Annotated in this window: 54 protein-coding genes and 1 other RNA gene (1 of these 55 cut by a window edge); 31 read left to right on the top strand and 24 right to left on the bottom strand. The window is 63.4% G+C overall.

Features of this window, described 5'->3' with window-relative positions; translation table 11 throughout:
- Positions 1–2,382, top strand: the 3' portion of a protein-coding gene (locus QUV21_RS08515) for a ribonuclease E/G (protein WP_300854227.1). 366 nt of this gene lie to the left of the window's left edge; only the last 2,382 of its 2,748 coding nucleotides appear in the window; its start codon lies off the left edge, out of view; the stop codon is at positions 2,380–2,382.
- Positions 2,383–2,395: 13 nt separating this feature from the next.
- Here QUV21_RS08515 and QUV21_RS08510 read toward each other — a convergent pair whose 3' ends face one another.
- Entirely contained in the window at positions 2,396–2,626 is a 231-nt protein-coding gene (locus QUV21_RS08510) for a sulfurtransferase TusA family protein (RefSeq protein WP_300854884.1), read from the bottom strand.
- A 121-nt stretch (positions 2,627–2,747) separates the two neighbouring features.
- Here QUV21_RS08510 and QUV21_RS08505 point away from each other — a divergent pair, with 121 nt between their 5' ends.
- Genes QUV21_RS08505 through QUV21_RS08495 form a run of 3 tightly spaced genes read left to right on the top strand, consistent with a single transcriptional unit; the run spans position 2,748 to position 6,142 of the window.
- Positions 2,748–3,506 carry a cytochrome c biogenesis protein CcdA gene (locus QUV21_RS08505; RefSeq protein ID WP_300854226.1) on the top strand — a complete coding sequence of 253 codons (759 nt, stop codon included), beginning with the start codon at positions 2,748–2,750 and terminating at the stop codon, positions 3,504–3,506.
- A 54-nt stretch (positions 3,507–3,560) separates the two neighbouring features.
- Entirely contained in the window at positions 3,561–4,781 is a 1,221-nt protein-coding gene (locus QUV21_RS08500; protein ID WP_300854225.1) for a hypothetical protein, read from the top strand.
- Positions 4,778–6,142, top strand: coding sequence for a cytochrome P450 (locus QUV21_RS08495; RefSeq protein WP_300854224.1), 1,365 nt, complete (start codon positions 4,778–4,780; stop codon positions 6,140–6,142). Before QUV21_RS08500 ends, QUV21_RS08495 begins: the two co-directional genes overlap by 4 nt.
- Here QUV21_RS08495 and QUV21_RS08490 read toward each other — a convergent pair.
- The 4 genes from QUV21_RS08490 to QUV21_RS08475 form a co-directional block, all read right to left on the bottom strand.
- Positions 6,139–7,656 (bottom strand): tripartite tricarboxylate transporter permease, encoded by a 1,518-nt coding sequence (locus QUV21_RS08490; protein WP_300854223.1) that lies wholly within the window; start codon positions 7,654–7,656, stop codon positions 6,139–6,141. The two genes, QUV21_RS08495 and QUV21_RS08490, sit on opposite strands and share 4 nt — an antisense overlap.
- 4 nt (positions 7,657–7,660) lie before the next feature.
- A complete protein-coding gene (locus QUV21_RS08485; RefSeq protein ID WP_300854222.1) occupies positions 7,661–8,149 on the bottom strand; it encodes a tripartite tricarboxylate transporter TctB family protein in 489 nt (162 codons plus the stop codon).
- A complete protein-coding gene (locus tag QUV21_RS08480; protein WP_300854221.1) occupies positions 8,146–9,090 on the bottom strand; it encodes a tripartite tricarboxylate transporter substrate-binding protein in 945 nt (314 codons plus the stop codon). Before QUV21_RS08480 ends, QUV21_RS08485 begins: the two co-directional genes overlap by 4 nt.
- Positions 9,091–9,232: 142 nt before the next feature.
- Positions 9,233–10,288 carry an ABC transporter substrate-binding protein gene (locus QUV21_RS08475; RefSeq protein ID WP_300854220.1) on the bottom strand — a complete coding sequence of 352 codons (1,056 nt, stop codon included), beginning with the start codon at positions 10,286–10,288 and terminating at the stop codon, positions 9,233–9,235.
- Between the two features lie 170 nt (positions 10,289–10,458).
- Between QUV21_RS08475 and QUV21_RS08470 the strand changes: the two genes are divergently transcribed.
- Entirely contained in the window at positions 10,459–11,136 is a 678-nt protein-coding gene (locus QUV21_RS08470; protein WP_300854219.1) for a response regulator transcription factor, read from the top strand.
- Positions 11,133–12,545: a sensor histidine kinase N-terminal domain-containing protein gene (locus QUV21_RS08465; protein WP_300854218.1), complete on the top strand. Its 1,413-nt coding sequence runs from the start codon at positions 11,133–11,135 to the stop codon at positions 12,543–12,545. The genes QUV21_RS08470 and QUV21_RS08465 overlap by 4 nt, the downstream gene beginning before the upstream one ends.
- A 21-nt stretch (positions 12,546–12,566) precedes the next feature.
- Here the strand turns inward: QUV21_RS08465 and purS are convergent, their stop codons facing one another.
- Entirely contained in the window at positions 12,567–12,806 is a 240-nt protein-coding gene (gene purS / locus QUV21_RS08460; protein ID WP_300854217.1) for a phosphoribosylformylglycinamidine synthase subunit PurS, read from the bottom strand.
- 138 nt (positions 12,807–12,944) lie between these two features.
- Positions 12,945–13,697 (bottom strand): phosphoribosylaminoimidazolesuccinocarboxamide synthase, encoded by a 753-nt coding sequence (locus QUV21_RS08455; RefSeq protein ID WP_300854216.1) that lies wholly within the window; start codon positions 13,695–13,697, stop codon positions 12,945–12,947.
- A gap of 216 nt (positions 13,698–13,913) precedes the next feature.
- On the opposite strand from QUV21_RS08455, the gene QUV21_RS08450 reads away from it, so the two are divergent.
- Together QUV21_RS08450 and bmt are read left to right on the top strand one after the other, a co-directional pair.
- Positions 13,914–14,228: a DUF1476 domain-containing protein gene (locus QUV21_RS08450; RefSeq protein ID WP_300854883.1), complete on the top strand. Its 315-nt coding sequence runs from the start codon at positions 13,914–13,916 to the stop codon at positions 14,226–14,228.
- Positions 14,229–14,452: 224 nt separating this feature from the next.
- Positions 14,453–15,466: a betaine--homocysteine S-methyltransferase gene (gene bmt, locus QUV21_RS08445; protein WP_300854215.1), complete on the top strand. Its 1,014-nt coding sequence runs from the start codon at positions 14,453–14,455 to the stop codon at positions 15,464–15,466.
- 35 nt (positions 15,467–15,501) lie between these two features.
- On the opposite strand, the gene QUV21_RS08440 is transcribed toward bmt, so the two are convergent.
- Entirely contained in the window at positions 15,502–16,587 is a 1,086-nt protein-coding gene (locus tag QUV21_RS08440) for a PA0069 family radical SAM protein (RefSeq protein ID WP_300854214.1), read from the bottom strand.
- A 156-nt stretch (positions 16,588–16,743) separates the two neighbouring features.
- Between QUV21_RS08440 and QUV21_RS08435 the strand changes: the two genes are divergently transcribed.
- The 3 genes from QUV21_RS08435 to QUV21_RS08425 all read left to right on the top strand — a co-directional run bounded on the left by QUV21_RS08435 (position 16,744) and on the right by QUV21_RS08425 (position 18,337).
- Entirely contained in the window at positions 16,744–17,442 is a 699-nt protein-coding gene (locus QUV21_RS08435; protein WP_300854213.1) for a B12-binding domain-containing protein, read from the top strand.
- A gap of 81 nt (positions 17,443–17,523) precedes the next feature.
- Positions 17,524–17,682 (top strand): hypothetical protein, encoded by a 159-nt coding sequence (locus QUV21_RS08430; protein WP_300854212.1) that lies wholly within the window; start codon positions 17,524–17,526, stop codon positions 17,680–17,682.
- Positions 17,683–17,704: 22 nt separating this feature from the next.
- Entirely contained in the window at positions 17,705–18,337 is a 633-nt protein-coding gene (locus tag QUV21_RS08425; RefSeq protein ID WP_300854211.1) for a DUF1638 domain-containing protein, read from the top strand.
- On the opposite strand, the gene QUV21_RS08420 is transcribed toward QUV21_RS08425, so the two are convergent.
- The 11 genes from QUV21_RS08420 to QUV21_RS08370 form a co-directional block, all read right to left on the bottom strand.
- On the bottom strand, positions 18,295–18,540 hold the full coding sequence (locus QUV21_RS08420; protein WP_300854210.1) for a ribbon-helix-helix domain-containing protein: 246 nt from the start codon (positions 18,538–18,540) through the stop codon (positions 18,295–18,297). The genes QUV21_RS08425 and QUV21_RS08420 overlap by 43 nt on opposite strands.
- 91 nt (positions 18,541–18,631) lie before the next feature.
- On the bottom strand, positions 18,632–18,862 hold the full coding sequence (locus tag QUV21_RS08415; RefSeq protein WP_300854209.1) for an N-(5'-phosphoribosyl)anthranilate isomerase: 231 nt from the start codon (positions 18,860–18,862) through the stop codon (positions 18,632–18,634).
- Positions 18,863–18,910: 48 nt separating this feature from the next.
- Positions 18,911–19,090: a DUF4169 family protein gene (locus tag QUV21_RS08410; protein ID WP_300854208.1), complete on the bottom strand. Its 180-nt coding sequence runs from the start codon at positions 19,088–19,090 to the stop codon at positions 18,911–18,913.
- On the bottom strand, positions 19,090–20,496 hold the full coding sequence (fumC, locus tag QUV21_RS08405; protein WP_300854207.1) for a class II fumarate hydratase: 1,407 nt from the start codon (positions 20,494–20,496) through the stop codon (positions 19,090–19,092). Before fumC ends, QUV21_RS08410 begins: the two co-directional genes overlap by 1 nt.
- A gap of 87 nt (positions 20,497–20,583) precedes the next feature.
- Complete coding sequence (locus QUV21_RS08400; RefSeq protein ID WP_300854206.1) at positions 20,584–21,138, bottom strand: methyltransferase type 12; 555 nt, start codon at positions 21,136–21,138, stop codon at positions 20,584–20,586.
- 3 nt (positions 21,139–21,141) lie between these two features.
- Entirely contained in the window at positions 21,142–21,603 is a 462-nt protein-coding gene (locus QUV21_RS08395) for a ClpXP protease specificity-enhancing factor SspB (protein WP_300854205.1), read from the bottom strand.
- A gap of 97 nt (positions 21,604–21,700) precedes the next feature.
- Entirely contained in the window at positions 21,701–22,957 is a 1,257-nt protein-coding gene (gene chrA / locus QUV21_RS08390) for a chromate efflux transporter (RefSeq protein WP_300854204.1), read from the bottom strand.
- Complete coding sequence (locus tag QUV21_RS08385) at positions 22,954–23,586, bottom strand: chromate resistance protein ChrB domain-containing protein (protein ID WP_300854203.1); 633 nt, start codon at positions 23,584–23,586, stop codon at positions 22,954–22,956. The genes chrA and QUV21_RS08385 overlap by 4 nt, the downstream gene beginning before the upstream one ends.
- A gap of 114 nt (positions 23,587–23,700) precedes the next feature.
- Complete coding sequence (locus tag QUV21_RS08380) at positions 23,701–24,351, bottom strand: DUF1194 domain-containing protein (RefSeq protein WP_300854202.1); 651 nt, start codon at positions 24,349–24,351, stop codon at positions 23,701–23,703.
- Between the two features lie 48 nt (positions 24,352–24,399).
- Positions 24,400–24,755: a transfer-messenger RNA gene (gene ssrA, locus QUV21_RS08375) on the bottom strand.
- Between the two features lie 155 nt (positions 24,756–24,910).
- On the bottom strand, positions 24,911–25,963 hold the full coding sequence (locus QUV21_RS08370; RefSeq protein ID WP_300854201.1) for an extracellular solute-binding protein: 1,053 nt from the start codon (positions 25,961–25,963) through the stop codon (positions 24,911–24,913).
- A gap of 314 nt (positions 25,964–26,277) precedes the next feature.
- On the opposite strand from QUV21_RS08370, the gene QUV21_RS08365 reads away from it, so the two are divergent.
- The 5 genes from QUV21_RS08365 to QUV21_RS08345 all read left to right on the top strand — a co-directional run bounded on the left by QUV21_RS08365 (position 26,278) and on the right by QUV21_RS08345 (position 31,742).
- Complete coding sequence (locus QUV21_RS08365) at positions 26,278–27,504, top strand: aminotransferase class V-fold PLP-dependent enzyme (RefSeq protein ID WP_300854200.1); 1,227 nt, start codon at positions 26,278–26,280, stop codon at positions 27,502–27,504.
- Between the two features lie 194 nt (positions 27,505–27,698).
- Positions 27,699–29,111, top strand: coding sequence for a deoxyribodipyrimidine photo-lyase (locus tag QUV21_RS08360; protein ID WP_300854199.1), 1,413 nt, complete (start codon positions 27,699–27,701; stop codon positions 29,109–29,111).
- A 58-nt stretch (positions 29,112–29,169) separates the two neighbouring features.
- Entirely contained in the window at positions 29,170–30,384 is a 1,215-nt protein-coding gene (locus QUV21_RS08355; RefSeq protein WP_300854882.1) for a cyclopropane-fatty-acyl-phospholipid synthase family protein, read from the top strand.
- A 10-nt stretch (positions 30,385–30,394) separates the two neighbouring features.
- Positions 30,395–30,847: a TrgA family protein gene (locus QUV21_RS08350; protein WP_300854197.1), complete on the top strand. Its 453-nt coding sequence runs from the start codon at positions 30,395–30,397 to the stop codon at positions 30,845–30,847.
- Positions 30,825–31,742, top strand: a complete 918-nt coding sequence (locus tag QUV21_RS08345; RefSeq protein WP_300854196.1) for an NUDIX domain-containing protein — start codon at positions 30,825–30,827, stop codon at positions 31,740–31,742. Before QUV21_RS08350 ends, QUV21_RS08345 begins: the two co-directional genes overlap by 23 nt.
- 102 nt (positions 31,743–31,844) lie before the next feature.
- Here QUV21_RS08345 and QUV21_RS08340 read toward each other — a convergent pair whose 3' ends face one another.
- The 4 genes from QUV21_RS08340 to QUV21_RS08325 form a co-directional block, all read right to left on the bottom strand.
- The gene (locus tag QUV21_RS08340) at positions 31,845–33,014 is read right to left on the bottom strand and encodes a Gfo/Idh/MocA family oxidoreductase (RefSeq protein WP_300854195.1); all 1,170 of its coding nucleotides are present in this window, start codon (positions 33,012–33,014) and stop codon (positions 31,845–31,847) included.
- Positions 33,015–33,077: 63 nt separating this feature from the next.
- Positions 33,078–34,133, bottom strand: coding sequence for a sugar phosphate isomerase/epimerase (locus QUV21_RS08335; protein ID WP_300854194.1), 1,056 nt, complete (start codon positions 34,131–34,133; stop codon positions 33,078–33,080).
- Positions 34,130–35,200, bottom strand: a complete 1,071-nt coding sequence (locus QUV21_RS08330; RefSeq protein ID WP_300854193.1) for a LacI family DNA-binding transcriptional regulator — start codon at positions 35,198–35,200, stop codon at positions 34,130–34,132. Before QUV21_RS08330 ends, QUV21_RS08335 begins: the two co-directional genes overlap by 4 nt.
- 18 nt (positions 35,201–35,218) lie before the next feature.
- Positions 35,219–35,404: a hypothetical protein gene (locus QUV21_RS08325; protein ID WP_300854192.1), complete on the bottom strand. Its 186-nt coding sequence runs from the start codon at positions 35,402–35,404 to the stop codon at positions 35,219–35,221.
- 108 nt (positions 35,405–35,512) lie between these two features.
- Between QUV21_RS08325 and QUV21_RS08320 the strand changes: the two genes are divergently transcribed.
- The 13 genes from QUV21_RS08320 to QUV21_RS08260 all read left to right on the top strand — a co-directional run bounded on the left by QUV21_RS08320 (position 35,513) and on the right by QUV21_RS08260 (position 52,074).
- Positions 35,513–36,736, top strand: coding sequence for an ABC transporter substrate-binding protein (locus QUV21_RS08320; protein ID WP_300854191.1), 1,224 nt, complete (start codon positions 35,513–35,515; stop codon positions 36,734–36,736).
- A gap of 71 nt (positions 36,737–36,807) precedes the next feature.
- Positions 36,808–37,698: a sugar ABC transporter permease gene (locus tag QUV21_RS08315; RefSeq protein ID WP_300854190.1), complete on the top strand. Its 891-nt coding sequence runs from the start codon at positions 36,808–36,810 to the stop codon at positions 37,696–37,698.
- Complete coding sequence (locus tag QUV21_RS08310) at positions 37,691–38,605, top strand: carbohydrate ABC transporter permease (RefSeq protein WP_300854189.1); 915 nt, start codon at positions 37,691–37,693, stop codon at positions 38,603–38,605. The genes QUV21_RS08315 and QUV21_RS08310 overlap by 8 nt, the downstream gene beginning before the upstream one ends.
- Positions 38,606–38,609: 4 nt before the next feature.
- Positions 38,610–39,689 carry a sn-glycerol-3-phosphate ABC transporter ATP-binding protein UgpC gene (gene ugpC / locus QUV21_RS08305; protein ID WP_300854188.1) on the top strand — a complete coding sequence of 360 codons (1,080 nt, stop codon included), beginning with the start codon at positions 38,610–38,612 and terminating at the stop codon, positions 39,687–39,689.
- Positions 39,690–39,691: 2 nt separating this feature from the next.
- Positions 39,692–42,067 carry a glycoside hydrolase family 2 protein gene (locus QUV21_RS08300; RefSeq protein ID WP_300854187.1) on the top strand — a complete coding sequence of 792 codons (2,376 nt, stop codon included), beginning with the start codon at positions 39,692–39,694 and terminating at the stop codon, positions 42,065–42,067.
- A gap of 15 nt (positions 42,068–42,082) precedes the next feature.
- On the top strand, positions 42,083–42,832 hold the full coding sequence (locus QUV21_RS08295; protein WP_366907734.1) for a sugar phosphate isomerase/epimerase: 750 nt from the start codon (positions 42,083–42,085) through the stop codon (positions 42,830–42,832).
- Between the two features lie 11 nt (positions 42,833–42,843).
- Positions 42,844–43,974: a Gfo/Idh/MocA family oxidoreductase gene (locus tag QUV21_RS08290; RefSeq protein WP_300854185.1), complete on the top strand. Its 1,131-nt coding sequence runs from the start codon at positions 42,844–42,846 to the stop codon at positions 43,972–43,974.
- 94 nt (positions 43,975–44,068) lie between these two features.
- Positions 44,069–45,652: a glycoside hydrolase family 43 protein gene (locus QUV21_RS08285; RefSeq protein WP_300854184.1), complete on the top strand. Its 1,584-nt coding sequence runs from the start codon at positions 44,069–44,071 to the stop codon at positions 45,650–45,652.
- Between the two features lie 47 nt (positions 45,653–45,699).
- Positions 45,700–46,356: a GntR family transcriptional regulator gene (locus QUV21_RS08280; protein ID WP_300854183.1), complete on the top strand. Its 657-nt coding sequence runs from the start codon at positions 45,700–45,702 to the stop codon at positions 46,354–46,356.
- Positions 46,357–46,744: 388 nt separating this feature from the next.
- Positions 46,745–48,133 (top strand): aspartate aminotransferase family protein, encoded by a 1,389-nt coding sequence (locus QUV21_RS08275; RefSeq protein WP_300854182.1) that lies wholly within the window; start codon positions 46,745–46,747, stop codon positions 48,131–48,133.
- A gap of 118 nt (positions 48,134–48,251) precedes the next feature.
- Entirely contained in the window at positions 48,252–49,421 is a 1,170-nt protein-coding gene (gene ctaA, locus QUV21_RS08270; protein ID WP_300854181.1) for a heme A synthase, read from the top strand.
- Complete coding sequence (locus QUV21_RS08265) at positions 49,418–50,887, top strand: carboxypeptidase M32 (RefSeq protein ID WP_300854180.1); 1,470 nt, start codon at positions 49,418–49,420, stop codon at positions 50,885–50,887. Before ctaA ends, QUV21_RS08265 begins: the two co-directional genes overlap by 4 nt.
- Positions 50,884–52,074 (top strand): MFS transporter, encoded by a 1,191-nt coding sequence (locus tag QUV21_RS08260; protein ID WP_300854179.1) that lies wholly within the window; start codon positions 50,884–50,886, stop codon positions 52,072–52,074. The genes QUV21_RS08265 and QUV21_RS08260 overlap by 4 nt, the downstream gene beginning before the upstream one ends.
- 55 nt (positions 52,075–52,129) lie before the next feature.
- On the opposite strand, the gene QUV21_RS08255 is transcribed toward QUV21_RS08260, so the two are convergent.
- On the bottom strand, positions 52,130–52,516 hold the full coding sequence (locus tag QUV21_RS08255; protein ID WP_300854178.1) for a polymer-forming cytoskeletal protein: 387 nt from the start codon (positions 52,514–52,516) through the stop codon (positions 52,130–52,132).
- Between the two features lie 168 nt (positions 52,517–52,684).
- Between QUV21_RS08255 and QUV21_RS08250 the strand changes: the two genes are divergently transcribed.
- Both QUV21_RS08250 and QUV21_RS08245 read left to right on the top strand, forming a co-directional pair.
- Positions 52,685–53,659, top strand: coding sequence for an agmatinase (locus tag QUV21_RS08250; RefSeq protein ID WP_300854177.1), 975 nt, complete (start codon positions 52,685–52,687; stop codon positions 53,657–53,659).
- Between the two features lie 90 nt (positions 53,660–53,749).
- Positions 53,750–55,429 (top strand): amidohydrolase, encoded by a 1,680-nt coding sequence (locus QUV21_RS08245; RefSeq protein ID WP_300854176.1) that lies wholly within the window; start codon positions 53,750–53,752, stop codon positions 55,427–55,429.
- The last annotated feature ends 303 nt before the right edge of the window (positions 55,430–55,732 follow it).

The raw sequence follows: 55,732 nt of genomic DNA, 5'->3' as shown, positions 1-55,732 counted from the left end.
AAGAACGCTGATGCCGTGGTCGAGGGGCCGTCGGGCATGGATGTGGTCGATCTGGGTGAAGATGACACCGAGATCGCCGTCGAGACCGGTATCGCGGTCGAGACTGGCGCCGCAGCGGATGCCGCACTTGCGCATGATGACGGCAATGATCATGACCACAGCGCCTCGCCTTCTGAGGAGCCCGGGGAAGGGGATCGTCCCTACCGGGCGATGGACCATGCATCGGAAACCGACGACGAGATCGAATCCATCGCCGAAGAGGATGTGGCCGAAGAAATCGCCGCCCCGCGCCGTCCGCGCGCCCGGCGCTACAAGATCCAGGAAGTCGTCAAGGTCCGGCAGATCATGCTGGTCCAGGTCGTGAAGGAAGAGCGCGGCAACAAGGGTGCGGCGCTGACCACCTATCTGTCGCTGGCCGGGCGCTACTGCGTCCTGATGCCGAACACCGCGCGGGGCGGCGGGATTTCCCGCAAGATCACCCAAGTGGCCGACCGCAAGAAGCTCAAGGAAATTGCGTCCGAGATCGAGGTGCCGGAAGGCGCCGGCCTGATCATCCGCACGGCGGGTGCAAAGCGTACCAAGCCAGAAATCAAGCGCGATTACGAATACCTGATGCGCCTGTGGGAACAGATCCGCGAACTGACGCTGAAATCCATCGCGCCCGCCAAGATCTATGAGGAAGGCGACCTGATCAAACGGTCGATCCGCGATCTGTACAGCCGCGAGATTGACGAGGTTCTGGTCGAAGGCGAAGGCGGCTACCGCACCGCCAAGGATTTCATGCGCATGATCATGCCAAGCCACGCCAAGCAGGTGGTACGCTATTCCGATCCGGTGCCGCTGTTCGCCAAGTATCAGGTGGAAAGCTATCTGGGCGGCATGTTCAACCCTGTGGTGCAGTTGAAATCCGGCGGCTACATCGTGATTGGTGTGACCGAGGCTTTGGTCGCCATCGACGTTAACTCTGGCCGGGCCACCAAGGAAGGCTCGATCGAGGATACCGCGCTCAAGACCAACCTTGAGGCCGCCGAGGAAGTGGCACGTCAGTTGCGCCTGCGCGACCTTGCCGGGCTGATCGTCATCGACTTCATCGACATGGAAGAGCGCAAGAACAACGCCGCCGTCGAGAAGCGCCTGAAGGACAAGCTGAAAACCGACCGCGCGCGAATTCAGGTCGGCCGCATCTCGGGCTTTGGCCTGATGGAGATGAGCCGCCAGCGCTTGCGGCCCGGCATGCTGGAAAGCACCACCCAGCCGTGCGCGCATTGCCATGGCACCGGCCTGATCCGGTCGGATGACAGCATGGCCTTGCAGGTTCTGCGCGCGCTGGAAGAGGAAGGCACGCGCAAGCGGTCGAAAGAGGTGCTGCTGAAGGCACCCATCGGCATCGTCAACTACCTCATCAACAACAAGCGCGAACATATCGCGCTGATCGAGGCGCGTTACGGCATGTCGGTGCGGATCGAAGCTGATCCGACGATGATCAGCCCCGATCACTCGATCGAAAAGTTCAAGACCGCATTGCGTGTCGTGCCAGAGACGCCGGTGATTTCCGGCCATGCTGGCCTGATGGGCGCGCCGGTGGCCGAGGAAGAGGAAGACGATCTGGTCGATGATCTGATCGAAGAAGACGAGGACGAAGCTGCCGAGGCGGCTTCCGCTCCGGCTTCCGCTGCGGCCGCCGAAGGTGACAATGGCGCGCCCGGCAAGAAAAAGCGGCGTCGGCGTCGGCGTCGGCGCGGTGGCGCGCGTGAAGGCGATGCGGCGCTGAACGGTGCTGCTGGTGACGAAGACGGTGACGACGAAGACGAAGAAGTCGTTGCCGCTGAAACCGTCGAACCCCTGGCCGAGGCTGAGCCGAAGGGTTCGGCACGCAAGCGCACCCGCAAGCCCCGTGTCCGCAAGGGCGACGTTGAGGCGGTGGCAGAAACGGCGGCAGATGCTGCGGCAGAGGCGGTTGTTGAGCCTGTGGCCGTCGCGTTGGCGGACTCGGTGCCTGTATCGGACGAGAAGGTTGCAGCAGAACCTGCGGTGGCAGTGGTGGCCGAAGCCGCAAAGCCTGCGCCTCGCAAGCGGGCATCGCGCGCCAAAGCCGCCGTTACGGAATCCGTCACGGAACCGGCCGCAGAACTTGCAGCAGAACCCGCGCCCAAGGTCAAATCGGCCGAAGCCGCTCCGTCAAAGCCCGCACGCAGTCGTGCGCCGCGAGCGAAGGCCGCAACCGAGGCACCGGCACCTGTGCTGGCCCTTGACCCGGGGCTTGCGGCCACGGTTGAAACTGTCTCTCCAGACCCTGCTGAAGCCGCCGCCGTGGCCGATGTGGCTGCGTCCGACGACCCGTCCAAGCCCAAACGCAAGGGTTGGTGGTCACTGGGCCGGTAGGATCAGGGGCCGCTCAGGCCCTTCGGATCAGGTGGAGGGTGACAGCACCCTCTGCCCTTGCGCCGAGGTAGGAATGTCCCGCCTCGGCGCAGAAATGGGGCAGGTCGATCGCGGCCATCGCATCGGTCGCCCGGACGCAAAGCACTGTGCCAGCGGCAAGCGACAGCAGCCGCTTGCGCGCACGCAACACGGGCAGCGGGCATAAAAGCCCTTCGCAATCCACCATGTCATCCCAGTCGGCCATCCGCCGCATGTAGCGGCCAGACCTTCCTTCGGCAAGGTTACAGACCGGCCACGCGGATGTGACGCGCTGTCCGGGTGACGCGGACTGCGAAAGTCGCTATCTGGGCTTGGAGGGGACTTGCATGTTCGGAATCGAGATCATCGACGCTGCCTTGCTGCCCGCGATGGCCGTCGCGCTGGTTGCGGGTGTGTTGTCGTTCCTGTCGCCTTGCGTGCTGCCCATCGTGCCGCCCTATCTGGCCTATATGGGCGGGATTTCCATGGGCGAGATGACAGCGGGCGGCCAGGCGCGGCGACGGGTGATCCTGCCAGCGCTGTTCTTTGTCATGGGGCTTTCCACGGTTTTTCTGATCCTTGGCTTCACCGCCTCGGCGATGGGGGCGTTTGTCCTGAACAATCAGGAACTTCTGGCGCAGATTTCCGGGGTTGTGGTCATCATCTTCGGCCTGCATTTCGTTGGCCTGTTCCGCATCCCGATCCTTGACCGCGAAATGCGGATGGACGCCGGTGAACGCGGCGGATCGGCCGCCGGGGCCTATGTGCTTGGCCTTGCCTTCGCCTTCGGCTGGACGCCCTGCATCGGCCCGCAACTGGGGGCGATCCTCAGCCTTGCGGCGCAAGAGGCCAGCACCGGGCGCGGCACCGTACTGCTGGGCGTCTATGCGCTTGGCCTTGGACTGCCGTTCCTGCTGGCAGCGATCTTTGTCGAACGCTCGATGACGGTGATGGGCAAGCTGAAGCGCCACATGAAGACGATCGAGCGGGCCATGGGCGCGCTGTTGCTGATTGTGGGCGTGGCGCTGGTCACCGGTGCCTTCACCGACTTCAGCTACTGGATGCTTGAAACCTATGATGTGCTGGGTCTGCCGGTGCCGGGCTGATCTGCCTTTCTTCTTGTTTGCCAGCGGTTAAGGTGTGGCGGACAAACTGGCGGGATGGGCGTGGGTTCAACGGAAGACAGCCAAGACGGCAAGACGGGGGTGTTTCGCCGCAAGGTGCTTTACATCTCCGGCTATGACCCGTTCCCCCCGCGCCGCTACCGCGAACTTTACCGCAAGGAAGGTGCCGCGCAGGCCGCGATTTCCGGCTATGGGCTGACGATCACGCCTCGGGCTGGGGAAACCTATGGCTGGCGCGTGGCATCCGTGATGGAGCGCCCGGCCGAGGCCGAGGTGGAGATTCTGGTCTGGTCTGACCTTGTGCGCGGGTCGATGCGGGCTGGGGTGGCGGCGACGTTCTTGCAACTGGTGCGAACGGCATGGGTCTATGGGGCATCGGGGGCGCTCTGGCGGCTGATAGGGCTGCGCAAGGGGCCGATGATTGCGGCGCTTTACCCGGCGGTGCTTCTGGTGCTGCAAGCGGCGCTGGCGGTCATGGTTGGCGCGCTGATGCTGCGGCTGTTGCCCGCCTCTGGCTTCGGGCTGGAGTGGGGGCTTGCGGCCTTTGCCGTCTGGGCGGTGCTGGAGGGGTTTCGGCGGATCGACCGGCGGCTTTTCGTCTATTACCTGATCCATGACTATGCCTTTACCGCCAAGGACCGCGGCGCCTATCCGGCAGTGCTGACCGCGCGGCTGGCCGAATTTCGGGCGCGGCTTCGGCAGGCGCTGGACAGCGGGGTTGATGAGGTGCTGGTCGTCGGCCATTCGTCCGGGGTGCATCTGGGGGTGTCGGTTCTGGCCGATCTGATCCGCGAGGGGCTGCCGGAAAACGCCCCCGCGCTTGGGTTTCTGTCGCTGGGACAGGCGGTGCCGATGGTGTCATTCCTGCCCGCTGCGTCAAAGCTTCGGGGTGATCTTGCCTTCCTGTCCCAGTGCAAGGACGTGACATGGGTCGATGTCTCGGCGCCGGGGGATGGGTGCAGCTTTGCGCTGTGCGATCCGGTTGCGGTAAGCGGTGTCGCGACCGACGGGCAGCGCTGGCCGCTGGTCATCTCGGCCGCGTTCAGCAAGACCCTCAGTCCCGCGCGGTGGCGGGCCTTGAAGCGGCGGTTCTTCCGGCTGCATTTCCAGTACCTGTGCGCGTTCGATCAGCCCGGGGATTATGACTACTTCCGCATTACCGCCGGCCCTGTGACGCTGGCGGATCGGTTCCGGGGCCGCAAGCCTTCGTCCAGCCGGATCACCGCAGCCCTCAGCCCTCACCGGAGCGTGGAATGACCGCGCCGGCACAGCCACCACATCCACGGCCGCCAAAGCCGCAGGCCAGGGCTGATCGGGTGTCGCTTTGGGGCTACCTGCGGCTGTTCCGGCGCGACATCCTTTCGGCGCAACCGGCGCGGCTTTACCGGGCGTGGATGGCGGAATTTCGGACCCCCTTCTTCCGCAGTTACCTGTGCAATGACCCGGCTCTGGTGCGGCGGGTTCTGGACGAACGCCCGACCGACTTTCCGAAATCGGGCCGGGTGACAGAAGGTCTGTTGCCGCTGCTGGGCCGGTCGGTCTTTGTGACCAATGGCGAGGAATGGCTGCACCAGCGGCGGATCATCGACCCGGCTTTTGAAGGCGGGCGGATGAAGGAGGCGTTCCCCGCGATCTGGGCCGCAGCCGAGGCGGCGGTGGCGCGGCTTGAGCCGGGTGAGGTCGAGGTGGAACTGGCCGCGAGCCATGCGGCTGCGGATGTGATCTTTCGCACCCTCTTCTCCCTCCCGATAGAGGACCGGGTGGCGCAGGCCGTATTCCACGAATTTCGCGCCTATCAACGGTCTCAGCCGATCCTGAACCTTGCGGCCTTCCTGCCCTTGCCGCGCTGGATGCCCCGGCTGCACCGCCGGGCGACCTTGCGATCGGCCGGGCTGATCCGGGGGTTGATCACCGGGCTGACCGCAGACCGCGCGGCGGCGATTGCTGCGGGCGGGGCGCCGGATGATCTGGCGACCAAGATCATGACCACACCCGATCCTGTAACAGGCGTGCCATTCGGGACGGCCGAGATGGTGGATCAGGTGGCGATCTTCTTTCTTGCCGGGCATGAGACCAGCGCGTCGGCCCTGGCTTGGGCGCTTTACCTGCTGGCCACCCATCCCGAGGTGCAGGACCGGGTGGCCGCCGAGGCTGCGGCGTTGGAGCCGGTCTTCGCCACGGTCGGGGGCTTGCGCTTTACCCGCGACGTCTTCCGCGAGGCGCTGCGGCTTTACCCGCCGGTACCGATGATGGTGCGGCAAAACCGGCAGGCCGAGGAGTTTCGCGGGCGGCAGGTGCGGCCCGGCGCGCAGGTGGTGATCAGCCCATGGCATCTGCAACGGCACGAACGGATATGGGCGAACCCCGACGGTTTTGACCCCGACCGCTGGGCAACGCCCGAAGCCCGGGAAAGCGCGCGTGAGGGGTATCTGCCGTTTTCACGCGGGCCAAGGGTCTGCCCCGGCGCAGGCTTTGCGATGCTGGAGGGAACGCTGTTGCTGGCCCATCTGGTGCGGGCGTTCCGGTTCGAGCCGGTGACGGGCAAGGTTCCCGTCCCGGTCGCGCATCTGACAGTGCGCGCACAGGACGGGATCTGGCTGCGGGTGACCCGGCGCTAGTCGCTGTCGCCCGCGATCTGGGCCAGCACCTGACCCTTGCCGCGCAGCCGCAGCAGCATTGGCACCACCAGCGCCAGCGCCGCTATGGCCAGAAGGCTGGCCGAAAGCGGGGTTGAAACCAGTGTCGTCCAGTCGCCCTGCGCAATGGCCAGCGCGCGGCGAAGCTGCTGTTCGGCCATCGGGCCAAGGATCAGCCCCACCACGACCGGCGCGATGGGGTAGCCGTAAAGCCTGAGGCCATAGCCAAGAAAGCCGAAGATCAGAAGCATGGTAAGCTCGACCGGCGAGGGGTTGACCCCGATGGTGCCAAGCGTGGCGAACATCAGGATACCGGCGTAAAGCCAAGGCCTTGGGATGCGCAGCAGCATGACCCAGAACCGGATCAGCGGCAGGTTCAGGATCAACAGCATGACATTCGCAATCAGAAGGCTTGCAATCAGCCCCCATACGAGCTGCGGCGCGGTGGCAAACAAAAGCGGCCCCGGTTGCAGGCCGAATTGCTGGAACCCCGCCAGCATGATGGCGGCGGTGGCCGTGGTCGGCAGGCCGAGCGTCAACAGTGGCACCAGCGTCCCTGCGGCGGCGGCGTTGTTAGCGGCCTCAGGCCCGGCAACGCCCTCAATCGCGCCGTGGCCGAACTCATCGGGGTGTTTCGACATGCGCTTTTCGGTGCCGTAGGACAGGAAACTTGCGATGTCGGCGCCGCCTGCCGGCATCGCGCCGATCGGAAAGCCGATGGCCGAGCCGCGCAGCCACGCGGGCCAGGACCGGCGCCAGTCGGCTGCGGTCATCTTGACCGAACCCTTGATCGCCTCGACCTTGTCGTGCAGGCCGTGGGTCTGTGCCGCGACAAAAAGGCATTCCCCCAAGGCGAACATGGCAACAGCCAGCGTGGTCACCTCGATCCCGTCCAGCAACTGCGGCACACCAAAGGACATCCGCGCCTGTCCGGTCAGCCCGTCAATGCCGATTGTGGCAAGGCCAAGCCCGATGAACAGCGATGTCAGACCCTTCAGCGTGGATTCGCCAAAGGCGGCGGCGACGGTGACAAAGGCCAGCATCATCAGGGCGAAGTATTCGCGCGGGCCGAAGACGAGGGCCAGTTTCACGATATGGGGGGCAAGGAAAGCCAGCGCCAGCGTGGCCAGAAGCCCCGCAACGAAAGACCCGACGGCGGCGGTCGCAAGGGCGGGACCACCGCGCCCGGCCTTGGCCATGCGGTTGCCTTCCAGCGCGGTGACGATGGAGGCGCTTTCGCCGGGTGTGTTGAGCAGGATCGAGGTGGTCGAGCCGCCATACATCCCCCCATAGTAGATGCCCGCGAACATGATCAGCGACCCGGCAGGGTCCAGCCCGTAGGTCACCGGCAGCAGAAGCGCCACGGTCAGCGCGGGACCGATCCCGGGCAGCACGCCGACCGCGGTTCCAAGCGTGACCCCGATAAGCGCGTACATCAGGATCATCGGCTGCATCGCGGTGCCGAGGCCCTGAAGCAGAAAGTCGAAGGTGCTCATTGGATCAGCCCCCGTAGATCAGCGTTTCAAGCAGTCCGCCCGGCAGGTTCAGCCGCAGGATGCCGTCGAAAAGGCCGTAAAGCCCGAAGGCAAGGGCGGTGCCGATTGGCAGCGTCACCAACAGGTTGCGCTTGCCGAAGGCGGCGGCGGTGGCGGCGAAAAGAATGCCGGTGGCCAGCGAAAAGCCGACGACGTTCAAAAGCGCGATTTGCAGGACAAGGCCACCCCCGATCAGGATCAGTGGCACCGGGTTCTGGCGCGGCACGTCGGCCAGCCTGCCCCGGAAGGCCCCAAGAAACGTCGCGGCAGCAAGGACGATCAGCCCCCATCCCACCACCTTGGGCATGGCGGCCGGGCCGATCCCGGCATAGCCGCCCCGGTCGGGAATTGTGCTGGCATCCCACAACAGAACCGCGCCAAAGCCCGCCAGCAGGGCCGCGATGATGAACGCCGCCCCATCGGGGCGGCGTCCGGTTCCGGATTGTCCGGTCATTGCACCAGACCGATGTCCTTGAGGATCGCGGTCGTGGCCTCGATCTCCTTGGCGAGCTGCGCTTCGAAGTCAGCACCGGCAAGGTAGGTGTCGGCCCAGTTCTTCGTTTCCAGCGCCGATTTCCAGCCCGCCGACTTTGCCAGCGTGTCGATATCGGCCAGAACAGCAGCCTTTTGCTCATCCGACAGGCCGGGGGCCGCAGCGATCATGCGCCAGTTCTGGACGTTCACGTCATAGCCCGATTCCATCAGCGTCGGTGCATCGGTTCCGGGCCAGCGGGTATCGGTGGACACCGCAAGGATCCGCATCGAGCCGGCCTCGACCTGGGGAAGGAATTCACCCACGCCCGAGATGCCCGCCGTCACCTGATTGCCAAGGATCGCGGCAAGTGCTTCGCCGCCACCGGAAAAGGCGACGTAGTTGATCTTGGTCGGGTCGATCCCGGCTGCCTTGGCCAGAAGGCCTACGGTGATGTGGTCAACCCCACCCGCAGAACCACCCGCCCAGGAAACGGCGCCCGGATCGGCTTTCATCATCTCGACCAGATCGTTGATGGTCTGGAGTTCTGAAGCGGTGGGGACGGCGATGGCCACGGCCTCGCCGGTCAGACGGGCGATGGGGGTGACATCGGCCAAGGACACGGGTGACGCGTTGGTCAGGATCGCGCCAACCATCACATAGCCACCGACGATCAATTGCGTGGCATCGCCCGAAGTTGATGCGGCAAACTGGGCCAGCCCAACGGTGCCGCCCGCGCCGGGAACGTTCTGGACCTGCACATTGCCCGAGATACCTTCGGCAACCATCACTTCCTGAAGCGTGCGCGCCGTCGCGTCCCATCCGCCGCCGGGCGCCGCCGGGGCCATGATGACATAGTTCTCTGCAAAAGCAGCGGTGGCGGTGGCAACGGCAAAGGCCGCGCCAAGAATGGCGTGTTTCATGTCTTTCTCCTCCCGTGGCACACTTGGTGCCGGATCAGTGCCGGGCGGCGCCTCCTCGCGCCGGTCCCATGGGCCAAGTGCAACACAGAAACCTGTCAGGAAGCTGACAGGGTCTGGCAGCCAGTGGCGCGCCGGCCTTGGATCAGGGCGGCGCGGCCCCTTGCAGGGCCGCTGTCCAGCGGGCAATCAGCCGCGCGCGCTTGGACTGGTCAAGATAGGCCAGAAGGCCGGGGCTGACCGGAACCGGGCGAAGCTGTTCACCCAAGGCCGCCTCCATTGCCCGGGCCGAATTGTCGCCCGACACCTCAAGCGAGATGGCGGCAAGCCGAAGCTGGTCGGCCATGATGGTCTGACCTTCACGCCCCATCAGAAAGGCAAGAAAATCAGTGCCAAGGTCCGGTCTTGCCGCGGCGCGCGGCACAAGGCCGACACGGCTTACGACCACGGTGAAATCCTTGAGCAGCAGCAACCCAAGGTTCGGTTCGCTGCGCGCGCGGGCATCGGCGTAAGAGCCGAGGATGTTGTAGCCAAGCGCCAGCCGCCCGTCCGCTACCCGGTCGATGATGTCCTGACTGGTGGCAAAGGTCTGCAAGCCAGCCCGCCCCATCGCCGCGACAAGCGACCAGATGTCCGCGAAATGTTCGGCGTCGCGCGCAAGGTAAAGATAGCCCACCGCTGACCGTGTCACATCATAGGTGCCGATCCGACCCATGGCTTGCGGGCGCGACAGCCAGTCGATCACCTCCAGCCGCGATTCGGGCGGGCCGTCGGGGAACGAGGGCTTGTGCCAGACCAGAACCCCCGGCTCGAAGGTGAGGGCAAAGGCCATGTCACGCCAGTTTGCCCAATCGGGCCAGTCGCGGGCCAGTGGCACCGAGACCGGCTGGGCGTAGCCGTCATTGGTCAGCTTGACCTGAAGGTCCATGCCCGAGGAAAACACGAAATCGGCGGTTGCGGTGCCAGCATCGGTTTCGCCGATCACCCTTGTGGCGATGTCGGCAGCAAGTAGATCGTCGTATATGACGGTCACGCCGGGGTTGCGGGCCTGAAAGGCCATGATCAGTGGCGTGGCAAGGGGTTGATCAAGGGTGGAATAGATGGACAGCACATCGCGCCCATTCCCCGGTGCGGGGTAATGCGTCGGTTCCGCCCCCGCGACAGAGGCCAGACCAAGAAGCACGGAAATGAAGCGCCACATGGGCCAGAGCCTGCCCGAAGCCGGGGCCACGCTCAAGCGTTGACGCATGCCTGCGGAGTTCAGCTTGATTCCCAAGGGGGATTTCCTTGTGAAAGACGCGTCCCTGCCCATTGGATGGATGGCTTTCGATTTCTTTAAGCCTGCATTAGGCTTTGACCCCGGGGGAAACGATGCGCCTTTTGCTTGTCGAGGATGATCTGCCATTGGCCGAGGCGCTGACCGCACTTCTGGCCGGGTCGGGCCATGCGGTCGATTGTGTGCATGATGGGCTGGCCGCCGAAGCCCTGCTGCGTGCCGAACAGTTTGAACTGGTGATCCTTGATCTGAACCTGCCCGGGCTGGACGGGCTAAGCCTTTTGCGCCGGATTCGCGCCCGCACGCCTTCGCCCGCCGTGATGATCCTGACCGCGCGGGGTGCGCCGGAAGAACGGGTCCGTGGGCTTGATCTTGGGGCCGATGACTACATGGCCAAACCCTTTGACGTGCGCGAGTTCGAGGCGCGGGTCCGGTCGCTTTTGCGGCGGCAGGCGGGGTTGAAGTCTTCGCTTGTCCGGCTGGGTGGGGTGACACTGGACCTGACAACGCGGCAGTTTCGGGCTGAGGATGTCGATCTGGACCTGCCACCCCGTGAACGCGCGCTGTTGGAACTGTTCTTCCTGCGCGCGGGCAAGGTGGTGACAAAAGAGGCGATCGTGCAGTCGCTGACCTCATTGGACGATCTTCTGTCCGACAATGCGATTGAACAATATGTCTCACGCCTGCGCCGCCGCATTGCGCCTTTCGGCCTGGTCTTGCGCACGGCGCGGGGGCTTGGCTATCTGCTTGAAAAGCCGGCGGAGGGGGGATGAGCAGCTATTCCCTGCGGCGTCGGCTGCTGGTGTGGCTGACGCTGGCCACCACCGCGCTGGGCGTCATTGCGCTGGTCGATACATGGCGCGAGGCGGTGCGGACCGCGCAGGGGCTCTCGGACCGGGTGCTGGAAGGCTCTGCCCTTGCGATTGCCGAACGGGTGACGGTGGACGAAGGCGGCGGGCTGGAAGTGGACGTGCCGTTTTCCGCGTTGGAAATGCTGGCCTCGGCGGCCGAGGATCAGGTGTTTTACCGGGTGGACGCACCTGCCGGGCAGTTCCTGACAGGTTACGAGGCCTTGCCGCTTGTTGCGCTGGGGGCGGAGGGGATCGGCTTTTCCGACGGGTTCTTCGGCGCGGTGCCGATCCGCAGCGCCACGCTGTTGCGGCGCATCTCGACCGGGTCGGAGGCGGTGGCCTTCACGGTGACGGTGGCGGAATCGACGCTGGCGCGGTCCGAACTGGCGCGGACGATCCTGATCCGGTCAGCGCTGCGGATCCTTGCGTTGATGCTCTGCACGGTGACGCTGGTCTGGCTGGCGGTGACATTGGCCTTTCGTCCGTTGGACCGGCTGGGTGCCGCGATTGCCGAACGCACACCCGACGATCTGCGACCGCTGACGGCAGACGTGCCGGTCGAGGCAGCCCCGCTTGCCCGGGCGATAAACAGCTTCATGGCGAGGCTGGAAAGCGCGGTGGCGGCGCTGCGGCACTTTACCGGGAATGCCAGCCATCAGTTGCGCACGCCATTGGCGACCCTGCGCACCCAGCTGGCGCTGGCCCGCCGCGCGGGCGACAGCGCGCAGGCCGCGGCTGCACTGGACAAGGCCGATGCGGCCCTTGTGCGGGCGGAACGGGTGCTGGCGCAGCTACTGGCGCTGGCGCGGGTTGATGCGGCGGCGACCGGGTTGACGCCCGGCCCAGTCGACCTTGCCGGGCTTGCGCGCGACCTTGCCGGCGAGGTGCTGCCGCGCGCGGCAGAGGCGGGTATCGACCTTGGGTATGAGGGGCCAGGCGAAGCCGAGGTGATGGCCGAGCCGGTGCTGGTATCCGAACTTCTGCGCAACCTTCTGGATAACGCCCTGCGCTACGGCGGCGCTGGCGCGGTGGTCACGGTGCGGGTCAGACCAGAGCCGGATTCGGTTGTCCTTGAGGTCGAGGACAACGGACCGGGCTTGCCGCCTGATCGTCTGGCGCAGCTTGGGTCAACCGCTCAACCGCAACGTATGGCGCGGCAGATGGGGGCCGACACTGACTCCGGTGCGGGGGGGTATGGTCTGGGGTTGGCAATCGTCGGTGAGATCGCCGCACTTTTCGGCGCAGGTTGCGCCTTCCTGCCCGGCACGGGAGGGCGTGGTCTGCGGGTCAGTTGCCGCTTTCCAAAACGCGACCCGATCTGGGTCGCATGAAGCCGCATGCCTTTCAGGCAATCAGAGTATCTCGACCCGGTAGCTTTCGATCACTGTATTGGCGAGCAGCTTTTCGCACATCGCCTGAACCTCGGCCTCGGCCTTGGCGGGATCGGTCTGGGTCAGGTCAAGCTCGATCACCTTGCCCTGACGCACGCCGTTCACGCCCTGAAACCCCAGGGAACCAAGCGCGTGGCGCACAGCCTCGCCCTGCGGATCAAGGACGCCGGATTTCAGCATGACGGTGACGCGGGCTTTCATCGGGGCCTCCGGGATTGGTCTCGCCCGTCCTTAGCGAAGGGGCGGGCAGGGGGCAAGAGGATGGTCCCGGCGCAAGGATGCTTCGGCGCAAAATCTTGTTGCAGAATCTTGTCGCAGAATCTTGTCGCTGGGGGCAGGTCAGTTGATCAAGGTCGGCTTGGTGGTATGGGTCACGTTTGACGGCATGACGCCAAGCCTCCGCGCCAGTTCGGAATAGACATCCGACATCGGTTGCGGATCGGGCAGGGTTCCATCGGGGCGTTCGGGCAGACGCATATCCCACAAGCGGCAGTTGTCGGGGCTGATCTCGTCGGCCACGATCAGGCGCATGTAGTCGCCATCCCAGACCCGGCCGACTTCGATCTTGAAATCAGCCAGCCGGATGCCGACACCCATCATCACGCCGGACAGAAAATCATTCACCCGAAGCGCCAGCGCGATGATGTCGTCAAGATCCTGCTGGTTGGCCCAGCCGAAGGCGACGATGTGTTCTTCAGCCACCAAAGGGGCGTTCAGGCGTTCGTCCTTGTAATAGTATTCCACGATGGGGCGCGGCAATTGCGTGCCTTCGGGGATTCCCAGCCGTGCCGTCATCGGCCCGGCGGAAAAGTTGCGGACAACCACTTCAAGAGGAATGATCTCGGCCATCCGCACCAGTTGTTCGCGCATGTTGATGCGGCGGATGAAATGGGTCGGCACCCCGATCTGGTTCAGCCCGGTCATGAAGAATTCCGACAGGCGATTGTTCAACACGCCCTTGCCTTCCAGCGTGGCCGGGGCCGCGACGGTGGGGGCGCTGTCATCCTTGAAGTACTGGATCAGCGTGCCGGGTTCCGGGCCTTCGTAAAGGATCTTCGCCTTGCCCTCGTAGACCTTCTTGCGCCGTGCCATGCATGCTCCGATGACGGGTCTTGCGTGGAACCCTTGGTCCCTTCGCAGTGTTCCTTTGGCCTATAGTCCAAGGGTCGCGCGCTCGCAAGGCGCGCAAGGCGGGTGGCAATGGCTGGGTTGGAGGCTGCGCCGGGGCCAATGGGGCTTGCAGCGCGGCGAGCGGATGGGCATATGGAAAGAAACCTTGAACCCACGCCTGAACCCATGGGGGCCGCGATGACCACGTTTGACGACCGCGAGAACGCTTTTGAAAACAAGTTCGCCCATGACAGCGAAATGCAGTTCCGGGCCGAGGCGCGGCGCAACAAGCTGGTCGGCCTCTGGGCGGCAGAACTTCTGGGCAAGACCGGCGATGACGCGGCGGCCTATGCGATGGAAGTCGTGAACGCAGATTTCGAGGAAGCCGGGATCGAAGATGTGGTGCGCAAGCTGGTTGGCGACCTTGGCGACAAGGTCAGCGCCGACGCAATCCGTGCCAAGATGGCTGAAATGCTGCCCATCGCCAAAGCACAACTGATGACCGAGATCTGATCACTGGTCCTTGACCTCCGAAGGGCGCGGCTCCGTATTCGGTCCGCGCCCTTTGCATGCCTGACTTTCCGTGTCCGGCTGTCGGTCGCTGATGGCAACTCTTTCCGCCGCCCGCTGGTCTTGAAGTTGAGGCGGCGGCCATGATGTAATGCGGAATATGAATTTGCCTCTCTCCGCTTGACATGGCAGAGAAACCTGAAAGCTAACCTGAAGGGATCCCGATCATGTCCGACGCGCTTACCCGAATGCTCGCCTCGCGCGATTGGCTGATGGCTGACGGGGCCACCGGGACTAACCTGTTCAACATGGGTCTGGAATCAGGCGAGCCGCCGGAGTTCTGGAACACCGACAAGCCGGACAATATCCGCAAGCTGTACCGGGGTTCGGTCGAGGCGGGGTCGGATATCTTCCTGACCAATACCTTCGGCGGCAATGCCAGCCGGTTGAAACTGCACGGTGCGCAAGGCCGGGTGCATGAGCTGAACCGGATCGGGGCCGAACTCGGGCGCGAGATTGCCGACAAGGCCGGTCGCCCGGTGGTGGTGGCGGGATCGGTCGGCCCCACGGGCGAGATCTTCGAGCCGATGGGGACGCTGACGCATGAGCTGGCGGTCGAGATGTTCCATGAACAGGCGGAAGGGTTGAAGGCTGGCGGTGTCGACGTCCTTTGGGTCGAAACGATCAGCGCCTTTGAAGAATACCGCGCCGCCGCCGAAGCCGCAGCGCTGGCCGGCATGCCGTGGTGCGGCACGATGAGCTTTGATACCGCAGGCCGCACCATGATGGGCGTAACCTCCGCCGCGATGGCCGAAATGGTAGAGAAACTGCCAAACCCGCCGATCGCCTTTGGGGCAAATTGCGGGGTGGGGGCATCCGACCTGATGCGCACGCTGCTTGGCTTTGCCTCGACCGGCACCCAGCGACCGCTGATTGCCAAGGGCAATGCGGGCATCCCGAAATACCACGACGGCCATATCCACTATGACGGCACGCCGGAACTGATGGCGGAATATGCCGTGCTGGCGCGCGATGCCGGGGCGCGGATCATCGGCGGCTGCTGTGGCACCATGCCCGACCATCTGCGCGCGATGCGTGAGGCGCTGGAGACGCGGCCCAAGGGTCCGCGCCCGACGCTTGAGGATATCTCGTCCAAGCTGGGCGGGTTTTCTTCAACCTCGGACGGGACGGGCGATACCTCGGGCGAGCCAAAGCGCGAAAGGCGCGGGCGTCGGGGGTAGCATCTGAAACCGCAAAGGAATCCCGGGCTTCGTGGCTAAAACAGGCTGAGTTGATCGCCCGCCCGAGCTGGCGGGCGGAACAGATCGGTCCGCAAGGGTGGCAGGCCACTTCCCAGCCCCAGTCGCTTGCGCGCCAGATCGGCCCGGCGGTGGATCAGGTCTGCCCACAGGCCTTGTCCTGTCATGCGTTTGCCAAACTCGGGGTCGTAATCTCGCCCGCCGTGCAACTCTCGCACCCTGCCCATCACGCGTTGGGCGCGGTCGGGGAAGGTTGTCTCAAGCCAGCTGCGAAAAAGGTCCGCCACCTCCATCGGCAGGCGCAGCGGGATGGAGTTGGCGAAGGTCGCCCCTGCCTCGGCACCCGCTGTCATGACGGCTTCCAGTTCGTGATCCGTCAGCGCCGGGATCAGCGGGGACACCTGCACCCGCACCGGGATGCCCGCCGATGCCAGCGCCCGGATCATCGCCAACCTGCGGCGCGGTGACGGCGCGCGTGGTTCCATCTTGCGGGCAAGGCCTTCGTCCAGCGTGGTGACCGAAACCGACACAGCCGCCAGCCCCGCCGCCGCCATTGGCGCGATCAGATCGATGTCGCGTTCTATGGTCGTGCCGCGCGTGGTGATCCAAACCGGGTGCTGAAAGGCCACCAGCACCCCCAGCAACTGCCGCATCAACCCGTGGTCACGTTCGACCGGCTGATAGGGGTCGGTGTTGGTGCCGATGGCGATGGGGGCCACCTTGTAGGACGGGCGGCGCAATTCGGCGTCCAGCACATCGGCAATGCCGGGCCGCGCGATCAGCCGTGTTTCGAAATCAAGGCCCGGCGACAGGTTCAGGAAGGCGTGGCTTGGCCGGGCATAGCAATAGATGCAACCATGTTCGCAGCCGCGATAGGGATTGATCGACCGGTCAAAGGGCAGATCAGGGGACCGGTTGTAGGTGATGGCCGACCGCAGGCGTTCAAGGCGAAGCTCGGTGCGGACCAGCCGGTCGTCTTCTGGCAAGTCCCAGCCATCGTCATGCGCTTCATGGGTTCGGGACTCGAACCGACCGGCGCGGTTGCTGCCTGCCCCGCGTGCGCGCAGCTTTTGGCCGGGAAGGATGCCGTCACCTGATGTCATCGCCGAAATCTAGAACAAGACAGGAACATTCTCCACAACTTTCCTACGCGCGACCGCTTTCTGTCGGCTTTCATCCGGTGTATGTCGCTTGCCGAATAGTGGATCGGTCGCTTTAGGATCATCCACTGAACAGGAATTTCCGCGTGGAGCGCCCCAATGGCCGACGAAGACGACATCATCCTGTCCGAACTGTCTGATGACGAGCTTGTCTTGCAGATGCATGACGACCTTTACGACGGTCTGAAGGAAGAGATCGAGGAAGGCGTCAACATCCTGATCGCCCGCGGTTGGACGCCATATGACGTCTTGACCAAGGCTCTGGTCGCCGGGATGACCATCGTTGGCGCCGACTTCCGCGATGGCATCCTGTTCGTGCCGGAAGTGCTGCTGGCCGCCAACGCGATGAAGGCGGGGATGTTCATCCTCAAGCCGCTTCTGGTGGAAACCGGCGCGCCGCGGATGGGCAAGATGGTAATCGGCACCGTCAAGGGCGACATCCATGACATCGGCAAGAACCTTGTCGCGATGATGATGGAAGGCGCGGGGTTCGAGGTTATCGACCTTGGCATCAACAACGCGGTTGAAAAGTATCTGGATGCGCTGGAGCGTGAGCAGCCCGATATCCTTGGGATGTCGGCCCTGCTGACCACGACGATGCCCTACATGAAGGTCGTGATCGACACGATGAAGGAAAAGGGCATGCGCGAAGATTACATCGTGCTGGTCGGTGGCGCGCCTCTGAACGAGGAATTCGGCAAGGCAATCGGTGCCGACGCCTACTGCCGAGATGCCGCTGTTGCGGTCGAGACGGCCAAGCAGTTCGTCGCGCGCAAGCACAACCAGCTGAGCGCCTGATCGGGCGCACGGCTCTGTGATCCCGGACGGTCTTGCGAAAGTCGCGTCCGGGGCGCAAGTTGGAGGTCAGGGGGGCAAGTCATGCCACTGACACATTTTCTGGGCCTTGTTGCACTCGTCATCCTGGCGGCAGGGGCCACGCTTGCTTTGGCGGTCTGGTCGGGGCTCCCGCTTGCGGCAATTGCCTTCGCGGCCCTTTCGGCCAGCCTGATTCTGGCTTGGTCGCGCGTTGGTCGCTAAGGGGCTGTCCGCAGGGACCGAGATGGATGATCTGATACTCAGCGAAGCGGGGTTGGCTCCTGCGCGGTCCGGGCAGGTTCTGCTGATCGCCTGCGGTGCGCTTGCGCATGAGATCGTGGCGCTGAAGGCCGCGAATGGCTGGACGCACCTGGACCTGCAGTGCCTGCCCGCAAAGCTGCACCTCTGGCCAGACAAAATCACCCTTGCCGTTGCGGCTGCTGTTGAAGAAGCCCGCGGGCGCTACGAGAAGATCTTCGTTGTCTATGCTGATTGCGGCACTGGTGGCCAATTGTTCGAAAAGTGCAAGGAACTTGGCGTCGAAATGGTCGAAGGCCCGCATTGTTATTCGTTCTTTGAAGGTAACGAACGCTTCGCCGCCCATGCGGACACTGAATTCACCGCCTTTTACCTGACCGATTTCCTCGTTCGACAGTTTGATGCCTTCGTCTGGAAACCGATGGGACTGGATCGGCACCCTGAACTGCGCGACATGTATTTCGGCAATTACACGAAGCTGGTCTATCAGGCACAGATCGACGATTCGGCGCTGGACGCGAAGGCAGAAGATTGTGCGCGGCGGCTGGGGCTGGCCTATGAACGGCGGTTCACTGGCTATGGTGATCTGGCCGCTACGCTGGACCGCGTCGCCCGGTAGTGATCCAGCACGAACACCCGGATCGCCGAGGCGAGCCCCTCATCACCGCTGCGGGCTGTGTCGATTTCGGCAGCCAGTTCATTGATCGGCTGCCCGCGCATGGCGGCAATCTCGCGAAACGCGACCCAGAATGAATCTTCCAGCGATACCGACGTGCGGTGACCGTGGAGGGTGAGAGAGCGCTTGATAGGGCGGGCGGTCATGCCCAAGCCATAGCGCAATGGTCGGGTGTGGACAAAATCCTTCGAAGGATTTTGCAAATCTTTTCGAAAAGATTTGCGGCTGGCCGCGCCGTCAGCGCAAGAGATGGACGGGTTCGCAGTTGCAAAAGACGATGAACTGGCCAGCATTTTCCACAACCCGGAATCCGCGGCGGTGAACTTCATGCAAGAAACGTTCACGTCCGATCAGGCGTTCCACATCTGCAACCTTGCGGCGAACCGTCCCGCCTTCGGCGGCGCATCGGGCGGAAAACAAATGGGTCAGCCAGCGCTCGGGCGAGATCGTCGCGGGCAAGTCCTTCATGGCGCACCTCCGTTGCGGCAACTCTGCCGTAACTAGGTTAAACGGCCGCTAATCCGTCTCGCGCCGATGTGCGTCAAGTGTGCGCGTGGCCTTTTCGGCGCGGGCTTTCTCGGCCTCGCGTTCAGCCTTGGTCCGGCCGGATTTCGCTGCGTTGGCGTCGGCTTGGATGCGGGCGGCCTTGCGGGCCGCCTGCTTTTTCGCCGCCCGAAGGTTGATGACCTCGGCCATCAGCCTTTCGGGCCGATCATGTCTTCGGGCCGCACCACGCGGTCGAATGTCTCGCCATCGACATAACCAAGCGCGATTGCTTCTTCGCGCAGGGTGGTGCCGTTCTTGTGGGCGGTCTTGGCAACCTTGGTCGCAGCATCATAGCCGATGGTCGGCGCCAGTGCCGTGACAAGCATCAGCGATTCTTTCATCAGCTTGTCGATCCGCGCCACGTTGGCCTGCGTGCCGACGACCATGTTGTCGGTGAACGACCCGGCGGCGTCACCGAGAAGCTGCATGGATTGCAGGACGTTATAGGACATCATCGGGTTGTAGACGTTCAACTCGAAATGGCCTTGGCTGCCGGCAAAGCCGACTGCCGCGTCATTGCCCATGACCTGCGCGCAGACCATTGTCAGCGCTTCGGCCTGGGTCGGGTTGACCTTGCCGGGCATGATTGAGGAGCCGGGCTCGTTTTCCGGCAGGATCAACTCGCCAAGACCCGAACGCGGACCGCTTCCCAAAAGGCGCAGGTCGTTGGCGATCTTGAAAAGGGCGGCGGCGACGGTCTTCAGCGCGCCCGAGAACATGACCATGGCATCATGCGCGGCCAGGGCTTCGAACTTGTTCGGCGCGGTGACGAAGGGCAGGCCGGTGATCTTGGCAATTTCCGCCGCGACGCGGGTGTCCCAGCCGACGCGGGTATTCAGCCCGGTGCCGACGGCCGTCCCGCCTTGCGCCAGTTCGTAGATGTCTGGCAGGCACATCTTCACGCGGGCGATGCCCTTGTCGACTTGGGTGGCGTAGCCCGAAAACTCCTGCCCCAAGGTAAGGGGGGTGGCGTCTTGTGTATGGGTGCGGCCGATCTTGATGATGTCCTTGAACTCATCCGACTTGGCCCAGAGCGCCTTTGACAGCTTTTCAAGCCCCGGGATCAGCACATCGCGCGCCATCATGCCGATGGCGACATGCATCGCGGTCGGGAAGGTGTCGTTCGACGATTGGCCCATGTTCACATGGTCGTTCGGATGGACTGGCTTTTTCGACCCCATCACGCCGCCCAGCATTTCAATCGCCCGATTCGAGATCACCTCGTTGGCGTTCATGTTCGACTGGGTGCCGGAACCTGTCTGCCAGACGACCAGCGGAAAGTTGTCATCGAAATTGCCGTCGATCACCTCGGTCGCCGCTGCTGAAATTGCCTGGCCCAGCTCCTCCGATATGTCGCCCTGGGCGATATTGACCAGCGCGCAGGCCTTCTTGATCACGCCGAGCGCGCGGATGATCGCGACGGGCTGGCGTTCCCAGCCGATCGGGAAGTTGATGATGGAACGCTGGGTCTGGGCGCCCCAATACTTGTGGCTGGGAACCTCCAGCGGGCCAAAGCTGTCGGTCTCGGTTCTGGTTTCGGGGCGGGTCGCGGTCATCCATGCCTCCTTCAGGATATTGCCTGCCCCATAGCGCTGCGGGGCGGCAAAATCAATTGGCATACCGTCGCATACCGAACTGATCCGTCAAACCTTGTAGAAGCGATAGACCCGGGCCGGCGGGAGATTCAGCCAGATCTTCTTGCCCGGCTCTACCATAAGCCCAAGGTTTTCAATACTTTCGGGCGGTAGCGGCGGCGATGGGCCATAGGTGAACTGGATAAGGGGCGCACCGGGGGCAAGGATGCGAAAAGCCGCGCTGACAATTGCTTCACGCACTGACGCGGGCATCGACAGTAGCGGCAGGCCCGAAACCACCGCCCCGACACCGGGAGCCACCACCTCATCCGCGCGATCCGCGCCAAGGTGATGTACGGCAACACCGGGAAACTGCTGGTGCAGGTGGCGGACGAAATCATTGTCCAACTCGAACAGGTCAAGCAGGCGGGCGGGAACGCCCGCGTCCAGAATGGCACGGGTAAGGCGGCCGGTGCCGGGACCAAATTCGACCACGCGCCCGGTCCGGGGGCCAAGCCCGTCCGCCATTGCCCGGGCCAGATAGCGCGACGACGGGGCAAGCGCCGAAACCTGCTTGGGGTTTTGCAGCAGCCTGCGGCGGAATAGCGCCAGATCTCCGTTCACCCGTCAGCCCTTGCGGAACTGGTCAAGGGAGACGACCTGAGCATCCTGACGGACCGGCTCTTCTTCGGCCACTTCGATGTCAACTTCTTCTTCGTCATCGTCATCTTCCCCGGACTGGGTTTCAAACCGCAGGCCGAATTCCACAGACGGATCCACGAAGGTGCGAACCGCATCGAATGGGATGAGCATCGGTTCGGGGTTGTTGCCGAAGTTGAGGGTAACGGTGAAGTGGTCGTCAGTCACAGTCAGGTTTTCAAACCAGTGCTGGATGACCACGGTCATTTCGGTCGGATAGCGTTCGCGCAGCCAGTCGGCCAGTTCGACGCCGGGGTAAGTCGTGTCGAAGGTGATGAAAAAGTGGTGCGTGCCGGGCAGGCCATCGCGTGCCACGTCAGCCAAAACAGACTGGATGAGACCGCGCATGGCGCGATGCATGAGGGTTCCGTAATCGATGGAGCGCGCCATCCAGTTACCTTTCCTGAGAGACCCCACCATAGGAGGGATTCGGGGGGCAAGGGAAGGGGTGGCGGGTGGGAAAGTCGCAGACAGGCCCTGGCGCCAATCAGGCAAGCGCTGACAGCGCCGATGCCAGGACGGAAATTGCCAGAACCCGAAAGAGTGACCAGCGCCACCAAAGAAGCGCCACGGTGGCACCAAGCGCAATTGCCGTCGGCAGCGGCCGCAGGCTTGCCGGGTCAGGCAAGAGCAGATGCAAGGGGCCAAGGGTCAGATCCGGCACGCTGGCGAACAGGACATTCAGTGCAAACCAGAGCGACAGGTTCGCGATCACCCCGACGACCGCAGCCGTTATCGCGGCCAAAGCGCCGGATATGCGGGGCATATGGGTCAATCTGTCGATGAATGGCGCGCCGGCGAAAATGAACAAAAAGGATGGAATGAAGGTCATCCAGACTGCAATAAAAGCTCCAAAAAGGCCATATGACCAGCCACCCGCTTGATTTGCAGCCATAAAGCCTACAAACTCGTTGACCAGAATAAGCGGCCCGGGCGTGGTTTCGGCCAGGCCAAGACCGTCCATCATCTGCGGCAGCGTCAGCCAGCCCTTGTCGTCGACCACCTCTTGAGCCATCCAGGCCAACACCGCGTAGGCTCCGCCGAAGGTCAGGATCGCCAGCTTGGAGAAGAAGATCCCGATCTCGGCCAACCGCCCCGGCAGAAGCAGGATCAGTGCGCCCAGCGGCACAAGCCAGATCGCCAGCCAGACAGCAGCGGCGCTCATTGAACGGGCAAGGGCGGCAGGCGGCGTGGGGGCGGTGGGATCGTGCGCGGTTGCGCTGGTGCGCAGAAAGCCCCAGACGGCAGCCGTCAGGATTACCAGCGGAAACGGAAGCTTGAACAGGAACAGCGCCGCGAAGGCGGCCACGGCGATCAGATAGGCCTCACGCGATTTCAACGCCCGGTTCGAGACGCGGACCAGTGCTTCCATCACGATGGCGATCACGGCCGCCTGCACCCCGGTGAACAAGGCGGCAACCAGAGGCACATCGCCAATTGCCGCATAGATCAGGCTAAGGACCAAAACTATGGCCGCGCCGGGCAGCACGAAAAGCCCACCCGCGATCAGCCCGCCCTTCACGCCATGCAGCCGCCAGCCGATCCAGGTGGCAAGCTGCATCGCCTCCGGCCCGGGAAGCAGCATGCAAAACGAAAGGGCGCGCAGATAGTCTGCCTCGCTCAACCAGCGTTTTTCATCCAGCACCACCCGGTGCATCAGGGCAATCTGCGCCGCTGGGCCGCCAAAGGACAGAAGGCCGATGCGGGCAAAGGCATGTGTCAACTCGGAAAGGGTCGGGGTCATGCTTTGCGTACCTCGGGCCAATCATGGCCTTCTTCATGCCCGTCGCGGGCCCACCGATAGAGCGCGTCGTAAAGCGCGATGCCAGCGGACAGCTGGGTCAGATCATCGTGACACATCCGTGACAGCCCGACCGAAAGCGCCAGCAGACCCGCCGCCTGCGGGGCAAGGTCGTGCCGGTCGGTGTCGGCAGCGCGGATCACATTGGCCATGCGGTCCAGCGCATCGGTGTGCAGGCCGAAGTCATCCAGCAGCGCGTCAAAAGTGCATTGGTCACCCCGGTCGCTGAAGGCTACGCCTTCGATGTCGAAGGGAATGGCGCCGAATCGGTCGGCAACCTCGGCCACTTCAGTTGGGGCGACGAACAGAAAGCGGGCCGAGGGGGAGATGAAACGACGGATCAGCCAGGGGCAAGCGATCCGGTCGATCTTGGGGCGGTGTCGGGTGACCCAAGGGGCGCCGGGGGCGGGAAGGGTGGCAATGGCGGTATGGGCCACCCGCCGCGTGGTTGGGATAACGCGGGGCAGGGCGGCAAGGTCATCATCGCTGCGGACGTAGATGATCAGTGGCGCATCGGGGATGCCGATCCGGCGCATTGCTTGTGCGGGGGTGATCTGGCCGAAACCGGGCATGGTGTGCATCCTTGGCAAGTGGACAGGGATGCGACGCTTGGGCCGGAGCCTCACGGGGTGGACGCAGACCCCATGGTGAAGGGCTATTGTGCGCGCGCGCTCCGGTCAAGTGGATTAGCCGATGGGATCAGCCAACTCGCGCAGAAGTTTGAGTCGCAGCGTTTCGGCATAGTCCTGCAAGCCCCGAGCGGTCATCACAAACCCCCCGTGGGTAATGACCCAGCGGCGGTAGTAGCTGGTTATCGGGATGCCCGGACCGGGTTCCTCGATGGCTATGGCATTGATCGCAATGCCGGCCGCCACGGCTTCGGACCTGGCCCGTGCATCCGTGAAGCCGGCGTTTTCCTGTCCGTCACCCGAGATGTCGATCACGCGCCGGCGGCAATCCGGCACTGCATCGAACTGGGCTGCGGCAAAGCGCAGGCCTTCGCCGACGGCAGTGTCCGATCCCTTGAAGGCCCGCGGCATCGAGCCGGCTCTGGTGGCAAAGAGCGCCACGGCCTCGGCCGAAAGCATGCGCTGCCAGGACAGGGACAGGGCTTGCTGAGTGCTGCCTGACCATTGCACCACGGCAACCGCGACCTGGCCGCGAACCAGTGCCTCGATGACTTCTGGATCGGACAGGGCCTCTGACAGACCTTCGACCTGCAATCGGTAGTCGCCGCTGTCGATGGAGCCGGAAACATCGATTGCCAGCACAAGCGCAGTTTCACAGGCCATTGCTGGCCATGCGGTCAGACAAGCAATGCCAAACGCGCGGAGCATCGCTTGACGATGCGGCGGGACGGCGGGTCTGGCAAGAGAATTGGGGAAGGTGCAGGTTTCTGTTGCCAGGTACCTGCGAACCCCGCCCTACGCGGCTAAGCGCAGGGACTTAGGTTTGATATTGCGAGCCGCTTACGCGGCCAGCGCCATCGGAGCACGGTTGTCATTGGCAACTGTGATCTTGGACCGATAACGGTGGTACCTCACCGAGCGAAAGCTGGCCTCTTTGGTCGTTCGTCGATCCTATTTCGGCCCCACACGCCCGCAATGAACGGGAAAGTCTGGTGGAGCCGCCGGGTACCGCCCCCGGGTCCGAGCCGATTATTACAGGTGCGTTTATCGCCATAGTCGAAGTTGCCCCCGACAGGGGCAATATAGGGGTGGGCAGCGGGGCGCGCAAGGGCGGGGCTTCAATGGCGCCCGGGGATGATCTGCTGCCGACATCGGGGGGTGCGAGCCAACGCACATGCCAGATGCCGCGCATGTCCAACGCGGTTCGACAAAAAAGAACGGGGCGCCCGGAAAGACATCCGGGCGCCCCATCTTGTCATGTCAGAGATCAGAAGCCCGACTTGATCAGTTCGAACTCTTCCAACATGCGGTCACGCAACTCGGTCGCGATCGGGGTCTGGAACAGGATCGTGGTGTCGATCGGGTTCACATCGGCGGCGACAAGGTCAGCTTCGGGAATCGTGGCCATAGCGGCCGCGTTGGAGTGCGAATATCCGAAGTCCGCAAGCACAACGCCGGCCGCTTCCGGGCGCAGCCACGAGTTGATGAAGTCATATGCCTTGTCTTCCGAACCCGGCGCGTTCTTGAAGTTCACATAGCCGCAGAACCATGCCGAAGCGCCTTCTGCCGCCTGACGCTGAAAGCCGATCGGCATACCTTCGCTGCGCATGATCGTGACAGCGTCGTTCCACGACCACGCAACCTGAACCTCACCGGTTGCCATCAGTTGCGACAGTTCCGAAGGGTCGGACCAATAGGCGCGCACGTTCGGATGCGCCTCGCGCAGCCATGCAGCGGCGGCGGCGAACTGTTCGTCGGTCGTCGTGGTCCAGTCGGTCACGCCGGTTGCGAGCAATGCCAGCGCCCAGACATCATCAGTGTTGTCGGGCAGCGAGATGCGGCCCGCGTATTTCGGATCCTTGAACACGTTCAGGCTGGCGACATCCTCGGCAGGGACGGATTCGGTGTTGTAGGCGATCGCCGTGTAGGCGCCGTCGGTCGGGATGTACCAGACGCCTGCGTCGTCCTTGAACACCGGAGACGCCAGCATGCCCGCACTGATATTTGCGAACTCGGGAATACGCGACACATCCCACGGCTCGATCAGATCAGCTTCGCGATACTTGCTGACCATCTGCGAGCATGGGTGGGCGACATCTGCCTTGAAGCCGGACGAAACCTTCTGGAACGCTTCGTCATCGTCGCCGAAGAAGGCGTAGGTGGGCGTGGTGCCATGCTTGGCGGCGTAGTCGGCGATCAGGCCTTCGTTTTCCCAGCCGGCCCAGTCGAACACGGTGAATTCCGTGTCGGCTGCATGGGCGGCGAAGGTCAAGGCCAACACCGAAGCGGCGCCGGTCAGGGCAATAGATGTGCGGATCATGGAAGCTCCTTTGTGTTGCGGCGGCCCTTGATCAACCAACCGCGATACGTCGGTCCTAGTCGGGTCGCGGACCCGAAGCCCGCGACGCTGCCGATAAAATTGGGCGGCATGGTGGAAAAGGACAAGAGAAATTTGCAGGTTTGGGCGAGAAGTTTGATCAAAAATGGTCAAGTGCCGCAACGTCAGGCAAATGCCTCTGCCGGGACGGGGTGGTTTGATGGCTTTCCTGAGCGATTGCCACGCCGCGAGATCGGCCGCCGCAGCAGTTGACCATGCCGGACAGCCGGTCCATCCATGGCACAAAGGAGTCTTCCATGCAGCTTGACCTGAAATTTGTCCGGACCCAGTTCCCGGCCTTTTCGTCGCCCGTTCTGTCGTCACATGCCTTCTTCGAGAATGCCGGTGGCAGCTACCCTTGCATTCAGGTGGTAGACCGGCTGACCCGCTTCTACCGCGACCGCAAGGTCCAGCCCTATGGCCCCTATCCGGGGGCTCAGGCCGGCGGCGCCGAGATGGACGAGGCACGCGACCGGTTGTCGGCGATGATGGGTGTGGTCCCGGACGAGGTGTCATTCGGACCCTCGACCAGCGCAAACACTTATGTGCTGGCGCAAGCCGTGCGGAAATGGCTGGCAGGCTCGGGCGGCGCGGTGGTGGTGACCGATCAGGACCACGAGGCGAACTCGGGGGTCTGGCGCAGGCTGGCCGAGGAGGGGATCGAAGTCCGCGAATGGCAGGTCGACCGCGAGACGGGGGCGCTGGAACTGTCATCGCTGGCCGCACTATTGGCGGATGGGCGGGTGAAGCTGATCTGCTTTCCGCATTGTTCCAACGTGATCGCCGAGATCAACGATGTGGCGGCAATCTGTGCGATGGCAAAGGACGCGGGTGCGCGGACAGTGGTGGACGGAGTCAGCTACGCGCCGCACGGTTTCCCGGACATTCCTGCGCTGGGCTGTGACGTGTATCTTTTTTCGGCCTACAAAACCTATGGGCCGCATCAGGGGATCATGGTGATCCGCGAGGCATTCGGGTTTGACTTGCCAGGGCAGGGCCACTTCTTCAACCACGGCACCCTTTACAAGCGGCATACTCCGGCCGGGCCAGACCACGCCCAGATCGCCGCCTGTGCGGGGATGGCCGATTATATCGATGCCTTGGCAGCACATCACGGGATCGCCGGTGACCCGGCCGCGAGGAACCGGGGTGTCCATGACCTGATGCGGGCGCAGGAGGTGGCGGTGATCCAGCCGCTTCTGGATTACCTGTCGGCGCGCAATGATCTGCGGCTGCTTGGCCCGCGCGAGGCGGAACGGCGTGCGCCGACAGTGGCGGTGGAACTGGACCGGGCGGCCGAACCGGTATCCGAGGATCTTGGCCGCAACGGGATTGCCTGTTGGGCAGGAGATTTCTACGCCGTTCGGCCTCTGACCGCGCTGGGGATCGACCTGGAAAAGGGCGTGTTGCGGATGAGCGCTGTCCATTACACCAGTGCCGATGAGGTGGCGCAGCTGATCGAGGCGCTGGACCGGGTGCTTTGACGTCAAGCAGGGTCGAGCGCGTTCCGCGCAAGGCTTCCGTCTTGCCTTCTGCGCGCCAAGGGGCGCGCAACCGGCTGCGGCTGATGGGGGCATTCTGCCCCCAAACCCCCTGAGAATATTTGGAAAAAGAGCAATGACGAGTGATCCGCCCTTGATTGGCGGACGTAGTGTCTAGGACTGGGGAAGGCTGGGGCATGGGTGACAGACCGTTGATCCTTTGGGTCCGCCGCGATTTGCGGCTGGGCGATAACCCTGTGCTGTCCGAAGCGGTGGCCTCGGGGCGCGCGCTGGTGCCTGTCTTTGTCCTTGACCCGGAAACCGAAGCGCTGGGGGCGGCGGCGAAATGGCGGCTGGGGCTTGCGGTGGCGGAATTTGCCCGCGCGCTGGAGGGGATCGGGCTGCGGCTGGTTCTGCGAAGGGGTGCGGCGTTGGCGGTGCTGGAGGCTCTGGCGGTCGAGACCGGGGCCGCTGGGGTCTGGTGGTCAAGGCTCTATGATCCTGCGAGTGTGGCGCGAGATACCGCGGTGAAGGCAGCCTTGAAGGCCGTCGGCGTCGAGGCGCGGAGCTTTGCCGGTCATCTGATGCATGAGCCTTGGGAAGTTCAGACCGGGCAGGGTGGGTTCTACAGGGTCTTCACTCCCTATTGGCGCAGCGTGCGGGACCGGGGCGTCGCGGCACCCGAGGCGGCTCCGCTGCGGGCGGTGGGGCCTGTGGTATGGCCTGTCAGCGAGCGGCTGGAGGACTGGCGCCTTGGGGCGGCGATGAACCGGGGAGCCGCGGTGGTGGCCCGGCATCAGGCCGTGGGCGAGGCTGCGGCTCGGGCGAAACTGGCAGCGTTTCTGGCCGGGCCGGTGGATGACTATGCTTCGGCGCGCGATCTTCCTGGGGTGGATGGCACGTCGCGCCTGTCGGAGAACCTGACCTATGGCGAGATCGGCATCCGCGAGGTCTGGCATGCGGGGTTGCAGGCGCGGGAGGCCGGGCGGGCGGGGGCGGAAGCATTCCTGCGGGAACTGGCCTGGCGCGAGTTTGCCTATCATCTGATGCATCACACGCCACAGATCACCTATGCCAACTGGAAACCGGATTGGGACGCCTTTCCATGGCGCGGCGACAATCCGGACGCGGAACGCTGGCGGCAAGGGATGACAGGCGAGCCCTTTGTCGATGCCGCGATGCGCGAGATGTATGTTACCGGCACGATGCACAACCGGGCGCGGATGATCGCAGGCAGCTATCTGACGAAGCATCTCCTGACCGACTGGCGCGTGGGGCAGGCCTGGTTTGCCGAATGCCTGACCGACTGGGATCCGGCGGCCAATGCGATGGGCTGGCAATGGGTTGCGGGATCGGGGCCAGACGCCTCGCCTTTCTTTCGGGTCTTCAATCCTGCCGGTCAGGCCGAGAAGTTTGACGCCCGGGGCGATTACCGCCGCCGTTTCATTGCCGAGCTGTCCCGGTCGCCTGGGCCGGAGGCGCTTGCCTTCTTTGACGCGGTACCGCGGGCCTGGGGTCTTGACCCGGCGCGACCCTACCCGGCACCGGTGGTTGATCTGGCCGAAGGGCGCGCCGGAGCCCTCGCAGCATACAGTTCACGAAATGCTTGAGGATAGCGTCCGGTTTGGAGAAACTATGCTTGACGAGAAGAACCCTTGGGGAGGGGCGATGGACGTTCTGACGACAGTAAAGGGCCAGGCCAGCCTGCCGCGCTATTTCGCCAAGGCCTTTGATGTGGCCCGGCGACTGGGCGAAGGACGTCTGGACTTTGTCCTGCCCGATGGCCGCCGGTTCCGGATCGACGGGGCTGCGCCGGGGCTGGCCGCCGAAATCGAGGTGCATAACCCTGACCTTTTTGCCCGGCTGATCCGCGAGGGCGATCTTGGCTTTTGCGACGCCTATCTGGATGGCTGGTGGTCTACTCCGGACCTGCAAGCCTTTCTGGACCTGATCCAGCGCCCGGCCAACAACCCGCTTGGCGACAGCTATCCGGGGTTGGGACTGGTCCGCGCCTATGAGCGGATGCGCTTTTGGCTGCAATCGAACTCCAAGTCGCAGGCGAAGAAGAACATTTCCTATCACTACGACCTGGGAAATGACTTCTACCAGTTGTGGCTGGATGAGACGATGACCTATTCCTCGGCACTCTTTGAAAGCGGTCAGGAAAGTCTGGAAGCGGCGCAGCGGCGCAAATATGCCAGCATGGTAGACCAGATGAACGCCCAGCCGGGGGATCACGTGCTTGAAATCGGCTGCGGCTGGGGCGGCTTTGCCGAATATGCCGCCAAGGAACGCGGTCTGAAGGTGACTGGCCTGACCATCAGCCAGGCTCAGTATGATTTCGCGGTGGATCGCATCGCCAAGGCTGGGCTGTCGGATCGCGTTTCGATCAAGTTGCAGGATTACCGCGACGAACGTGGCGTCTATGACGGCATTGCCAGCATCGAGATGTTCGAGGCCGTAGGCGAACGTTACTGGCCGACCTATTTCAACACCTTGCGCGACAGGCTTAACCCTGGCTGCCACGCTACCTTGCAGATCATCACTGTGGCTGAAGACCGCTGGCCAGTCTATCGGCGGGGTGTTGATTTCATTCAGAAATACATCTTTCCGGGCGGCATGTTGCCAGCGCCATCAGTGCTGCGCGCAGAGGTGGAGCGGGCAGGGCTGCGCGTCAAGGGCTCGATCGAGTTCGGGCAAAGCTACAGCCTGACCCTTCGGCGCTGGCACGAGAGTTTCACCGAGCGTTGGGGCGAAGTGAAGAAACTTGGATTTGATGACCGGTTCAAGCGGATGTGGGATTTTTACCTCGCCTCTTGCGCGGGCGCGTTTCAGGGAGGAAACTGTGACGTGACGCAGATCACGGTGACGCGTCCGACCTGAGGACTTCTTGATGGCAACCACAATGCCGACCGGCGCCAAGGCCATGGCCGCAATCACCTTTGCCGTTCTGGCTTGGCTGACCGCCAATGCCTATGTTCCAAACATGCCCGAAGCGCAGTCCGTGGGCAATTTCCGTGAGTTCACGGCGCTTCTTGGTGGGTTGGTCGGCTGGAAGGTGATGGGAAATTCGGTCGGCAAAGGCTATGTGGAGGCGGTCGGTTCCGGCTGGAAGACGGTGGTGGTGCTGGTTTTCTTCTGGCTTTTGTTTTTCGCGATCTACGAGATGCTGCAACAATCGGTGCGGATGCGGTATGACGGTCCGTTCGAGGCGATCATCGATGTATTCAAGCGGATGATGCAGCGGTCTGTCGGGCTGTGGTCCGGCCCGGTGATCGGCGTGATGGTCATCGGCGGGGCCATCGCGGGAATTCTGACCGAGAATGCGAATCGTCGCTGGCGTTGAGGTGGTGAAACTTCGGGCGATCGGCGACCCGGCCTTGTTGCGTGCGGTCCTTGGACCTGTTGAAGCACCGGGGCGGCTTGGATTTTATGCGTCGGTCATGGGGATTGTTCCTGTCACGGTCGACGGCCTTGCCGTTTATGATCTAGGGCCTGCCGACGCCGAGAATGTTGCACTTGCCGAACTGGTAATGACGGCAATGGGCCAGGTTGCGCCAGAGGTGGTGCGTCAGCGGCTGGGTTCGCTTCGCGTTGCGGCGGCAAGCCGGTTGCGCGGGGCTGAAGCCGCAGCACGGGGCCTGCGGGTCGCCAGCGGTGAGGTTTCAGTCACCAGCCTGCGTCAGACCCATGCCGGGTTTTTCGGTCTGGAGGTCGTGGAACTCTGCCACCGCCGGTTTGACGGAACGATGAGCGAACAGATCACGCGTGAAGTGTTTGTCTCGGGGGATGCCGTAACGGTGTTGCCCTATGATCCGGTGCGCGACCGGGTGCTGTTGATCGAACAGATGCGGACTGGCCCGCTCGGCCGCGGTGATCCGCTGCCTTGGCAGCTGGAGGCGGTTGCCGGCCGGATCGACCCCGGCGAAAGCCCCGAAGATTGCGCCAGACGCGAAGCGGTGGAGGAGGCGGGGCTGGTGCTTGGCCAACTGCTGAAGGTGGGGGAATACTACCCCAGTCCCGGCGCAATGACGGAATACATCTATTCCTATGTCGGGTTGTGCGACCTGCCGGATGGCGTGGCAGGTGTCTTCGGCGAGGTCGAGGAAGCCGAAGATATCCGCGGCCATCTGCTTTCGTTCACGGCCTTCATGACGGCGGTCGAGTGCGGCGAGATCGCCAATGCGCCGCTTTTGCTAACCGCGCTCTGGTTGCAGCGTGAGCGGGGGCGACTGCGCTGATTCAGCGTTTGTGACTGGCCCCGGAGGGTTTCACACCCTGCGGGCCTTCCGTGGAGTATTTGTCAAAAGAGCAGGCGCAAGTTTCGGTCTGGTTGATGCCTCTCAGAGGTTCAGACTGACCCATGCACCATTTCGGGACGAAGACCGCACGCAGGCATCGACAAAGGCAACGCCTTCAAGACCTTCCTTGAGACCCGGGAAAATGGTGCCGTCCGGCGCGGCCTCGCCCGTCTTGGCGGCGCGTATCGCGCGTGCGGCTTCGGTGTAGATGTTGGCGAATCCTTCGAGGTAACCCTCGGGGTGGCCGGGCGGTATGCGGCTGACACGCGCCGCCTCGGGGCCGGAGCCCGCACCGCCTCGGGTGATGAGTCGCTTGGACTGGCCGAAAGGCGTGAACCAAAGGTAGTTCGGGTCTTCCTGCGCCCATTCAAGCCCGCCTTTGGTGCCGTAGACCCGCAGGCGGAGGCAGTTCTCATTGCCGGGGGCCACCTGGCTGCACCAGAGCATGCCCTTGGCCCCGCCCTTGTAGCGCAGCATCACATGGGCGTTGTCATCGACGCGGCGGCCGGGGACGAAGGCGGTGAGGTCGGCGGCCAGAGTGTCGAGTGTCAGGCCAGAGACGAAATTCGCAAGGTTGAAGGCATGGGTGCCAATGTCGCCGGTGGAGCCGCCTGCGCCTGACCGCGCCGGATCAGTGCGCCAGTCGGCCTGTTTCTGGCCCGAACCTTCCAGGGCTTCCGTCAGCCAGTCCTGGGCGTATTCGACCTGCACCACGCGAAGGTCGCCCAAATCTCCGGCGGCGATCATCGCCTTCATCTGCCGGATCATCGGATAGCCGGTGTAGTTGTGCGTCAGCGCAAAGACGACGCCCGATGCCGCTGCCGCCTTGGCGAGCTTCTTTGCTTCGGGCAGGGTTGCGGTCAGGGGTTTGTCGCAGATCACATGGATCCCACGGCGCAGGAACTGCATCGCCACCGGGGCATGCATGTGATTCGGGGTGACGATTGCGACGGCGTCGATACCGTCCTTGCGCCGGGCTTCGCGCACGGCCATGTCTGCGAAACTTGTATAGGCACGGGCTACCCCGAGATCGGCGGCAGAGGCGAGCGCCTTGTCCGCATTGGATGAGAAACAGCCTGCAACCAGCTCATATTGGTCATCTATCCGGGCAGCAATACGGTGGACGGCGCCAATGAAGGCATCACGTCCGCCACCAACCATGCCAAGACGAAGACGGGGCGCGCGGGCGGTATGTGCGGCGTCAATGGGCATGGGCTTCCTCTCTGCGAAAATATCCCGGGGGGTGCGGGGGGCTGGCCCCCCGCTCCGACATGGTCAGTCCAGTCCAAGCATGCGGCGGTTGGCGGCCCGGTCAGTCCCTGCGTCGGCGAAATCGTCGAAGGCCTTCTCGGTCACCCGGATGATGTGGGCGTTGACGAAATAGGCCCCTTCGCGGGCGCCGTCTTCAGGGTGCTTCAGGCAACATTCCCATTCGACAACCGCCCAGCCGTCAAAGCCGTATTGTGTGAGTTTGGAGAAGATGCCGCCAAAATCGACTTGCCCGTCGCCCAGGCTGCGAAAGCGGCCGGCGCGGTTGACCCATGACTGGAAGCCGCCGTAGACACCCTGTCGCCCGGTGGGGTTCAGTTCGGCGTCCTTGACATGGAACATCTTTATCCGGTCGTGGTAGATGTCGATATGATCAAGATAATCAAGGTGTTGAAGGACATAATGACTGGGGTCGTAAAGCATGTTGGCCCGGCTGTGGCCTTTTACGCGGTCAAGGAACATCTCATAGCTGATCCCGTCATGCAGATCTTCGCCCGGGTGGATCTCGTAGCAGATGTCAATGCCGCAGTCCTCGGCGTGGTTCAGGATCGGCAGCCAGCGGCGGGCCAGTTCGTCAAAGGCCTCTTCCACAAGACCGGCCGGGCGCTGAGGCCAGGGATAGAGATAGGGCCATGCCAGCGCCCCCGAGAAAGTGGCATGGGCCGAAAGGCCAAGATTCTTCGAGGCGGTCAGCGCCTTCCTGACCTGATCGACTGCCCATTCCTGCCGCGCTTTCGGGTTGCCGCGGACGGATGGGGCGGCAAAGCCGTCAAAGGCGGTGTCATAGGCCGGGTGAACCGCGACAAGCTGGCCTTGCAGGTGGGTGGAAAGTTCTGTCACCTCCAGCCCGGCATTCTTCGCAACTCCCTTGAACTCGTCGCAATAGTCCTTTGATGTTGCAGCCTTTTCCAGATCGAAGAGGCGCCCGTCCCATGATGGAACCTGCACGCCGGCATAGCCGCAGTCGGCGGCCCATTCGGTGATGGATTTCCAGGAATTGAATGGCGCTGCATCACCGGCAAATTGCGCCAGAAACAGGGCCGGGCCTTTGATCGTCTTCATGTCTTTCCTCCCTGATCGGGCGCATCGCCCAAGTCCACCTTGCCCGGATGCTCAAGACCTTGCCTTTGTTCCGGATCGCGCTTTTCGATTTCGGCAACCAGCGCACGCGCAAGAAATTCACCGGCGCGGCCGACATCTTCCTTGATGATGATGGTCTCCCGCCGGAAGCGTCGCAAGACTGCGATGGCCTCTTTTGCGACTACGTCGAAATCGCGTCCCAGAACGCGCCCGGTGCTTTCTGCCCCCGCGATCGACGACATCGCGGCTGTGGTCGAGCCGACGACAAAGCCGTCCGGCGGGTTTGGCTGCGCAAAGCGGGCGGCGACGGCATCATCGATCGCTTCTCCGCCACTGTCAGAGGTGACCTTGTCGGCCAGTTCGAACGGCAGGCCAAGAAGCGCAGCCTCATCAGAGAAGCCCCAGGTCATGTGGCGGGCGTAAAGATGCGACCGGGGCGGCGCTATCAGGAACAGCCGCTTGCGCCCGCGCTGCGCCAGTGTGCGCACGGCAAGGCGGGCGAAGGCCTCGTTGTCGAAGTCGAAATAAGGGTGGTCGATCCCCATGTCGGTGCGGCCGTGGGTGGCGAAGGGAAATCCGCGTTCCTTCATGTAGCGGATGCGCGGATCGTCAGGCTTGGTCTGGTTCAGGATCACCCCGTCGGCACTTTCGGTTTCGACGATGTAGCGGATCGGCTCCATCGGATCCTGATCGGGGAAGAAGGGCATGACAACCATGTGGTAGGCGGTGCCGCGCAGCGCGTTTGCAATGGAGTAGATCAGCCGCGAGGTGTGGTTCATCACATCGGATTCGGTGGACAGGACCAAGGCAATCACATTGGTCTTGCCTGTGCGCAGGCGCACGCCGGCCCGGTTTGGCCGATATCCAAGCTGGGCGGCGGTTTCGCGCACCCGGCGCTTGGTTTCCTCGCCGATGTCGGGGGCATCCTTCAGGGCGCGGCTGACCGTGGCAATGGCAAGCCCGGTGGCGGCGGCGATAGTCTTCAGGGTCGGGCGCGCGGGCTCCGAATCAGGAAGCAGCAGCGGGGCGGGATCAGGCGGCATCGTCATGGCCTTCTCCTTTGTCCATCAGGCAAGCGCGGCGAATCCGGATGACTGATTCGCCGCTGCCGAGTCCTTTTGCCCTTGCAGAAAGTCCGCTGCCCAGGTCAGCAAAAATTGCTTGTCCTGCAACTCTCTCTGCGGTGTTTCGGCAATGCAGCATCGGACAGGTCTTACCTTGTTCAGCACGCGGAATCGCGCGGTTTCATCCATGGATCAAATCTTTTGCTTGGGCGGCCGACAAGTGAAAAGATATGTTGATTGGAAAAACTATAACGTTATAGGAATGAACTATAACGATTTAGAAACCGGGAGGAACGGATGAAACTGACAAAACTGACGGCCGTGCTTTGCGCATCGGTGGCCATGCCGGCCATGGCGACTGAACTTGAAGTCACCCATTGGTGGACCTCTGGCGGCGAAGCCGCGGCGGTAGCCGAGCTTGCAAAGGCGTTTGACGCAGCGGGTGACAAGTGGGTTGACGGAGCAATCGCCGGTGGCGGCGGCACGGCGCGTCCGATCATGATTTCGCGCATCACCGGCGGTGACCCGATGGGCGCTACCCAGTTCAACCACGGCCAACAGGCGCTGGAACTGGTCGAAGCCGGGCTGATGCTTGATCTGACCGACGTGGCCGAGGCAAACAACTGGAAGGAAGTGATCTTCCCGCAAAGCCTTCTGGAAGCCTGCACCGTGGACGGAAAGATCTTCTGCGCCCCGGTCAACATCCACTCGCCCGAGTGGCTGTGGCTGTCGAACAAGGCCTATGCCGATGCGGGTATTCCTGTTCCGGCCAACTGGGATGAGTTCGTGGCCAGTGCTCCGGCACTGGAAGCGGCAGGCAAGATCCCGCTGGCACTGGGCAACCAGCCCTGGCAGTCGAACCTTGCCTTCGGCGCGATGCAGATCGCGGTTTCGGGCATTGACAACTGGAAAGCCGTGAACGTCGACAAGAACATGGACGTGGCGGCAGGGCCAGAGTTTGCAAAGGTCTTTGCAGCGGCAGCCGAGGCGCGCAAGCTTGCCGCCAAGTCGACCGTGCAGGACTGGAATCAGGCGACCAACCTGGTGATCACCGGTGAAGCCGGCGGCCAGATCATGGGCGACTGGGCGCAGGGTGAATTCCAGGTGGCCGAGCAGGTTGCCGGCACCGACTATACTTGCCTGCCGGGCCTTGGCCTGAACGCCTATCTGTCCACGGGTGGGGATGCTTTCTACTTCCCCAAGAACGATGATCCGGAAATCGAAGCTGCTCAGAAGCGTCTGGCCGCACAACTGGTCAGCCCCGAAGTCCAGGTGGCCTTCAACCTCAAGAAGGGCTCGCTGCCGATCCGGGGTGACATCGATCTGGCGGCCGCCAACGACTGCATGAAGAAGGGCCTTGAGATCCTTGCGTCGGGCAACCTTCTGCCCACCGGCGACATGGTCTGGAGCCCGGATGTCGTGAAGCAGGCCGAAGACCTGATGGTCGAGTTCTGGAAGTCCGACATGCCCGCCGAGGATGCCCATACCAAATGGGTGGAGATCCTGAAAACCGGACTCTGAAGCTACTGAAAGTGGGGGCCGCCCGAGATTTGGGCGGCCCCTTTTCTGCACTGTATAGCCGGGGGGAACGGATGTCCGGGCAGCCAAAGCGCCTGTTGCGCAACCTTAACGCAAAGATCGCAGCGATACCGATGGTTCTGACCACGCTGGTGGTCTTCGTCGGCGGCACGATCTGGACGGTGGTCTATTCGTTCACCGATTCAAAGCTGTTGCCCCGGCTGCGCTGGGTGGGCTTTGATCAGTACGAGCGGCTCTGGTCAAACAGCCGCTGGATGGTCTCGATCGAGAACCTGATGTTCTTCGGCGTGCTGTCGCTGGTCTTCACAATAAGTGTCGGCTTCTTGCTGGCGGTGTTGATGGACCAGAAGATCCGCTACGAAGACACCTTCCGCACCATCATGCTTTACCCCTTTGCCCTGTCCTTCATCGTGACGGGGCTGGTGTGGCAATGGATTTTGAACCCGCAGTTCGGGATCGAGGGGATCGTGCGCGGCTGGGGTTGGGAGAGTTTCTCCTTTGACCCGCTGAACAACCCCCAAACCGTTCTTTACGGTCTGCTGATCGCCGGCCTCTGGCAAGGCACCGGCTTCGTGATGTGCCTGATGCTGGCCGGCCTGCGCGGGATTGACGAGGATATCTGGAAAGCGGCCCGGGTTGACGGAATCGCGACATGGAAAACCTATCTGGTTGTGATCGTGCCGATGATGCGGCCGGTGTTCATCACCACGCTGGTGATCGTCGCGGCCGGTATCATCAAGCTTTATGACCTTGTGGTCGCCCAGACCTCGGGTGGGCCGGGGGGCAACGCCTCTCAGGTGCCGGCGATGTATGTCTATGACTACATGTTCCAGGCGCAGAACCTGGGGCAGGGCTTTGCCGCCTCCACCATGATGCTGCTCAGCGTGCTGATCGTCCTCATCCCCTGGGCCTATCTGGAATTCGGAGGCAAGAAGCATGGCTGACACCGCCCTTCCCATGACCAAGTCCGCAGTGGTGCCAAGCGGGACCAAGCCCCGGCGCATCCTGTCGGGCCGCAACATCATGCTTTACGGCATCCTGATCGTTGTCTGCCTTTACTACATCCTGCCGCTGTGGGTCATGGTGATGACCAGCGTCAAGGGCATGCCCGAGGTCCGGCTGGGCAACATCTTCGCCCCGCCGGTGGAGATCACCTTCCAGCCCTGGGTCAAGGCCTGGTCCGAGGCCTGCACCGGCCTGAACTGTGACGGGCTGAGCCGGGGTTTCTGGAATTCGGTCCAGATCCTGATCCCCTCGGTGATCCTGTCTATCGTGGTGGCCAGCGTGAATGGCTATGCGCTGGTGAACTGGCGGTTCAAGGGGTCGGACGTATTCTTCACCATCCTGATCTTCGGGTCGTTCATCCCCTATCAGGTGATGCTTTATCCCATCGTCATCCTGCTGCGTGAAATGGGGATATACGGCACGCTCTGGGGGCTGGTGCTGGTGCATACGATCTTCGGCATGCCGATCCTGACGCTACTCTTCCGCAACTACTTCAGTTCCATTCCGGAAGAGCTGTTCAAGGCCGCAAGGGTGGACGGGGCCGGGTTCTGGGGCATCTACTTCCGCATCATGCTGCCGATGAGCCTGCCGATCTTCGTGGTGGCGCTGATCCTGCAAGTCACGGGGATCTGGAACGATTTCCTGTTCGGCGTCGTCTACACCAAGCCCGAGCTTTACCCGATGACCGTTCAGCTGAACAATATCGTCAACTCGGTCCAGGGCGTGAAGGAATACAACGTCAACATGGCCGCGACCCTTCTGACCGGGCTGGTGCCGCTGGTTGTCTACTTCATCTCTGGCAAACTCTTCGTCCGCGGTATCGCCGCTGGTGCCGTGAAAGGCTGAACGCATGACCAAATCCATCGAAGTCAAGGATCTCACGCTGAATTTCGGTTCCGTCTCGGTTCTGAAGAACATGAACATCGATGTTCAGGAAGGCGAATTCGTCGTGCTTCTGGGGCCATCAGGCTGCGGGAAATCAACGCTCTTGAACTGTCTTGCGGGGCTTTTGGACATCACCGAGGGGCAGATCTGGATCAAGGGCAAGAACGTCACCTGGTCCGAACCCAGCGCACGCGGGATCGGGATGGTGTTCCAGTCTTACGCGCTTTATCCGCAAATGACGGTGCGGGGGAACCTGTCCTTCGGCCTGAAAAACCAGCGCATGCCGAAGGACGAGATTGACCGCCGCGTCGCGCGGGCGTCGGAAATCCTTCAGATCGGGCCGCTCCTTGACCGCAAGCCCGGTGCCTTGTCAGGCGGGCAGCGGCAACGGGTGGCGATCGGTCGGGCGCTGGTCAGGGATGTGGATGTGTTTCTGTTCGACGAACCCCTGTCCAACCTTGATGCCAAGCTGCGCAGCGAACTGCGGGTAGAAATCAAGCGGCTCCATTCCAAGCTGAACAACACCATGGTTTATGTCACCCATGACCAGATCGAGGCGCTGACCCTGGCTGACCGGATCGCGGTGATGAAGGGCGGGGTGATCCAGCAGCTTTCAGACCCGCAGACCATCTACAACAAACCGTCGAACCTCTTTGTCGCGGGATTCATCGGCAGCCCGTCGATGAACTTTCTGCACGGCAAGACGGTGGATGGCGGGAAGGCCTTCCACTTTGGCGACCACAAGATCGATCTTGCCGGTTACGACGGCGGCGCGGTGCTGGAGCGGGATCAGGCGATCCTCGGCGTTCGTCCCGAACATATCACAGTGTCGCATGACGCCCCCGCTGGTCCGTCGATCCCGGCTGTAGTGGAGATTGACGAGCACCTGGGTGCCGACAGCCTTTTGTGGCTGAAAGCCGGTACAAAGGAGCTTTGCGTGCGGGTGCCGGTCGAAGGGCGCCTGCCTGCCGGGACGAAGGTTCACCTTGGCCTTGATATCGCCAAGGCCTCGCTGTTTGACAACAAGACGGAACAGAGGATCTGAAAATGCTCGATCTGGCGGGGGGCTGGACGCTTTCGGATGAAAGCGGCGCCTATGTCGTGCCGTTCGATCTGCCCGGCGACGGGATCACCGCGCTGCACCGGGCGGGGGTGATCCCTGACCCATACTGGGGCCGGAACGAATATGACGTGCGTTGGGTTTCCGAACGCGACTGGGTGGCGCGGCGGAGTTTTGCCCATGACGGAAGTGCTGCCGATCTGGTGATCGACGGGCTGGACACCGTGGCCGAGGTGCGGCTGAACGGGGTCTTGGTCCTGTCAGCGGCCAACGCGCATCGGCGCTGGCGGGTGGATGTGGCGGCCGCCCTGCACAGGGGCGACAATGAGATCGAAATCCTGTTCCGATCGCCCGTCCGCGAGGCGGCGGCACGGCAGGCAGCGATGCCGTTCTACATCCCCTATCAGCAGGTGAACGGCCCCATTCCCCATGCCAACATGCTGCGCAAGCAGCAATGCGATTTCGGCTGGGACTGGAATATTGCCCTTGGCGTGTTCGGCCTTTGGGGCGTCATCCAGCTGGAACCTCATGGCCCCCGAATCGGCGACATCATCATCACGCAAGCCCACCGGGCGGGTGAGGCCGAGGTGACGCTGGCCATCCATGCCGACGGGCTGGCCGAGGTGACCGCAACGCTTTGCGGTGTGACCCAGACTGCGCCGGTGCGGGCGGGCGTGGCGCGGATGACCCTGATGATTGCCGACCCGGTGCTGTGGTGGCCGTCTGGCCTTGGCGCGCAGGTGTTGCATGCCTTGACAGTGACGGGCGCGGGGGTCAGCGCCACCCGCAAGATCGGCCTGCGGGACATGCGGCTGGTCAGCGAACCCGACGCGGCGGGGCGGTCCTTTGGCGTGCAGGTGAACGGCCGGGCGGTCTTTGCGCGCGGGGCCAACTGGATTCCGGCCGATGCGTTGCATGGCCGGATCACGCAGGACGGCGTGCGCGGGCTGCTGCAATCGGCGCGCGACGCCAACATGAACATGATCCGCGTCTGGGGCGGCGGGCGGTATGAGCCTGACTGGTTCTATGACCTCTGCGACGAGTTGGGTCTGATGGTCTGGCAGGATTTCATGTTCGCCTGTCATCTTTACCCCTCGACGCCCGAATTTCTGGCCGAAGTGGATGCCGAGGTGCGCGATGTCGTCGCCCGGATCAGCCATCATGCCTGCATGGCGGTCTGGTGTGGTGACAACGAGCTGATCGGGGCGCTGACCTGGTTCCCTGAATCGCGCAAGGATCGTGATCGCTACCTTGTGAACTATGACCGGCTGAACCGGACGATCGAGGCCGCCTTGCACTCGGTTCTGCCCGGGGCGAACTGGTGGCCATCCTCGCCTTCGCCTGGGCCACTGGCCTTTGGCGATGCCTGGCATGATGACAGCAGCGGCGACATGCATTTCTGGTCCGTCTGGCACGAGGGGCGGGATTTTGACCACTACCGCGACGTCAGCCCCCGCTTCTGTTCGGAGTTCGGCTTTCAGTCCTATCCGTCGATGCAGACCATCCGCAAATTTGCCGCGCCAGAGGATTTCAACATCGCCGCCCCGGTGATGGAAAGCCACCAGAAGAACGGCGGCGGCAATGCCCGGATCGCCGAGACGATGTTCCGCTATTTCCGCTTTCCGGTGGATTTCCCGAACTTCGTTTACTTGTCGCAGGTCCAGCAGGGGCTGGCGATCAAGACGGCCGTCACCCATTGGCGCAGCCTGAAGCCGCATTGCCAAGGCACGCTTTACTGGCAGTTGAATGACACATGGCCGGTCTGTTCCTGGTCCGGCCTGGACCATGGCGGGAACTGGAAGCTGCTGCATCACATGGCGCAGCGGTTCTTCGCGCCGGTGACGGTGGTCGCTGTTCCCAGTGCGGAGGGGTTCGCGCTCAGGGGAATAAACGACGGGCCGGAAGCGGTGCGCGTTACAGTCACGGCGCGTGCGGCGGCGATGGACGGCACCACACGGATGCTGGCCGAGGCTGCGGTCACGCTGCCCACGGATGCAGCGGTGCCTGTGCTGACAGTTGCGCGGGATGCGCTTGGGCCGGATGAGGTGCTGGCTGTAATCTGGACAGGCGATGCCGAGGGCGGGGATGTCCACGCGCCAAAGCCTTGGAAGGCCTATGACCTGTTGCCCTCGGGCCTGAAGGCCGAGGTATATCTGGATGTCAGTATCTGGAAAATAACCATTTCAGTCAACGCACTCGCTCCGTTTGTTACAGTGGAGTCTGAAGTATCCGGCCGCTTTTCGACCAACGCCGTGTCCCTGCTGCCCGGCCATCCGGCCACGATCACCTTCACCCCAGATGATGCTTCGGCCACGCCGGGCTTCACCTTCCGAGATCTCCATTCCGCCACCTATGGCGGCTGACGAAAGGCCATGCGCATGTTCAGCTATCAACTCTATTCCTCGCGGAATTTCCCGCCGATGGACGCGACATTCCAGATGCTGGCCAAGGCCGGCTATAGCGCCGTTGAAGGCTATGGCGCGCTTTACGCAGACGACGCGGCGGTCGAGGCGACCAAAGCGGGGCTTGCGGCGACCGGTCTGACCATGCCGACCGGGCATTTCGGGCTTGGCCAGTTGGAAACCGATGTGGACAAGGTGCTGTCCATCGCGAAGTCCTTGAATATGGAGCGGCTTTTCTGCCCCTATGTCCTGCCCGAAGACCGTCCGACTGATGCGGCGGGCTGGGTGGCCTTTGGCGCCCGGCTACAGGCGGCAGGCGCACCCTACAAGGCTGCCGGCTACGGGTTCGGCTGGCACAACCATGATTTCGAATTCAAACTGCTGGCAGACGGCTCGCTGCCGCAGGACCGCATCTTCGAGGGCGGGCCGGGGCTGGAATGGGAGATGGACGTAGCCTGGGTGATCCGAGGCGGGGCTGACCCCTTGACCTGGATCGAGCGCTACAAGGACCGGATCACCGCGGCGCATGTGAAGGACATCGCGCCTGCTGGTGAGAACGCTGATGAGGATGGCTGGGCCGATGTCGGCCACGGCACTGTGGACTGGCCCGCGATCATGGCGGCGCTGCGGGGCATTGGCGTCAGGCATTTCGTCATGGAACACGACAACCCGAAGGATCACGCGCGCTTCGCCACGCGGTCGATCGCTGCGGCGAAAGCATTCTGAGGAAAAGAAAAATGGCAAATCTTGGCTTGGGTATCATTGGCTGCGGCAACATCTCGACCAGCTATCTTCGGCTGGCCCCCCTTTTCAAGGGGCTGGAGGTGCGCGCGGTCGCCGATGTGAACATGGAGGCCGCGAAAGCCCGCGCGGCGGAATTCAACACCAAGTCGCAGTCGGTCGATGACCTTCTGGCCAACAAGGACGTGGATGTGGTGATCAACCTCACCATCCCCGATGCGCATTACCCGGTCAGCAAGCGGATTCTGGAGGCGGGCAAGCATGCCTATTCCGAAAAGCCGCTGGTCCTGACGCTGGAGCAAGGGATAACCCTGCGCGATCTGGCCAAGTCGAAGGGTCTTGCTGTCGGCTGTGCGCCTGACACCTTCCTTGGCGGTGCGCATCAGCAGGCCCGCGCGGCGCTGGACGAGGGCCGGATCGGCACCATCACCGCGGGCTGTGCCGCCGTCCTCAATCACGGGATGGAGCATTGGCACCCCAACCCCGATTTCTTCTTCCAGCCGGGGGCGGGGCCGATGCTGGACCTTGGACCCTATTATATCGCCAACCTGATCAACTTCCTTGGTCCGGTTAAACGGGTAGGGGCGCTGACCTCATCGGCCGAGGCAGAGCGCACCATCTCCAACGGTCCGCGCACGGGCGAGAAGGTTCCGGTCAAGACGCCGACCAACATCCACGCCCTGATTGAATTTCACAACGGCGCCACGATCAACCTGTCCACCAGCTGGGACGTCTGGCACCACAAGCGCAACCACTTTGAGCTTTATGGCACCGAAGGCACGCTTTACGTCCCCGACCCCAACTTCTTTGGCGGCACGGTGGAAATCGGTGGACGCGACGGCAGCCTGACCGCGCTTGAGCCCTGGGACCACCCGTTCGGCAAGGTCAACCAGCACCACAACGGCCGCGATCTGGCCAATTACCGGACGGCAGGACTTGCCGACATGGTGGCGGCCCTGACCGAAGGTCGGGATGCGCGCTGCTCGCTGGAACGTACGCTGCACGGCGTGGATGTGATGATGGCTTGCCTGGCCTCGGGAGAGACCGGACAGTTCGTCACCCTGACCACCACCTGCACCCGCCCGGCGGCGCTGTCGCCCGATCAGGCGCGCGCGTTGCTGGTCTAGGAACGACCGCCCCGGCACCTCCCTTCCGGGGCGGCCCAGCGGGCGGGGCGAATGAGGGGGCGCCCCGCCCGCAATTGATTGCAAAGGTTGAAAAATGCTGCAAAATCCTGTCCTGCGCGGCTTCAATGCTGACCCGAGTTTCTGCCGGGTGGGGCAGGATTACTACATCGCCAAATCCACCTTCGAATGGTATCCGGGGGTGCAGATCCACCACTCCCGCGACCTGGTGAACTGGACGCTGGTCTGCCGCCCCCTGAACCGGGCAAGCCAGCTTGACCTGCGCGGCAACCCTGACAGTTGCGGCATCTGGGCGCCCTGCCTTTCCCATGCCGACGGGAAGTTCTGGCTGGTCTATACGGATGTCAAACGCCTCGATGGCGCGTTCAAGGACGCCCACAACTACATCGTCACCTGCGATACCATCGATGGCGATTGGTCGGACCGGACCTATGTCACCTCGTCGGGCTTCGATCCGTCGCTGTTTCACGATGCAGACGGACGGAAATGGTTCTTGAACATGCGCTGGAACCACCGCGGCAAGGGAACCGGGCTCAATCCCGCGCATGACGCCTTTGACGGGATCGAGTTGCAGGAATGGCACCCCGAACGCGGCCTTCTGGGCGACGTCACGACGATCTACACCGGCACCGACCTGGGCCTGACCGAGCCGCCGCATCTTTTTGCCCGCAACGGCTGGTATTACCTGACGACTGCCGAGGGTGGCACCGGCTATGATCACGCGGTGACACTTGCCCGCTCACGCAACATTCGCGGTCCATATCAGACGCATCCGCAAAAGCACCTGATCACTGCCCGCTTTTCTCCCGACAGCCCGATCCAGCGGATGGGCCACGGCCAGTATGTCGAAGGCCATGACGGGCGGCACTGGCACAGCTTTCTGTGCGGTCGGCCCCAGATTGGCCCGCGCGGCCCGTTCTGCGCCACGGGCCGTGAAACCGGGCTGGCCGAAGTGATCTGGCGCGACGACTGGCTTTGGCTGAAGGAGGGCGGGCAATTGGCGCCCGCGACCATTGATCTGCCTGCCCATCGGGCCCCGCCGACATCGGTCGAACATGACTTCACGGGCGACAGCCTGCCATCCGAGTTTCAATGGCTGCGCACGCCGCATCCCGAACGACTGTTCACCTTGACCGGCAGCGCCCTGCGCCTGACCGGGCGTGAAAGTCTTGGCTCATGGTTCGAGCAATCCCTTGTGGCACGCAGGCAAGAGGAACCGGCCTACCACGCCGAGGCCGATTTCCTTTGCGACCCGCCGAACTGGCAATGCGCGGCAGGGCTGATCACCTATTACAACCGGCACAAGTTCCACGCCGCCCTGATCACGCGTGAAGCGGGGCAGCGGGTGGTGACACTGGTGTCCTGTCTTGGTGACTGGCCGGGCGAGGCGCTGACCTGCCACGGGCAGTTTCCGGTGGCAGACGGCAAGGTGACGATCGGCGTCAGCGTCAACCGCGCCGCGCAACATCTTTTGATAAATGGGGTGGAAGTTGGCCCGGTCCTCGATGCTTCGCTCGTGTCGGACGAAGGCGGCAGAGGAGAGCATGCGTCCTTTACTGGCGCCTTTGTGGGCGTCGTTGCCCATGACCTGACCGGTCAGGGCTGGACGGCGGATGTCACAGGCTTCCGCTATGCGGAACTGGATTTGATCACATCTTGATTGCCGGGCAGATGCGGGCATAAAGGGGACAGAAGAATGGAGCCCCGATGGACGCGGACAACCGGAAGATACCGAGCCACGAGGTCACCTATACGCGCCTGCGCGACATGATCCTTTATGGCCATCTCGCCCCCGGCGCCCCGGTCACCATTCAGGGGCTCATCGCCGATCTTGGGGCCGGGATGACCCCGGTGCGTGAGGCGATCCGGCGCCTGACAGCGGAAGGCGCGCTATTGCCGCAAGGCAACCGGCGTGTGGCCGTGCCAGAGCTTTCGGCCGAAATGCTGGATCAGGTGGCCTTCGCGCGCCTTTCGATCGAACCAAGGCTGGCCGAGCTTGCGGCACCTCGCCTGACACCGGAACAGATCGACCGGCTTGAGGTGATCGACGGGGCGGTGAACCGGGCGATCGAGGCCGGAAACCTGCCAGATTACCTTGCCGCCAACCACGCCTTCCACTTTGCGCTTTATGAAGCGGCCGGGGCTCCGGTCCTTCTCGACCTGGTCCGGTCGCTGTGGCTGCGTGCCGGGCCGTCCCTGCGTGCCGTGATCGACCGATACGGCCGCGAAACCGCCCCGGACCTGCACCGCGAAGCACTGGCCGCGATGCGCGCAGGGGATGCCAAGGCCCTTTCCGCCGCCATCGAGCAAGACATCCAGCAAGGTCTGGACCACGTCCGTCAGGCCCTCGCCGAAGAGCCCTGAGTCCGTTTCCCCCGGCCAGATCGAGCGCTGGCGCGCACGGCTTTTCCCTCGCCTCTGCGCGCAGGCGCGCAACCGGCTCTGACGATGGGGGCATTCTGCCCCCAAACCCCCTGAGAGTATTTTGGAAAAGAGCAAGTCGATTGCGCTTTTTGCCAATACTCCGGGGAGCTCGAGGGGCTGGCCCCTCGTCAGCCGAGAAGGAGCGGCACGCGACGACGAGAGGAAAGGCTTGCGCGGAACGCGTGCATGGCTGTTCGGGGCTGTTTGGCTCAAGGATGGAAGTGGCTTTCCAGAAATTTGATCAAATTTCTTGAAGCCTGCTACGTTTGATCATATCCTGCCCCCAAGTCGGGGTGCGAGGCCCTGCCGATTCCGCGAGGGAAGCCGCATGAACATGATCACCAACCACCTGCCGACCGCTGAACTGCAACGTCTGGACGCGGCGCACCATTTTCACCCATTCACCGACAAGGCCGGCCTTGCCGCCAAGGGCGCGCGGGTCATCACCCGAGGCGAAGGCGTGTGGCTGACGGACAGCGAGGGTCACAAGATCATCGACGGGATGGCTGGCCTGTGGTGTGTGAACATCGGCTATGGCCGCAAGGAACTGGCGGCAGTCGCGGCGCGGCAGATGGAGGAACTGGCCTATTACAACACCTTCTTCCAGACCACCCACGTCCCGGCAATCGCGCTTGCCGCCGAGATTGCCAAGCTCGCGCCGGGCGATCTGAACCACGTCTTTTTCGCCGGTTCGGGGTCCGAGGCAAACGACACCAATATCCGCCTTGTCCGCCGCTACTGGGACGTCAAGGGCATGCCCTGGCGCAAGACGATCATCGCGCGCTGGAACGGCTATCATGGCTCGACCATGGGCGGCGGCAGCCTTGGCGGCATGAAGCCGATCCATGCGCATGGTGGCAAGATCGACGGAATCGAACATATCGACCAGCCTTACTGGTGGGGCGAGGGTGGCGACATGTCCGAAGACGACTTCGGCCTGGCCCGGGCGCGCCAGCTTGAGGAAAAGATCCTCCAGATCGGGCCGGACAATGTGGCGGCTTTCATCGGCGAGCCGGTTCAGGGGGCGGGCGGTGTGATCATCCCGCCAAAGACTTACTGGCCAGAGATTCAGCGCATCTGCACCAAATACGGGATCCTGTTGATCGCGGATGAGGTCATCACCGGCTTTGGCCGCACCGGCAACTGGTTCGGGTCCGAAACCTTTGGCATCAAGCCGCATATCATGACCATCGCCAAGGGGTTGTCCTCTGGCTACCAGCCGATCGGGGGCAGCATCGTCTGTGACGAGGTGGCCGAGGTTGTTGGCGGCGCTGGGGAATTCTTCCACGGCTACACCTATTCCGGTCATCCGGTCGCGGCGGCGGTGGCGCTTGAAAACCTGAGGATCATGCAGGACGAACATATTGTCGAACATGTCCGCGATGTGGCGCACCCCTATCTGAAGGAACGCTGGGACGCTCTGGCTGATCACCCCCTGGTGGGGGAGGCCAAGCTGGTCGGCCTGATGGGCTCCATCGCGCTGACGCCCGACAAGGCCAAGCGTGCCAAGTTCTCGGACGAGGCGAATGTCGGCTATCGTTGCCGCGAGCGGTGTTTTGCCAATGACCTGATCATGCGGGCTGTCGGGGATCGGATGATCATTGCGCCACCCCTTGTGATCACCCCGGCCGAGATCGACATTCTGGTCGACCGTGCGAAAAAAAGCCTTGATGAATGCTATCAGGGTCTGAAGGCCGACGGGGTGTCTGTGGCCTAGGTCCGAGGTCTGACCTTCGGGTCGGATCAGGCTTTCCGCATGCGGCCGCTTTGCCGCAGGGTCTTGAAGGCCGGTGAGGCGGGGCCTAGTGTCCCGCCCATCGGATAAGGGGCAGGGCATGGCCGGAAAGCGCAGCATTTTCGAAGAGGTCGGGGCGGGGCAGGGTTCCGCTGTCGCCCCCACTGGCGGGGGCATTGATGCGCGGCCTCGGGGTGCGCGGCGGGGCATCCGGCTTTGGCTGATTGCGCTGTTCCTTCTGGTGGTCACAATGATTGCCGTGGGTGGGATGACCCGGCTGACCGACTCGGGCCTGTCGATCACCGAATGGCGCCCGGTCACCGGGGCCGTGCCGCCGATGACCGAAGCCGCATGGGCCGAAGAGTTCGACAAGTACCGCCAGATCCCGCAATATCAGTTGGTCAACAAGGGGATGAGCCTTGAGGACTTCAAGGTCATCTATTGGTGGGAATGGGGACATCGCCAGCTTGGCCGGCTGATCGGGCTGGTCTGGGCGGTGGGTTTCATCGGTTTTGCGGCGACAAGGCAGATCCCGCCGGGCTGGACGGGTCGGCTTTTGCTGCTGGGGGGCTTGGGCGGGCTTCAGGGGGCGATCGGCTGGTGGATGGTTGCCTCGGGTCTGACCGGGGAAATGGTGGCTGTGGCCAGTTACCGGCTGGCGACGCATCTGGGCCTCGCCTTTGTGATCCTTGGCTTTCTGGGCTGGTATGTCCTGCTCCTTGGCCGGTCGGAGGCCGAGTTGATGACCGCCCGGCGCGGACGCGAGGCGAAGCTCTTTGGTCTGTCGACCGGATTGATGCATTTCGCCTTTCTGCAAATCCTGCTGGGCGCGCTGGTCGCCGGCATCGACGCGGGTCGCGCCTTTCCGACATGGCCAGACATGAACGGCCAGTTCTTCCCGGCCGATGCCTTTCATGTGCCGGATGGGGCGGGGGGCAGTCTGCCGGTCTGGCATGCTTTCTTTGAAAACCCCGGGTTGGTGCAGTTCATGCACCGGATGGCAGGGTATCTGCTCTTTGCCTTTGGTGTTGTGGTCTGGCTGCGGGGGCGTCGGTCGGCCTACCGGGCGACGCAAGGTGCCTTTCATGCCGTGATGGCGATGCTGGTGGCGCAGATGGTGCTGGGCATCGTCACGGTTCTGACGGTCGCCCACATGCATGTGGCGATCACCCATCAGATTGGCGCGGTGATCCTGTGGGTCTTGATCCTGCGGGCGCGCTATCTTTCACAGTACCCCGTGGCGGGGTCGATCCGAGAAGGCACGGCATGAACGCGTATGATGAACTGATGGCATTCCAGCGCCAGACCGAGGCTTTGGCGCAAGTGGCGGGTCGCTTGGGCTGGGATCAGGAAACGGTGATGCCGGAAGGTGCCGCCGGACAGCGGGCTGAAGAGATCGGCGCGTTGGAGTCGGTGCTGCATGCCCGGCGCACCGATCCGCGGATTGCTGGTTGGCTGGCGGCGGCGGTGGCCCCCGATGCGGTGGGCGAGGCGCAGTTGCGTCAGATCCGGCGCAGCTTTGTGCGCACCTCCAAGGTGCCGGCACGGTTGGCCGAAGAGATCGCGCGTGTCACCTCGCTTGCGCAAGGCATCTGGGCCAGCGCGCGGGCGCGTGAGGATGTGGCGGGGTTCCTGCCGACGCTTGCACAGGTCGTGGCCCTGAAACGCGAGGAAGGGGCGGCGCTGGCAGAAGGCGGTGATCCCTATGATGCGCTGGTCGACGATTACGAACCCGGCATGACCGGGGCCGAGATAGCGGCGATGTTTGCCGCGATGCGGCCAAGGCTGGTGGCCTTGCGTGCAAAGGTTCTGGCAGCGGGGGCGCCGAAGGGCGTGGTCGGGCGGTTTGACTCCGAAGCGCAGATGGCGCTGAGCCGGGAACTGGCGACGGTCTTTGGCTATGACTGGGATCGGGGGCGGATTGATCTGGCGGTGCATCCGTTCAGCTCCGGCTCGGGCCATGACGTGCGGATCACCACCCGGGTCAGCGAGGTAGACCCGTTCAACTGTTTCTATTCAACCATCCACGAGGTTGGCCACGCCGCTTATGAGCAGGGGGTGGAGGCAAGCTATGCGCTGACCCCGATCGGGCAGGGGGCATCCATGGGGGTGCATGAAAGCCAAAGCCGCAGCTATGAAAATCAGCTTGGCCGCAGCCGTGCCTTCACCGGCTGGCTCTTTGGCCGGATGCGCGAGGTGTTCGGTGATTTCGGGATCCCCGATGCGGAAGGGTTCTACCGCGCGGTGAACCGGGTGCATGCGGGCTATATCCGCACCGAAGCTGACGAGGTGCATTACAATCTGCATGTGATGATGCGCTTTGATCTGGAACGGGCGCTGATCAAGGGTGATCTGGACGTGGCCGACCTTGAGGCGGCGTGGAATGACCGCTTCCGCGCGGATTTCGGGGTGGCGGTGGACCGGCCGTCAAACGGGATGTTGCAGGACGTGCATTGGTCCTGCGGCCTTTTTGGCTATTTCCCGACCTATACGCTGGGAAATGTCTATGCCGGCTGTCTGGTCAAGGCGCTGCGGGCCAAGGTGCCGGGGCTGGACGGCCAGATGGCCAGGGGTGATGTTGGTGCTGCGACGGCCTGGATGCGCGACCGGCTGCAACGGCACGGCGCGCGCTATCTGCCGCGCGAGGTGGTGGCGCAGGCCTGCGGGTTCGAGCCTTCCGAAGCGCCACTGCTGGATTACCTTGAGGCGAAGTTCGGGGAAATCTACGCGCTGTGAGCGGAAGTGACAGCCCCGCAGTCTGGCTGCTGGCCCTTGGCCAGACGCTGATCTACGCGGGCTGCTATTATTCCTTCCCCGCCCTTCTGCCCGATCTTGCTGCAGCAACGGGTTGGACCAAGGCAGAACTGGCGCTTGGTCCAACGCTGGCCTTTCTGATCATGGCGGCGTTGACGCCCTTTACCGGACGTCTGGTTGACCGGGGTCTGGGCGGTGAGATGCTGATCTGGTTGCCGGGGCTTGCCGCGCTTGGGGTTGCCGGGCTGGGACTGGTGAACAGCCTGACCGGCTGGATCCTGTGCTGGGCCGTGATCGGCGTGGCGCAGGCAGGCACACTGTACGAGACCTGTTTTGCCTTTTTGACCCGCCGTCTGGGCGAAGGCGCGCGGGGCGCGATCACCAAGGTCACGCTGGTGGCCGGTTTTGCCGGCACTCTGGCCTTTCCACTGGGGCATTGGCTGGGTCGGGTCGTGGGCGGGCAGGGCGGGTTTCTGGCTTTTGCAGCGATAATGCTGCTGGTCATTCCCTTGAACGCGGTGGCGGTTGTTCGGCTGCGACGGCGGGAACGGGCCGAACTCGCGGTGCCGCCAACCCCTCCCGGCACGTTGCAGGCGGCGCTGCGCAAGCCCGCCTTCTGGATCATCGCGGCGGCCTTTACGGCGGTCTACCTGAACCATGGCGTGCTGATCACCTATGTGCTGGTCTTGTTCGCCGACCGGGGGGCCGGGGCCGGGATGGCTGCGCTTGCGGCGGCGTCCATCGGCCCGGCGCAGGTTGTGGGGCGGCTTTTGCTCTTGATGGCCGGGGCGCGGGTCACGACGGGGCAGGCAACACTGGCGGCCCTGGGCGGGGTGGTGCTGGCAAGTGCGCTTTTGTGGTCCGCCGGTGCGGCCCCGGTGCTGATCTTCGCCTTTGCGCTGGCACAAGGGGCCGGGGCGGGGCTGATGTCGATCCTGCGGCCCGTGCTGATTGCCGAGGTGCTGGGGCGGCAGGGCTTTGGCGTGGTGTCCGGCGCGGTGGCGGTGGCCCCGATCCTCGCCTCGGCCGCCGCGCCGTCGGTGGGCGCGGGGTTGCTGCTTCTGGGCGGGCCGCAACTGGTTTACGCGGCCTGCCTTGGATTGGCGGGTCTTGGCCTTGTGCTGGCGCTTTGGCTTCTGGCGCGGCGACCCGATCCGTTCAGCAGCTGATGCAGGAACAACGGCCCGCCGGTTCCGGTCTTGCGCCGACCAAAGTCGGCAGGGGTCAGCCCTTGGGTTTCAGGAACCGCCCGTCGATCATGGCGCCGCTTTCGATGACAATACCCTTGGTGGTCACATCGGCTTTCACCTCGGCGGTGGAGCGCAGGGTGAGGCTTTCGCAGGCAACCTTGCCATCCAGCTTGCCCTTCACTTCAACGCTGGCGGCTGTAACCGATCCCGTGACCTTGCCTTCCTGACCTATAATCAGACCGTGGGCTGCAATGTTTCCGTCAATCTCTCCCAGCACCTCGACCGAGCCGGTGGTCGAGACTTCACCAGTGATGCGAAGGTCGGCCCCAAGGACGGAGCGTCCGGCATTGGCCCCCGGGCCGGTCGGGCGGGAGACCGACGGGGTCGGGGCTGCTGTGGGGTCGGCGGTCTTGGAGAACATCGTGGACTATCCTTGCAAGGGTTCCCCGATAAGGCGGGATCAGGCCGGGGCGGTCAAGGGGCGCTGTCATCCGCAAGCGGGTTTCCCGCCGATGTGATGTCGTATCGGGGCCTGACAAAGGGCGTGCGGAGTGGTCAGATGGGGCGGGAATCAATGGGGAGTAATGAAATGGCGGATGGATTTTTCGCTCCGGTGTCGGGGTTTGATCTGCCGCGCTTTGCAGGGGTGCCGACGTTCATGCGGCTGCCGCATGTGCCGTTTGAGCATCCGAGGTTCGCAGAGGTGCAGATCGGTCTTATCGGCGCGCCCTGGGATGGGGGGACGACCAACCGCCCCGGCCCGCGCCACGGTCCGCGCCAGTTGCGTGACCTGTCCACGATGATCCGGGCGGTCAATGGTGCGACATGGGTGGCGCCTTTTGACCTTGCAGCTTGCGCGGACCTTGGCGATGTGGCGCCCAATCCGGCGGACCTGATGGATTCGATGGCCCGGATGGAGGCGTTCTATGACCGGGTGGTCGCGGCCGGGGTGTTGCCTCTGACCGGCGGTGGCGATCATCTGTGCAGCCTGCCGATCCTGCGGGCGGTAGCGAAGAAACGCCCTGTCGGGATGATCCAGTTCGACAGCCATACCGACCTGAACGACATCTATTTCGGCACCAGCCGCTACAACCACGGCACCCCCTTCCGCCGCGCCGTGGAGGAAGGCTTGATCGACCCGAAGCGCTATTGCCTGATCGGCATTCGCGGTACGGCCTATGGGCGCGAAGACTGGGATTTTGCCGCCGCCAACGGGATCCGCATCATCCCGATTGCCGAGTTCCACGCCCGTGGCCCGGAGGACGTGATGGCCGAGGCGCGCGAGATCGTGGGGTCGGGACCGGTCTATGTGACCTATGACATCGACTTTGTAGACCCTACCTTCGCGCCCGGAACCGGCACGCCCGAGGTGGGCGGGCCGAATTCGTGGCAGGCCTTGCAGGTGGCGCGGGGGCTGCGGGGGCTGGATGTGGTGGGGGCGGATCTGGTCGAGGTGTCTCCTCCCTTCGATCCGTCAGGTGGGACGGCGTGGCTGGGGATCAGCCTGATGTTCGAAATGCTCTGCGTGATGGCAGAGCGGGTCGCGGGGCTGGCGCCGCGCTAGTTTCCGGGAGGCGTCGCATGCGGCAGGCCCCCGATGCGCTGCCCCGGACCCGGAGTATTCTTGAAAAGAGCAGACTGGAAGGGAAAAGCCATGGGTGGCAGTGCCGAGATGATCATCACCAATGCGCGGGTTCAGACGATGGATCCGGCGCGACCAAGGGCTGAGGCGGTCGCCATTGCCGGGGGGCGGATTCTGGCGGTAGGTGGGCAGGCCGAAGTGGCGGCACTGGCGGGGCCGGGCTGCAAGGTCGTTGATGCGGGAGGGCGGTCGCTTTTGCCGGGCTTTGTGGAAAGCCATCTGCATCTGGTTCTGGGCGGCAATGAGCTTTCTCAACTGCAACTGGGTGGAGTGGAGGGGTTCGACGCGCTGGTATCGGCATTCCGTGCCTTTGCGGCGGCGAACCCCGGTCTGCCGCTGCTGATGGCACAAGGGGCAGCCTATGAGATTCTGGATAGTCCGGTCACGCGGCACGATCTTGACCAGGTGATCGGGGATCGCCCGATTGCTATGATGTCCCCGGATCATCACACGGTTTGGGCCAATACGGCGGCTTTGCGGGCGGCGGGCATCCTTCATGGGGCCGTGATGCCGCATGGGCATGAGGTGGTGATGGCCGACGATGGCACGGCCTCGGGCGAATTGCGCGAGTTCGAGGCTTTCGGTCCGATCCTTGCCCTTGGCGGCGATGCGCATCTGCAACTGGGCATTGCCACCGGGGGTGAGCCAGACCCGTGGCCCTCGGCTGAACAACGCGAAAAGGACAAGGCCAAGATCGCCGCAGGGCTGGCGCATTGTACGGCACATGGGATCACCTCGATGGTGAACATGGACGGTAACCGCTACACCTGCGTGCTATTGCAGGAGATGGCCGATGAGGGGAGGCTGACTGCGAGGGTCAAGGTGCCGTTCCACTTCAAGCCGCACATGGAGCTGTCGGAACTGGACCGCGCCAGCGCAATGGCGGCCGAGTTTACTGGCGAATGGGTGACATCAGGCTTCGTCAAGATGTTCATGGACGGGGTGGTAGACAGCCGCACAGCCTTCATGCTGCAGGACTATCCCGGGACGACCGAGCGGGGCGCGCCGCTGTTCCCGCCGGCGCGTTTCAACGACATCTGCGCCGAGATCGACCGACGCGGCCTGCAGATCGCGGTTCATGCCATCGGCGACGGTGCCGTGCGCCAGACGATTGATGGCTATGAGGCGGCGGCACAGCGCAATGGCGCGCGTGACGCCCGGCATCGGATCGAACATATCGAGCTGATCGACCGGGCCGATGTGCCAAGGCTGGGCGTCTTGGGCATCACGGCCAGCTTGCAGCCACCCCACCCGCCAGGGGCGATGGATTTTCCGATGGCAACGATGGAGAGCGTGTTCCACCGCGACCGCTGGCGCGACGCCTATCTGTGGAAGACCCTTGCCGATCATGGCGCGCCACTGGCGTTTGCAAGTGACTGGCCGGTGACGGATGTCAGTGTAATGCGCGGCATTCAGGCGGCACTGACCCGCGTTCCTTATGACGGATGTCAGGATGAACGGGTGGCTCTGCCCGACGTTCTGCGCGCCTATACGGCGGGCGGGGCCTGGGCCGCACATCTGGAGGGGCTGACCGGAACCTTGCGCGAAGGCCTCGTGGCGGACCTCGTGCTGATCGACGGCGATATCGAGACGATTCCGGCGCAGAATCTGGGGCAAACAGGAATCACCCTGACCATCGTCGGGGGTCGAACGACGTATGACCCGGACGGACTTGTGGGAAGCGACAGCTGAAATCCCGGCCCAAAACGCTTCATTTGCAGGCGTTTTGGACGGTCTGGAAAAAATCGTCATACGCTTGTGATTTTCTGCTTGCGGCCTGCCGACACCGGACGTAAAAGCCCCCTCACCGAAGCGGAGGAGAAGCGGAAACGCGGAACTGACGGGACGGGAAGCGGCGACGAAGATCGCTGTGACGACAATCTGGAGGCAAGAAGGCAGGTACGCCAGAAGTTCTGGCGCGCTGCGTGTTTTGTGTCCGTGCTCTTTGAGACTGATTGGAATTGAAGGGATATGCGGGCGGTTTGGGCGCATCGG

Source organism: Tabrizicola sp., assembly GCF_030373185.1.
Classification (GTDB): Bacteria; Pseudomonadota; Alphaproteobacteria; order Rhodobacterales; family Rhodobacteraceae; genus Tabrizicola.
The sequence above is the reverse complement of the archived record's forward strand: the minus strand, read 5'-3'. Positions and strand labels throughout refer to the sequence as shown.

Bases quoted from the DNA above. Each gene is read 5' to 3' on its own strand.
- QUV21_RS08340 (WP_300854195.1), bottom strand. From the start codon at position 33,014: ATGCCCATTGACGCCGCACATACCGCCCGCGCGCCCCGTCTTCGTCTT.
- QUV21_RS08440 (WP_300854214.1), bottom strand. From the start codon at position 16,587: ATGACATCAGGTGACGGCATCCTTCCCGGCCAAAAGCTGCGCGCACGC.
- QUV21_RS08385 (WP_300854203.1), bottom strand. From the start codon at position 23,586: ATGCCCGGTTTCGGCCAGATCACCCCCGCACAAGCAATGCGCCGGATC.
- QUV21_RS08285 (WP_300854184.1), top strand. From the start codon at position 44,069: ATGCTGCAAAATCCTGTCCTGCGCGGCTTCAATGCTGACCCGAGTTTC.
- chrA (WP_300854204.1), bottom strand. From the start codon at position 22,957: ATGACCCCGACCCTTTCCGAGTTGACACATGCCTTTGCCCGCATCGGC.
- QUV21_RS08435 (WP_300854213.1), top strand. From the start codon at position 16,744: ATGGCCGACGAAGACGACATCATCCTGTCCGAACTGTCTGATGACGAG.
- QUV21_RS08350 (WP_300854197.1), top strand. From the start codon at position 30,395: ATGGCAACCACAATGCCGACCGGCGCCAAGGCCATGGCCGCAATCACC.
- QUV21_RS08295 (WP_366907734.1), top strand. From the start codon at position 42,083: ATGTTCAGCTATCAACTCTATTCCTCGCGGAATTTCCCGCCGATGGAC.
- fumC (WP_300854207.1), bottom strand. From the start codon at position 20,496: ATGACCGCGACCCGCCCCGAAACCAGAACCGAGACCGACAGCTTTGGC.
- QUV21_RS08255 (WP_300854178.1), bottom strand. From the start codon at position 52,516: ATGTTCTCCAAGACCGCCGACCCCACAGCAGCCCCGACCCCGTCGGTC.
- QUV21_RS08310 (WP_300854189.1), top strand. From the start codon at position 37,691: ATGGCTGACACCGCCCTTCCCATGACCAAGTCCGCAGTGGTGCCAAGC.
- ugpC (WP_300854188.1), top strand. From the start codon at position 38,610: ATGACCAAATCCATCGAAGTCAAGGATCTCACGCTGAATTTCGGTTCC.
- QUV21_RS08490 (WP_300854223.1), bottom strand. From the start codon at position 7,656: ATGAGCACCTTCGACTTTCTGCTTCAGGGCCTCGGCACCGCGATGCAG.
- QUV21_RS08265 (WP_300854180.1), top strand. From the start codon at position 49,418: ATGAACGCGTATGATGAACTGATGGCATTCCAGCGCCAGACCGAGGCT.
- QUV21_RS08415 (WP_300854209.1), bottom strand. From the start codon at position 18,862: ATGAAGGACTTGCCCGCGACGATCTCGCCCGAGCGCTGGCTGACCCAT.
- QUV21_RS08505 (WP_300854226.1), top strand. From the start codon at position 2,748: ATGTTCGGAATCGAGATCATCGACGCTGCCTTGCTGCCCGCGATGGCC.
- QUV21_RS08345 (WP_300854196.1), top strand. From the start codon at position 30,825: ATGCGAATCGTCGCTGGCGTTGAGGTGGTGAAACTTCGGGCGATCGGC.
- QUV21_RS08280 (WP_300854183.1), top strand. From the start codon at position 45,700: ATGGACGCGGACAACCGGAAGATACCGAGCCACGAGGTCACCTATACG.
- QUV21_RS08500 (WP_300854225.1), top strand. From the start codon at position 3,561: ATGGGCGTGGGTTCAACGGAAGACAGCCAAGACGGCAAGACGGGGGTG.
- ctaA (WP_300854181.1), top strand. From the start codon at position 48,252: ATGGCCGGAAAGCGCAGCATTTTCGAAGAGGTCGGGGCGGGGCAGGGT.
- QUV21_RS08290 (WP_300854185.1), top strand. From the start codon at position 42,844: ATGGCAAATCTTGGCTTGGGTATCATTGGCTGCGGCAACATCTCGACC.
- QUV21_RS08455 (WP_300854216.1), bottom strand. From the start codon at position 13,697: ATGGCACGGCGCAAGAAGGTCTACGAGGGCAAGGCGAAGATCCTTTAC.
- QUV21_RS08330 (WP_300854193.1), bottom strand. From the start codon at position 35,200: ATGACGATGCCGCCTGATCCCGCCCCGCTGCTGCTTCCTGATTCGGAG.
- purS (WP_300854217.1), bottom strand. From the start codon at position 12,806: ATGAAAGCCCGCGTCACCGTCATGCTGAAATCCGGCGTCCTTGATCCG.
- QUV21_RS08480 (WP_300854221.1), bottom strand. From the start codon at position 9,090: ATGAAACACGCCATTCTTGGCGCGGCCTTTGCCGTTGCCACCGCCACC.
- QUV21_RS08380 (WP_300854202.1), bottom strand. From the start codon at position 24,351: ATGCTCCGCGCGTTTGGCATTGCTTGTCTGACCGCATGGCCAGCAATG.
- QUV21_RS08245 (WP_300854176.1), top strand. From the start codon at position 53,750: ATGGGTGGCAGTGCCGAGATGATCATCACCAATGCGCGGGTTCAGACG.
- QUV21_RS08475 (WP_300854220.1), bottom strand. From the start codon at position 10,288: ATGTGGCGCTTCATTTCCGTGCTTCTTGGTCTGGCCTCTGTCGCGGGG.
- QUV21_RS08365 (WP_300854200.1), top strand. From the start codon at position 26,278: ATGCAGCTTGACCTGAAATTTGTCCGGACCCAGTTCCCGGCCTTTTCG.
- QUV21_RS08325 (WP_300854192.1), bottom strand. From the start codon at position 35,404: ATGGATGAAACCGCGCGATTCCGCGTGCTGAACAAGGTAAGACCTGTC.
- QUV21_RS08315 (WP_300854190.1), top strand. From the start codon at position 36,808: ATGTCCGGGCAGCCAAAGCGCCTGTTGCGCAACCTTAACGCAAAGATC.
- bmt (WP_300854215.1), top strand. From the start codon at position 14,453: ATGTCCGACGCGCTTACCCGAATGCTCGCCTCGCGCGATTGGCTGATG.
- QUV21_RS08465 (WP_300854218.1), top strand. From the start codon at position 11,133: ATGAGCAGCTATTCCCTGCGGCGTCGGCTGCTGGTGTGGCTGACGCTG.
- QUV21_RS08395 (WP_300854205.1), bottom strand. From the start codon at position 21,603: ATGGCGCGCTCCATCGATTACGGAACCCTCATGCATCGCGCCATGCGC.
- QUV21_RS08510 (WP_300854884.1), bottom strand. From the start codon at position 2,626: ATGGCCGACTGGGATGACATGGTGGATTGCGAAGGGCTTTTATGCCCG.
- QUV21_RS08410 (WP_300854208.1), bottom strand. From the start codon at position 19,090: ATGGCCGAGGTCATCAACCTTCGGGCGGCGAAAAAGCAGGCGGCCCGC.
- QUV21_RS08335 (WP_300854194.1), bottom strand. From the start codon at position 34,133: ATGAAGACGATCAAAGGCCCGGCCCTGTTTCTGGCGCAATTTGCCGGT.
- QUV21_RS08275 (WP_300854182.1), top strand. From the start codon at position 46,745: ATGAACATGATCACCAACCACCTGCCGACCGCTGAACTGCAACGTCTG.
- QUV21_RS08470 (WP_300854219.1), top strand. From the start codon at position 10,459: ATGCGCCTTTTGCTTGTCGAGGATGATCTGCCATTGGCCGAGGCGCTG.
- QUV21_RS08370 (WP_300854201.1), bottom strand. From the start codon at position 25,963: ATGATCCGCACATCTATTGCCCTGACCGGCGCCGCTTCGGTGTTGGCC.
- QUV21_RS08360 (WP_300854199.1), top strand. From the start codon at position 27,699: ATGGGTGACAGACCGTTGATCCTTTGGGTCCGCCGCGATTTGCGGCTG.
- QUV21_RS08300 (WP_300854187.1), top strand. From the start codon at position 39,692: ATGCTCGATCTGGCGGGGGGCTGGACGCTTTCGGATGAAAGCGGCGCC.
- QUV21_RS08495 (WP_300854224.1), top strand. From the start codon at position 4,778: ATGACCGCGCCGGCACAGCCACCACATCCACGGCCGCCAAAGCCGCAG.
- QUV21_RS08250 (WP_300854177.1), top strand. From the start codon at position 52,685: ATGGCGGATGGATTTTTCGCTCCGGTGTCGGGGTTTGATCTGCCGCGC.
- QUV21_RS08355 (WP_300854882.1), top strand. From the start codon at position 29,170: ATGGACGTTCTGACGACAGTAAAGGGCCAGGCCAGCCTGCCGCGCTAT.
- QUV21_RS08425 (WP_300854211.1), top strand. From the start codon at position 17,705: ATGGATGATCTGATACTCAGCGAAGCGGGGTTGGCTCCTGCGCGGTCC.
- QUV21_RS08485 (WP_300854222.1), bottom strand. From the start codon at position 8,149: ATGACCGGACAATCCGGAACCGGACGCCGCCCCGATGGGGCGGCGTTC.
- QUV21_RS08320 (WP_300854191.1), top strand. From the start codon at position 35,513: ATGAAACTGACAAAACTGACGGCCGTGCTTTGCGCATCGGTGGCCATG.
- QUV21_RS08450 (WP_300854883.1), top strand. From the start codon at position 13,914: ATGACCACGTTTGACGACCGCGAGAACGCTTTTGAAAACAAGTTCGCC.
- QUV21_RS08420 (WP_300854210.1), bottom strand. From the start codon at position 18,540: ATGACCGCCCGCCCTATCAAGCGCTCTCTCACCCTCCACGGTCACCGC.
- QUV21_RS08430 (WP_300854212.1), top strand. From the start codon at position 17,524: ATGCCACTGACACATTTTCTGGGCCTTGTTGCACTCGTCATCCTGGCG.